General features: G+C 69.1%; 54 protein-coding genes (1 of these 54 running past the window's edge). 38 read left to right on the top strand and 16 right to left on the bottom strand.

The features are described from left to right. The 9 genes in view from atpD to WB794_RS05630 are tightly spaced (at most 5 nt apart) and all read left to right on the top strand, a layout consistent with a single transcriptional unit that may run on beyond the window. Positions 1–148, top strand: the 3' end of a protein-coding gene (gene atpD, locus WB794_RS05670; RefSeq protein ID WP_337334876.1) for a F0F1 ATP synthase subunit beta. The gene continues 1,250 nt to the left of window position 1, outside the view; only the last 148 of its 1,398 coding nucleotides appear in the window; the start codon falls outside the window, past its left edge; its stop codon occupies positions 146–148. Further along, on the top strand, positions 145–555 hold the full coding sequence (locus WB794_RS05665) for a F0F1 ATP synthase subunit epsilon (RefSeq protein ID WP_337334875.1): 411 nt from the start codon (positions 145–147) through the stop codon (positions 553–555). The genes atpD and WB794_RS05665 overlap by 4 nt, the downstream gene beginning before the upstream one ends. Next, a complete protein-coding gene (locus WB794_RS05660) occupies positions 552–881 on the top strand; it encodes an AtpZ/AtpI family protein (RefSeq protein ID WP_337334874.1) in 330 nt (109 codons plus the stop codon). Before WB794_RS05665 ends, WB794_RS05660 begins: the two co-directional genes overlap by 4 nt. A gap of 4 nt (positions 882–885) precedes the next feature. Further along, complete coding sequence (locus WB794_RS05655; protein WP_337334873.1) at positions 886–1,191, top strand: N-ATPase subunit AtpR; 306 nt, start codon at positions 886–888, stop codon at positions 1,189–1,191. Continuing rightward, entirely contained in the window at positions 1,192–1,887 is a 696-nt protein-coding gene (locus WB794_RS05650; protein WP_337334872.1) for a F0F1 ATP synthase subunit A, read from the top strand. Beyond that, entirely contained in the window at positions 1,884–2,162 is a 279-nt protein-coding gene (locus tag WB794_RS05645) for a F0F1 ATP synthase subunit C (RefSeq protein WP_337334871.1), read from the top strand. The genes WB794_RS05650 and WB794_RS05645 overlap by 4 nt, the downstream gene beginning before the upstream one ends. Positions 2,163–2,167: 5 nt before the next feature. After that, positions 2,168–2,938, top strand: a complete 771-nt coding sequence (locus tag WB794_RS05640; RefSeq protein WP_337334870.1) for a F0F1 ATP synthase subunit B family protein — start codon at positions 2,168–2,170, stop codon at positions 2,936–2,938. Next, positions 2,928–4,505, top strand: coding sequence for a F0F1 ATP synthase subunit alpha (locus tag WB794_RS05635; protein WP_337334869.1), 1,578 nt, complete (start codon positions 2,928–2,930; stop codon positions 4,503–4,505). The genes WB794_RS05640 and WB794_RS05635 overlap by 11 nt, the downstream gene beginning before the upstream one ends. Next, entirely contained in the window at positions 4,502–5,389 is an 888-nt protein-coding gene (locus WB794_RS05630; RefSeq protein ID WP_337334868.1) for a F0F1 ATP synthase subunit gamma, read from the top strand. Before WB794_RS05635 ends, WB794_RS05630 begins: the two co-directional genes overlap by 4 nt. A gap of 88 nt (positions 5,390–5,477) precedes the next feature. Here the strand turns inward: WB794_RS05630 and WB794_RS05625 are convergent, their stop codons facing one another. Then, positions 5,478–6,812 carry a TldD/PmbA family protein gene (locus tag WB794_RS05625; protein WP_337334867.1) on the bottom strand — a complete coding sequence of 445 codons (1,335 nt, stop codon included), beginning with the start codon at positions 6,810–6,812 and terminating at the stop codon, positions 5,478–5,480. Between the two features lie 21 nt (positions 6,813–6,833). Continuing rightward, positions 6,834–8,468 (bottom strand): TldD/PmbA family protein, encoded by a 1,635-nt coding sequence (locus tag WB794_RS05620; protein WP_337334866.1) that lies wholly within the window; start codon positions 8,466–8,468, stop codon positions 6,834–6,836. A gap of 154 nt (positions 8,469–8,622) precedes the next feature. Here WB794_RS05620 and WB794_RS05615 point away from each other — a divergent pair, with 154 nt between their 5' ends. The 15 genes from WB794_RS05615 to WB794_RS05545 all read left to right on the top strand — a co-directional run bounded on the left by WB794_RS05615 (position 8,623) and on the right by WB794_RS05545 (position 20,978). Next, a complete protein-coding gene (locus WB794_RS05615; protein WP_337334865.1) occupies positions 8,623–9,093 on the top strand; it encodes a carboxymuconolactone decarboxylase family protein in 471 nt (156 codons plus the stop codon). 2 nt (positions 9,094–9,095) lie between these two features. Next, positions 9,096–10,454, top strand: a complete 1,359-nt coding sequence (locus WB794_RS05610; RefSeq protein WP_337334864.1) for a GGDEF domain-containing protein — start codon at positions 9,096–9,098, stop codon at positions 10,452–10,454. A gap of 118 nt (positions 10,455–10,572) precedes the next feature. Next, positions 10,573–10,833 (top strand): 30S ribosomal protein S16, encoded by a 261-nt coding sequence (rpsP, locus tag WB794_RS05605; RefSeq protein ID WP_337334863.1) that lies wholly within the window; start codon positions 10,573–10,575, stop codon positions 10,831–10,833. 22 nt (positions 10,834–10,855) lie between these two features. Beyond that, positions 10,856–11,362 (top strand): ribosome maturation factor RimM, encoded by a 507-nt coding sequence (gene rimM / locus WB794_RS05600; protein WP_337334862.1) that lies wholly within the window; start codon positions 10,856–10,858, stop codon positions 11,360–11,362. Positions 11,363–11,440: 78 nt separating this feature from the next. Continuing rightward, positions 11,441–12,196, top strand: a complete 756-nt coding sequence (gene trmD, locus WB794_RS05595; protein ID WP_337334861.1) for a tRNA (guanosine(37)-N1)-methyltransferase TrmD — start codon at positions 11,441–11,443, stop codon at positions 12,194–12,196. Between the two features lie 141 nt (positions 12,197–12,337). Further along, positions 12,338–13,669 (top strand): DcaP family trimeric outer membrane transporter, encoded by a 1,332-nt coding sequence (locus WB794_RS05590; protein ID WP_337334860.1) that lies wholly within the window; start codon positions 12,338–12,340, stop codon positions 13,667–13,669. A 13-nt stretch (positions 13,670–13,682) separates the two neighbouring features. Then, a complete protein-coding gene (locus WB794_RS05585) occupies positions 13,683–13,991 on the top strand; it encodes a DUF485 domain-containing protein (protein WP_337334859.1) in 309 nt (102 codons plus the stop codon). Further along, positions 13,988–15,655 carry a cation/acetate symporter ActP gene (actP, locus tag WB794_RS05580; protein WP_337334858.1) on the top strand — a complete coding sequence of 556 codons (1,668 nt, stop codon included), beginning with the start codon at positions 13,988–13,990 and terminating at the stop codon, positions 15,653–15,655. Before WB794_RS05585 ends, actP begins: the two co-directional genes overlap by 4 nt. A gap of 33 nt (positions 15,656–15,688) precedes the next feature. Then, the gene (locus WB794_RS05575) at positions 15,689–16,123 is read left to right on the top strand and encodes a universal stress protein (protein ID WP_337334857.1); all 435 of its coding nucleotides are present in this window, start codon (positions 15,689–15,691) and stop codon (positions 16,121–16,123) included. Positions 16,124–16,274: 151 nt separating this feature from the next. Next, entirely contained in the window at positions 16,275–17,207 is a 933-nt protein-coding gene (gene puuE, locus WB794_RS05570) for an allantoinase PuuE (RefSeq protein ID WP_337334962.1), read from the top strand. Positions 17,208–17,224: 17 nt separating this feature from the next. Continuing rightward, on the top strand, positions 17,225–17,743 hold the full coding sequence (uraD, locus tag WB794_RS05565) for a 2-oxo-4-hydroxy-4-carboxy-5-ureidoimidazoline decarboxylase (protein WP_337334856.1): 519 nt from the start codon (positions 17,225–17,227) through the stop codon (positions 17,741–17,743). Between the two features lie 153 nt (positions 17,744–17,896). After that, positions 17,897–18,910 carry an allantoicase gene (alc, locus tag WB794_RS05560; protein WP_337334855.1) on the top strand — a complete coding sequence of 338 codons (1,014 nt, stop codon included), beginning with the start codon at positions 17,897–17,899 and terminating at the stop codon, positions 18,908–18,910. Further along, positions 18,907–19,392 carry an ureidoglycolate lyase gene (locus tag WB794_RS05555; RefSeq protein WP_337334854.1) on the top strand — a complete coding sequence of 162 codons (486 nt, stop codon included), beginning with the start codon at positions 18,907–18,909 and terminating at the stop codon, positions 19,390–19,392. Before alc ends, WB794_RS05555 begins: the two co-directional genes overlap by 4 nt. Positions 19,393–19,430: 38 nt before the next feature. After that, complete coding sequence (locus WB794_RS05550) at positions 19,431–20,231, top strand: S1/P1 nuclease (RefSeq protein ID WP_337334853.1); 801 nt, start codon at positions 19,431–19,433, stop codon at positions 20,229–20,231. A gap of 135 nt (positions 20,232–20,366) precedes the next feature. Continuing rightward, positions 20,367–20,978, top strand: a complete 612-nt coding sequence (locus WB794_RS05545) for an OmpW/AlkL family protein (RefSeq protein ID WP_337334852.1) — start codon at positions 20,367–20,369, stop codon at positions 20,976–20,978. 339 nt (positions 20,979–21,317) lie between these two features. Here the strand turns inward: WB794_RS05545 and WB794_RS05540 are convergent, their stop codons facing one another. From WB794_RS05540 to WB794_RS05530, 3 genes are all read right to left on the bottom strand, one after another. Then, complete coding sequence (locus WB794_RS05540; protein WP_337334851.1) at positions 21,318–22,250, bottom strand: MBL fold metallo-hydrolase; 933 nt, start codon at positions 22,248–22,250, stop codon at positions 21,318–21,320. 71 nt (positions 22,251–22,321) lie between these two features. After that, positions 22,322–22,615, bottom strand: coding sequence for a hypothetical protein (locus WB794_RS05535; protein WP_337334850.1), 294 nt, complete (start codon positions 22,613–22,615; stop codon positions 22,322–22,324). An 18-nt stretch (positions 22,616–22,633) separates the two neighbouring features. Continuing rightward, positions 22,634–23,938 carry a tryptophan--tRNA ligase gene (locus tag WB794_RS05530; protein WP_337334849.1) on the bottom strand — a complete coding sequence of 435 codons (1,305 nt, stop codon included), beginning with the start codon at positions 23,936–23,938 and terminating at the stop codon, positions 22,634–22,636. A 139-nt stretch (positions 23,939–24,077) separates the two neighbouring features. Between WB794_RS05530 and WB794_RS05525 the strand changes: the two genes are divergently transcribed. The 3 genes from WB794_RS05525 to WB794_RS05515 all read left to right on the top strand — a co-directional run bounded on the left by WB794_RS05525 (position 24,078) and on the right by WB794_RS05515 (position 27,918). Beyond that, positions 24,078–25,478 (top strand): phospholipase D family protein, encoded by a 1,401-nt coding sequence (locus tag WB794_RS05525; protein WP_337334848.1) that lies wholly within the window; start codon positions 24,078–24,080, stop codon positions 25,476–25,478. A gap of 270 nt (positions 25,479–25,748) precedes the next feature. Continuing rightward, positions 25,749–27,605, top strand: a complete 1,857-nt coding sequence (locus WB794_RS05520; RefSeq protein ID WP_337334847.1) for a tail fiber domain-containing protein — start codon at positions 25,749–25,751, stop codon at positions 27,603–27,605. Position 27,606: 1 nt separating this feature from the next. Further along, entirely contained in the window at positions 27,607–27,918 is a 312-nt protein-coding gene (locus WB794_RS05515) for a hypothetical protein (RefSeq protein ID WP_337334846.1), read from the top strand. A 225-nt stretch (positions 27,919–28,143) separates the two neighbouring features. On the opposite strand, the gene WB794_RS05510 is transcribed toward WB794_RS05515, so the two are convergent. Continuing rightward, the gene (locus WB794_RS05510) at positions 28,144–28,989 is read right to left on the bottom strand and encodes a PPK2 family polyphosphate kinase (RefSeq protein WP_337334845.1); all 846 of its coding nucleotides are present in this window, start codon (positions 28,987–28,989) and stop codon (positions 28,144–28,146) included. 153 nt (positions 28,990–29,142) lie between these two features. On the opposite strand from WB794_RS05510, the gene WB794_RS05505 reads away from it, so the two are divergent. The 3 genes from WB794_RS05505 (at position 29,143) to WB794_RS05495 (ending at position 33,776) form a co-directional block, all read left to right on the top strand. Beyond that, positions 29,143–30,339 carry a serine/threonine-protein kinase gene (locus WB794_RS05505; RefSeq protein ID WP_337334844.1) on the top strand — a complete coding sequence of 399 codons (1,197 nt, stop codon included), beginning with the start codon at positions 29,143–29,145 and terminating at the stop codon, positions 30,337–30,339. A gap of 102 nt (positions 30,340–30,441) precedes the next feature. After that, the gene (locus WB794_RS05500) at positions 30,442–33,279 is read left to right on the top strand and encodes a M16 family metallopeptidase (protein ID WP_337334843.1); all 2,838 of its coding nucleotides are present in this window, start codon (positions 30,442–30,444) and stop codon (positions 33,277–33,279) included. A 77-nt stretch (positions 33,280–33,356) separates the two neighbouring features. After that, positions 33,357–33,776: a DUF4156 domain-containing protein gene (locus WB794_RS05495; RefSeq protein WP_337334842.1), complete on the top strand. Its 420-nt coding sequence runs from the start codon at positions 33,357–33,359 to the stop codon at positions 33,774–33,776. 20 nt (positions 33,777–33,796) lie between these two features. Here WB794_RS05495 and WB794_RS05490 read toward each other — a convergent pair whose 3' ends face one another. From WB794_RS05490 to gpmI, 3 genes are read right to left on the bottom strand one after another with little or no spacing between them, the layout of a single operon-like run. Beyond that, entirely contained in the window at positions 33,797–35,161 is a 1,365-nt protein-coding gene (locus tag WB794_RS05490; RefSeq protein ID WP_337334841.1) for a S41 family peptidase, read from the bottom strand. Positions 35,162–35,209: 48 nt separating this feature from the next. Next, positions 35,210–36,400, bottom strand: a complete 1,191-nt coding sequence (locus tag WB794_RS05485) for a murein hydrolase activator EnvC family protein (protein WP_337334840.1) — start codon at positions 36,398–36,400, stop codon at positions 35,210–35,212. A gap of 6 nt (positions 36,401–36,406) precedes the next feature. After that, positions 36,407–37,948, bottom strand: coding sequence for a 2,3-bisphosphoglycerate-independent phosphoglycerate mutase (gpmI, locus tag WB794_RS05480; protein WP_415926647.1), 1,542 nt, complete (start codon positions 37,946–37,948; stop codon positions 36,407–36,409). Between the two features lie 171 nt (positions 37,949–38,119). On the opposite strand from gpmI, the gene WB794_RS05475 reads away from it, so the two are divergent. From WB794_RS05475 to WB794_RS05465, 3 genes are all read left to right on the top strand, one after another. Continuing rightward, positions 38,120–38,791, top strand: coding sequence for a DUF4097 family beta strand repeat-containing protein (locus WB794_RS05475; protein ID WP_337334838.1), 672 nt, complete (start codon positions 38,120–38,122; stop codon positions 38,789–38,791). Positions 38,792–38,859: 68 nt separating this feature from the next. Beyond that, a complete protein-coding gene (locus WB794_RS05470) occupies positions 38,860–40,578 on the top strand; it encodes a M28 family metallopeptidase (RefSeq protein ID WP_337334837.1) in 1,719 nt (572 codons plus the stop codon). A 91-nt stretch (positions 40,579–40,669) separates the two neighbouring features. Then, positions 40,670–41,554, top strand: a complete 885-nt coding sequence (locus tag WB794_RS05465) for an EamA family transporter (protein ID WP_337334836.1) — start codon at positions 40,670–40,672, stop codon at positions 41,552–41,554. A gap of 265 nt (positions 41,555–41,819) precedes the next feature. Here the strand turns inward: WB794_RS05465 and WB794_RS05460 are convergent, their stop codons facing one another. Continuing rightward, positions 41,820–42,182, bottom strand: a complete 363-nt coding sequence (locus WB794_RS05460; protein WP_337334835.1) for an Hpt domain-containing protein — start codon at positions 42,180–42,182, stop codon at positions 41,820–41,822. Positions 42,183–42,449: 267 nt separating this feature from the next. On the opposite strand from WB794_RS05460, the gene WB794_RS05455 reads away from it, so the two are divergent. From WB794_RS05455 to WB794_RS05435, 5 genes are all read left to right on the top strand, one after another. Further along, complete coding sequence (locus tag WB794_RS05455; RefSeq protein WP_337334834.1) at positions 42,450–42,761, top strand: ComEA family DNA-binding protein; 312 nt, start codon at positions 42,450–42,452, stop codon at positions 42,759–42,761. A gap of 161 nt (positions 42,762–42,922) precedes the next feature. Continuing rightward, positions 42,923–43,345 (top strand): VOC family protein, encoded by a 423-nt coding sequence (locus tag WB794_RS05450; RefSeq protein ID WP_337334833.1) that lies wholly within the window; start codon positions 42,923–42,925, stop codon positions 43,343–43,345. Continuing rightward, positions 43,342–44,127 (top strand): aminotransferase class IV, encoded by a 786-nt coding sequence (locus WB794_RS05445; protein ID WP_337334832.1) that lies wholly within the window; start codon positions 43,342–43,344, stop codon positions 44,125–44,127. Before WB794_RS05450 ends, WB794_RS05445 begins: the two co-directional genes overlap by 4 nt. A gap of 70 nt (positions 44,128–44,197) precedes the next feature. Further along, entirely contained in the window at positions 44,198–45,418 is a 1,221-nt protein-coding gene (locus tag WB794_RS05440; RefSeq protein WP_337334831.1) for an aspartate aminotransferase family protein, read from the top strand. A gap of 58 nt (positions 45,419–45,476) precedes the next feature. Further along, positions 45,477–46,757, top strand: coding sequence for an amidohydrolase (locus WB794_RS05435; protein ID WP_337334830.1), 1,281 nt, complete (start codon positions 45,477–45,479; stop codon positions 46,755–46,757). Between the two features lie 153 nt (positions 46,758–46,910). Here the strand turns inward: WB794_RS05435 and WB794_RS05430 are convergent, their stop codons facing one another. The 6 genes from WB794_RS05430 to WB794_RS05405 form a co-directional block, all read right to left on the bottom strand. Next, entirely contained in the window at positions 46,911–48,014 is a 1,104-nt protein-coding gene (locus tag WB794_RS05430) for a YVTN family beta-propeller repeat protein (RefSeq protein WP_337334829.1), read from the bottom strand. A 44-nt stretch (positions 48,015–48,058) separates the two neighbouring features. Then, positions 48,059–50,467 carry a right-handed parallel beta-helix repeat-containing protein gene (locus tag WB794_RS05425; protein ID WP_337334828.1) on the bottom strand — a complete coding sequence of 803 codons (2,409 nt, stop codon included), beginning with the start codon at positions 50,465–50,467 and terminating at the stop codon, positions 48,059–48,061. A gap of 418 nt (positions 50,468–50,885) precedes the next feature. Next, the gene (locus WB794_RS05420; RefSeq protein ID WP_337334827.1) at positions 50,886–53,591 is read right to left on the bottom strand and encodes a protein kinase domain-containing protein; all 2,706 of its coding nucleotides are present in this window, start codon (positions 53,589–53,591) and stop codon (positions 50,886–50,888) included. Continuing rightward, complete coding sequence (locus WB794_RS05415; RefSeq protein ID WP_337334826.1) at positions 53,575–54,144, bottom strand: ECF-type sigma factor; 570 nt, start codon at positions 54,142–54,144, stop codon at positions 53,575–53,577. The genes WB794_RS05420 and WB794_RS05415 overlap by 17 nt, the downstream gene beginning before the upstream one ends. A 255-nt stretch (positions 54,145–54,399) precedes the next feature. Further along, positions 54,400–55,686, bottom strand: a complete 1,287-nt coding sequence (gene hemL / locus WB794_RS05410; RefSeq protein ID WP_337334825.1) for a glutamate-1-semialdehyde 2,1-aminomutase — start codon at positions 55,684–55,686, stop codon at positions 54,400–54,402. A gap of 129 nt (positions 55,687–55,815) precedes the next feature. After that, positions 55,816–56,316, bottom strand: coding sequence for a DUF192 domain-containing protein (locus WB794_RS05405; protein ID WP_337334961.1), 501 nt, complete (start codon positions 56,314–56,316; stop codon positions 55,816–55,818). Positions 56,317–56,582: the final 266 nt, after the last annotated feature.

Below are 56,582 nucleotides of genomic sequence, written 5' to 3'. Positions count from 1 at the left end.
GTCCTTCAGCGCGACGCCGGGGCACCGCGTGTCGATCGAGCAGACCCTGGCCGGCTGCGAGGCGATACTGGATCGCAGCCACTTCGATGACAGCGAAATGGACTACTACATGATCGGTGCCCTGCCGTTGGTGAGGAGCGCGGCGTGAGCGTCGCCGGCGACATGCGGCTCAGCCTGCGGGTGCCGACCCGGACGGTGTTCGAAGCGTCGGCGCGCAGCGTGTTCGCGGTGGCCGAGAACGGTGCCTTCGGCCTGCTCCCCCGGCACGCGGACCACGTCGCGCCGCTGGTGCCCTCGGTGCTGGTCGTGACCGGCACGGACGGGCGCGAGTATTTCTTCGGGATCGATCATGGCCTGCTGGTGAAACACGGGGCGCGGGTCGAGGTCGTGGTGCGGCGCGCGGTGCGCGGCGAGGATCTGGCCAGCCTGTCGGACACCATCGACGCGACTTTGCTGGAGATGGACGAGGCCGAGCGCGAGGCGCGCACCGCGATGTCGCGCCTGGAGGTGGGCATCGTGCGGCAGTTTGCCGAACTGCGGAAGCCGGCGGCATGAGCGACATGGACCGCGCCACCGCCGACCGCATCCGCGCGCGTGCCGAACGCATGCGGCGCAGCCGCGCCCGCCGGCCCTGGAGCCCGCTGCGCGGGCTGAGTGCCTTCGGCGCGATCGGCTGGTCGGTGGCGCTGCCGACCGTGCTGGGCGCATTGCTCGGACTGTGGCTGGAGCGGGTCGCGCCGCAGCCGTTTTCCTGGCCGCTGGCGCTGATCCTGGGCGGCCTGGTGGTCGGCGTCCTCGTGGCCTGGGAGTGGGTCGCGCGGGAACAGCAGGGCGCGCGCGAGGACGAGGTGCCCGAGGAACCGGAGACAGGCGATGAATGACGCCATGACAGCCCTTGACGGTGTGGCCCTGCTGGCCGGCTTCGGCGCGGGGCTTGCGGTCAGCGCGCTGTTTTTCGCGGGGCTGGCCTGGGGCATGCACAAGGCGCTGGGCTCGGCCCGGCCCGGCCCGATACTGCTGGCCAGCTTCCTGCTGCGCGCGGTCCTGCTGCTGGGTGTGGGTTTCGCGCTGGCGCGCTGGCTGCAGCCGCTGTCGTGCTGGATCGGCTACATGGCGGCGTTCTTCGCGGCGCGCACGGTGGCGGTGCGCCGCGCCCGCGCGCCGCGGCCTTCCGCCACGGAGGACCGCTGAATGGAGCTGACGCCCGATACCGTGGTGCTGTGGCAATACCGGGGCCTGCGCCTCAACGCCACCATCGTCAACACCTGGATTGTCATGGCGGCGCTGACCCTGGCGTCCTGGCGGATCACGCGCAGGCTGCGTCCGGACGTGCCGCCGGGCCGCTGGCGCACCCTGGCCGAAACCATCGTGGTGATGATCGAGGACCAGATCCGCGCCATCACGCCCTATTCGGTACGCCCGATAATGCACCTGACCGGCAGCGTGTTCCTGTTCATCGCCACCGCCAGCCTGCTGGGCGTGGTGCCGGGCTTCCGTTCGCCCACCGGCTCGCTGTCCACCACGCTCGCGCTGACCCTGGTGGTGCTGTTCGCGGTGCCGGCCTTCGGCATCGCGCACGGCGGCTGGCGCGCCTACCTCGGCAGCTTCATCCAGCCCTCGTTCCTGCTGCTGCCGATGAATCTCCTGGGCGAGGTGTCCAAGGTGATTTCGCTGTCGATCCGCCTCTACGGCAACGTGATGAGCGGCGCGGTGATCGTGGCCATCCTGCTCGGCATCGCGCCCTTCTTCTTTCCCGTGGTCATGGACCTGTTCGGCCTGCTGATCGGCATGGTCCAGGCCTACATCTTCGCCGTGCTGGCCACGGTCTACATTTCCGCGGCGATGAGCCAGCCGCGTACCAAACCCCTGCCGGAGGATTCCCGATGAGTGAACTGAGCCTGGTGGCACTGGTGTCCATCCTGACCGCGGGCCTGACCGTGGCGATCGGTTCGTTCGGTGCCGCCCTGGGCGAAGGTCGCGCCGCCGCCGCCGCGATGGGTGCCATCGCCCAGCAGCCCGATGCCGCCCCGATGCTGTCGCGCACCCTGTTCGTCAGCCTGGCGATGGTGGAATCCTCGGGCATCTACTGCTTCGTGGTGGCGCTGATCCTCATTTTCGCCAACCCGTTCTGGAACGCGGTCAGCGCCAGCGTCGGCGGCTAGCCACCATGTCGATCGACTGGGTCACCGTGGTCGCGCAGGTCGCCAACTTCCTGCTGCTGGTGTGGCTGCTGCGGCGCTTTCTCTATCGCCCGATCCTCGACGGCATCGACCAGCGCGAGGCCGAGATCGCCCGCCGCATGGCCGCCGCCGAGGAGGCCCGCGCCGAGGCGCAGGCCGCCGAGGCGCGCTTCCTGGCGCAGTACGAGCAAAGCGTGGCCGAGCAGGATGACAGGATCGCCCACGCGCTGGCCGCGACCGAGGGCACACGCGCGCAGCTCATGCAGCACGCGCGCGAGCAGCTCGAACAGGAGCGCAGCGAGTGGCAGCGCCATCTGGAGCGCGAGCGCCGGGAGTTCATGGCGGATCTGCAGGAGGCCGGTGCGCTGGTGCTGTCGCAGCTGGCGCGCCGCGCGCTCAAGGACCTTGCCGACGAAACCCTCGAGGCCGGCATCGTGCGCCACATCGGCCGCAGGCTGGAACCGATGGCCGATGAGCTCGTGGCGGCAGCCGGTGCCAGCCGGCAGGCCACCGTGACCAGCCGCGAGGCGCTTGCCACGCCGCTGCAGGACGACCTGCAGGCGGATCTGGCGGCGCTGTTTCCCGGCATCCGGGTGCGGTTCTCGGTCGATGCCGGGCAGTCGCCCGGCGTCGTGCTGCAGATCGGCGGCGCCCGCGTCGAGTGGACGATCGCCAGCTACATGGATGAGTTCGAGCGGCTGTTCGCACAGGATCCGGACGCCCGCGCGGTGCTGTTCCCGGACGATCATGAGCACTGAGGCGCGGCCCGGCGGCGGCGACCCGCGTGTTGCCGGCGAGTCCGCGTTCGCGGCCTGGGAAGCGCGCCTGTGGGCGACACCTGCGCCCGCGCCGATCATGGTCGAAACCGGCATCGTCACCGACGTGGGCGACGGCGTGGCGATCGTCTCGGGTCTGGCGCGCGCGCTGTCCGATGAGCTGGTGGTGTTCGCCAGCGGCGTGCGCGGGCTGGTGCTGGACCTGGAGCCCGACCGCCTCGGCGTGGTGCTGCTCGGGCCGGCGGAGGCGATCCGCCTGGGCGAAGCCGTGTACCGCACCCGCAAGGTGGTCAGCGTGCCGGTGGGCGAGCGCCTGCTCGGCCGGGTGGTCGATGCGCTGGGCCGGCCGCGCGATGGCAGGGAGCCCGTCGTGGCGGTGGCGCAGCATGCGATAGAGGCCGAGGCACCGGGGATTCTGGAACGCCAGCCGGTCGCAAGGCCGCTTGCCACGGGCATCAAGGTGGTCGATGCCATGATCCCGGTGGGCCTGGGCCAGCGTCAGCTCATCATCGGCGACCGCCAGACCGGCAAGACCTCGCTGGCCATCGACACCTTGCTGAACCAGCGACGCTCGGACCTGATCTGCGTCTACTGTGCCATCGGCCAGCGCGGTGATGCGGTGGCGCGCGTGATCCACGCGCTGGACGAGGGCGGCATGCTGGGCCGCTGCATCATCGTCAGCAGCGGCGACGAGGAAGCCCCCGGCCTGTCCCACATCGCGCCCTATGCCGCGATGACCATGGCCGAGTATTTCGCTGCCCAGGGCGGCGACGTGCTGGTCGTATTCGACGACATGACCCACCACGCGCGCGCCTACCGCGAGCTGTCGCTGCTGCTGCGCCGCCCGCCCGGGCGTGAGGCGTTCCCCGGCGACATCTTCCATGTGCATGCGCGCCTGCTCGAGCGCGCCGGGCAGTTCCATGCCGATCGCGGGGGTGGGTCGATCACCGCCCTGCCGGTGGTCGAGACCGAAGCGGAGAATCTTTCCGCCTATATCCCGACCAACCTGATCTCGATTACCGACGGGCAGATCTACCTCTCGCCGCGGCTGGTGCGCAAGAACCAGTTTCCGGCCGCGGATCCGGGCCTGTCGGTGTCGCGCGTGGGCGGCAAGGCGCAGAACCGCGCGCTGCGCGCGGTCGCCGGCAACCTGCGCGTGATGCTGGCGCAGTTCGAGGAGCTGGAAGAGTTCGCGCGCTTCGGTACGCGCCTGGACGACACGGTCCGCGCGCGCCTTGCGCGCGGTGCCAGCGTGCGCGCCGCGCTGCGCCAGGCCGAGCGCGATCCGATGCCGGCGCTGGAGCAGGTCGCGGTGCTGGTCGCCGCGATGGAGGGCCTGTTCGACGGCATCGCCGAAGGGCGCTTCATCGACGCCATGCGGCGGGTGCGCCGCGCCGCGCGCGATGCGCTGGAGGATGTCGCGCAGCGCATTGAAAGCAACCTGGCGCTGGGCAAGGCCGAGCAGGAGCGCATCGTCGACGTCGCGCGCGCAGCCCTCGACGCCGGATCGGAGGGCGCTGCGCGCCAGCGCGCGGCGGGGCGTGGATGACCCAGGGCCTGGAGCAGCTCGTCCAGCAGGAGAAGGTGCTTTCCAGCATCCGCGGCATCGTGGGCACGATGAAGGCGCTCGCCGCGATCAACGTCGGGCCCTACGAACGCGCCGCACAGGCCATCGGGGCCTACCATCGCACCATTCTGCAGGGGTTTTCCGCCTTCGCCTTCCGCATGCGCGGCCGGGCGCAGTTGGACCTGCCGCGGGTGACGCGCCGGGTGATCGTCGCCTTCGGTTCGGACCACGGCTTCTGCGGCAACTACAACGAACAGGTCGCGCGCGCGCTGTTGCCGCACGTCCCGCAGAACAATAGACACAAGGCCCTGCTGATTTGCGTCGGTGCCCGGCTTGCGCGGGCGCTGGAGGATGTCGGGCTGACGGTCGACCAGCGCCTCACCCCGCCGGCCTCGGTGGAGGGCATCGGACGGCTTTCCGGCGAGATCGTCATGCGGGTTGAGCGCTTCAGCGGCGGCCCGCTGGCGGAACTGGGCGTGCGGCTGGCGTGGACGCGACGCATCGAAGGCGGGGCGCGCGAGGCGGCGACCACCGTCCTCCTGCCGCTGGATCCGGCACTGCTCCAACCGCCGATGCGCTGGGCAGCGCCCGCGCTGCCGGATTTCAGCCTGGCACCGGGTGCCATGCTCTCGGCGCTGGTGCGCAACCACATCTTCGCCAGCGTGTTTCGCGCATCGGCCGAGGCGATGGTGACCGAAAACGCGGCGCGCCTGGCGCTGATGCAGCAGGCCGAGCAGTCCGTCGGCGAGCGCCTGGAAGGCGTGCGGCGCGAGCTGGCCGGAGTCCGCCAGGACGAAATCACCCACGAGCTGATGGACATCGTGGTCGGCCATCTGGGTGAGGGCTCGGACGCGCCGCGCCGGTAGGTCGAGGCTACGCCCCCGACGGAAGGCCCCGGCACCCTCCATCGCCAACGTCGGGGGCGTAGGGCCGACCTATGCCCCGACGGAAGGGCTAAACGGCATCCGACAGCGAGGTGAAGGTGAAATCGCGCAGGCGCATCGGCGGCAGCACCATGGCGATCGGGGATTCGTCGCCCTGCACCCGCACCGGCTTGCCCAGCTCGTCGATGTTGTTGAGCATGATCACCGGCGACTCGTTGAAGCGGAAGTTCTTCACCGGGTACTTGATCTCGCCGTCCTCGATGTAGAAGGTGCCGTCGCGGGTGAGTCCGGTGAGAAGGACCGTCTGCGGATCGACCATGCGGATGTACCAGGTGCGCGTCACCAGCAGGCCCTTCTTCGTGCCCTTGACCAGCTCGGCGGTGGACTTGCTGCCGCCGGCCATCAGGAGGTTGCCGGGCATGGCGGTGGCGTCCTTGCCCTGCTTCTGCGCCCAGTAGGGCGAATAGTTGAGGAAGGCGACCCTGCCGTCCTTGATGATCTCGGCGCGCCGGCGCGGCAGGCCCATCATGTCCCAGGGCAGGGTGGGCGTGTCGGCGTCCCAGGGGTCGGTGATGATGTTCACCTGCCTGTCGAAGAGCTGTTCGCCGACGCGGTTGCCGCCGCCTTTCTTCGACAGGAAGCTGCGCCCTTCGTCGGCGCTGCGGGCGTCGAAGAAGAACATCATGAAGCCGACCAGCCCGGCCACGGCGGCAGGTTCCAGCACCACGGTGTACTTGCCCGGCTCCAGCGCGCGCGCCTCGGTCGATTCGACGGCCTTGCGCATGGCGACCTGGATGTCGTCTTCGGGCTTGAAGGCCGAGGCGTCTTTCAGGCTGCGGCCCACCCAGCCCGAGCCGCGCCCGTCCTCGGTGCGCACGGTGCAGGTATAGCTGAACGAAGTGGCCTTCTGGTAGCCGAAGTTGCCCTTGCTGTTGGCGATGGCGGAAAAACTCCGGCCATCTTCCAGAAAACCCGCCGCCACCAGACCCTTTTCCTTGCAGGGGCCTATCGACTTGGCCGCCACCTCGGCGCGGAACTCGGGCGTGATCGCGGCGGTGGATTCGCTGAAGGTGGCGCTGGCCTTGTATTCCTGCGTGTCGATCGCCGGCATGAACTCGGGATTTTCCGGTGCCAGCCTTGCCAGCTCCTCGGCGTGGCGCACCACGCGCTCGAGCGAGGCGTCGTCGAACTGGTTGATGCTGGCCATGCCGGTGCGCTTGCCGAACGCCACCATCACGTTCAGTTCGGCGTTGTCGATGATGCCGCTGGTGGAAACGCTGTTGAGCGCGAAGCGGATGTTGCCCGCGACTTCGCCATTCAGTGTGGCCGAGCACTCGTCGGCCTTCGACAGCTTGATGACCTTGTCGAGGATCGCGCGGCTCTGTTCTTCGGTAAGGATGCTCATGGGGTATTCCTCCGGTCCGGGTCAGCCGAGCGAGCGCGCGGTGTTGATGACGTTGATGCCGTTGAAGCGCGCGGTGCTGGAACCGTGCGATACCGCCGAGGACTGGCTCGGCTGGCCCTTGCCGTCGAAGAACGAGCCGCCCAGGCGGTAGTCGCTTTCGTCGGCCACGGCGACGCAGGCATTCCAGAACTCCGGGGTGCGGATCTGGTAGGCCACATCCTCGACCTGGGCGGCGATCTTGCCGTCCTTGATCTCGAAGAAGACCTGCCCGCCGAACTGGGCGTTGTAGCGCTGCTGGTCGATGGAAAAAGAGCCGGAGCCGACGATGTAGATGCCGTTTTCCACGTCCTTGACGATGTCGGCCGGAGCGAGTTTTTCCTTGCCGGGCGCGAGCGAGACGTTGGCCATGCGCTGAAACTGCACGCTCGACCAGGAATCGGCGTAGCAGCAGCCGTCCGACTCGGTCTTGCCGAGGATGTGGGCCTGATCGCGGATGGTCTGGTAGTCGACCAGCTTGCCCTCGCGGATCAGGTCCCAGCGCTTGCACTTCACGCCCTCGTCATCGTAGCCCACCGCGCCCAGGCTGCCGGGCTGGGTCTTGTCGGCAAAGAGGTTGACCTTGTCGCTGCCGTACTGGAAGTGCTCCCTGCGCTTGTCGAGCGTGGCGAAGCTGGTGCCGGCGAAGTTGGCCTCGTAGCCGAGCACGCGGTCCAGTTCGAGCGGGTGGCCGACCGACTCGTGGATGGTGAGCCAGGTGTGCGAGGGATCGAGCACCAGATCGTACTTGCCCGGCTTGATGGACGGCGCCTTGAGCTTTTCCTGGGCCTGCTTGGCGGCGGCAACCGCATCCTCGCGCATGTCGTAGGAGTTGCCGTACACGGTGACGCCGTTGGGTAGCACGGTCTTGTCGGCGGCGCTTCCGTCCAGGTACTCCCAGCCCAGCCCCATCGGTGCGGAGAGACCGGCGCGGGTGCGGAACTTGCCGCTGGCCTTGTCGATCGCGGTCACGTTCATCGGTGCCCAGATGCGGTGCACGTCCTGGTCGATCCAGGAGCCGTCGGTGGAGGCGAAGTACTTCTGCTCGTTGACCGCGAAGAGCGTCGAGTTGATGAAGCTGGCACCGGCCTCCATGGCCGCCGCGTTCACCCCCAGCAGCAGCTCGACCTTGTCCTTGATCGGCACTTCCATCGCGTTCTTGCGGATCGGCGTTTTCCAGCTCACCTCGCCGAAGGCCGGTACCTTGGCCAGCTGCACCGGCACGGACTGGTATTTCGAGTTCGCGCGCGCGATGGCGGCGGCCTGCTTCGCCGCAGCCACCACGCCCGTCTGGCTCAGGTCGCTGGTGGCGGCAAAGCCCCAGGCACCGTTGACGATCACGCGGATGCCGACGCCGGTCGACTCGCGGTTCATCACGTTCTGCACCTTGTCTTCGCGCGTCATCACCGCCTGGCTGAGGTAGCGGCCGATGCGCACGTCGCAATAGGTGGCGCCGGCATCCTTCGCGGCGGTGAGGGCATCGTCGGCCAGGCGCTTCTTGAGCGCGGGATCGAGCACGCTCGTCAGTTCCTCGGCGGCGATGGCGCGGCCGAAGAACGAGGGCACCAGCAGTCCGCTGGTGGCAAGCCCGGTCAGGGCGATGAAGTCGCGACGTTGCAAGGGGCTTCTCCTTGGAGGCGGACGGAAAGTTGGCGGCTCGCGCTGTGCGGCGTGCCGCCCGATGCTCACGGGCGCTGGGCGGCGGCGCAAGTGACTTTCGACATGGAAGGGCAGAGAATTGAATGATTGATTGGCACGGGTGGAGGAGAGAAACGTGACGCAGCGCCTGAATTACCAGACGGCATCCCCGGACGCCTTCCGCGCCATGCTGCAGATGGAGAAACAGGTCCACCACAGCGGGTTGGAAGCCTCCCTGCTGGAGCTGGTCAAGACCCTCGCCTCCCAGCTCAACGGCTGCGCCTGGTGTCTGGACATGCACACCAAGGATGCGCGTGCCGCAGGCGAGAGCGAGCAGCGCCTGTACCTTCTTGCCGCCTGGCGCGATGCGCCGATCTACACCCCGCGCGAACGCGCCGCGCTGGCCTGGACCGAAGCCGTCACCCAGCTCGCGTCTGCCCGCGACGTGCCCGATGCGGTCTACGGGGAGGCGCGCCGGCACTTCGACGAAAAGGCCCTGGTGGACCTGACCCTGGCCATCATCGCGATCAACGGCTGGAACCGGCTCAACGTGGCCTTCCGGACCCCGGTGGGCGACTACGCCAGCCCACCGCGAAACGCCGGCTGAGCATGCGCATCGCCGGCGCAGACGAGGGCATTTGTTTCAATCCGCGCGTGGTGCGGGGTTTTGTCGCGTTTTCCCGCGTGGTTGGCGCGCTGCTGGTGGCCTGCGCCCTGGCCATCTTCCTGGCGACCGCAGTGCTGGGGACGGACGCGCGCGAAGCCTTGCCATGGACGGATGCCACGCCCCGGCTCAACAGCGCGCTGGCCTTTCTCCTGGCCGGCTGCGCCCTGCTGCTGTGCCGCGTTGCGCCGAAGCTGAGCGTCGGTCTGTCGCTCGCGGTCGCGGCGCTGGCTGGCATCGAAGTCGTGGGCCACGTGCTGCAGGCCACGGAATACGCGCCCGATGCGCGCTGGCTTGGAATGGATGCGTCGCGCCGCATGAACGAACTGGCGGCGCTGGCGTTCATGCTGCTGGGGCTGGTCGGCGCTGCGGCGATCATGGGCCGCGCGATCTGGCTGCGCGAGGCCCTGGTCGTGATCGTGATCGGCATCGCGCTGGCCTCCTGGGCGTCGTGGGGGCTGGTGCTGGCCGGGGAAGAGGCCAACCTCTTGCGCCGGCTGCCGGTGGTGACGGCCCTGCTGCTGCTGTTGCTCTGCCTGGGCTGGATGTCGGCCGTTCCCACCACCGGCCTGACCCGGATTGCGGTGGCCGACAGCCTGGGCGGCGCGTTCGCTCGGCGGCTGATCCTGCCGGCCCTGCTGCTGCCGGTCCTCATCACGTTTTCCCTGGCCATGGGGCAGTCGCGCCTGGGGCTGTCGCAATCCCTGCTGTACGCGCTCACGGCGGCGCTGACCGGCGGCGTCATCACCAGCATGATCGTGTGGGTGGCCTTCCTGCTCGATCGCAGCGAGCGCCTGCGCCGGACCGGCGCGGCGGCGCGTACCGAGGCCGATACCGACGGGCTCACCCGCCTCGCCAACCGGCGCGCGCTGGATGGCGCGCTCGGCCGGATCTGGCGTGATGGCGAGGATGCGCAGCTCGCCGTGCTGATGCTCGATCTCGACAATTTCAAGAGCTTCAACGACAGCTTCGGCCATCAGGCCGGGGATGAGGTGCTGCGCGAAACCGCCGGCCTGCTGCGCGCCGCGGTGCGTCCGGGCGACCTGGTGGCGCGCTATGGCGGCGAGGAGTTCGTGATCCTGCTCCCGGGCGCCGATGCCGCCGCCGCGCGGCGCGTGGGCCAGCGCGTGCTGGAGGCATTTCGCGCCAATGCCTGGCCGCGGCGACCGGTGACCATCAGCATCGGCGCGGCCGTCAGGCAGCCAGGCGACACCCCGGACAGCCTGCTGCAGCGCGCCGACGCGGCGCTGTACCGCAGCAAGCAGGACGGCCGGGACCGTTTCACCGCGGACGGGCCGGCATGACCGGTGCGGCTCCGGCGGATGAGGACCGGCCCGGGGCTGGTCTGGCGATGCGTCCGAAACGTGGTACACTGCGCGGCTCATCGGGCCATCCCGGCCCGCTGGCAACGCCGAGAACACCATGGTCAAGATCCGCCTCACCCGCGGTGGCGCCAAGAAGCGCCCCTTCTACCACATCGTCGTCACCGACCAGCGCAACAAGCGCGATGGCCGCGCGATCGAGCGCGTCGGCTTCTACAACCCGGTGGCGCAGGGCAACGAGCAGCGCGTTCAGATCGATACCGACCGCATCCAGCACTGGGTCGGCGTCGGTGCGCAGATGACCGAGAAGGTCGACCAGCTCTATCGCGACGCCGTCAAGGCCGCGGCCCAGGCCGCCTGATCCAGCACCGGTCGCTGCCGGCATGAGCGGCGAACGCCTTATCCGGGTTGGCAGGATCGTGGGGGTTCACGGCGTCTCGGGCTGGATCAAGCTCGAATCCGATACAGATCCCCGCCGCAACATCTTCCGTTACGCCCCGTGGACCCTCGTCCAGCGGGGCGTTTCCTCGTACGTGGATGCGGTCGAAGGGCGCGAGCAGGGCAAGGGGCTGGTGGCCCACTGGCCGGCACTGGAAACCCGTGACCATGCCCAGGCCCTCATCGGTGCCGAGATCTTCGTGCCGCGCGCCGTGCTGCCGCCGCCCGCGGCGGGCGAATACTACTGGGTCGATCTGGAAGGCCTGCGCGTGGTCGGCGTGGACGGCTTCGATTTTGGCCGCGTCTCGCACCTGTTCTCGACCGGCGGCAACGACGTGATGTCCGTCATCGGCGAACGCGAGCGTCTGGTCCCGTTCCTGCGCGGCGACGTGATCAAGGACGTGGACCTTGCGGCCGGCCTGATCCGGATCGACTGGGATCCGGAGTTCTAGGCATCTGCGCGGCTCCCGGCGCTGGCGCATCGGTCGCGCTGCACCGATCATGCCCCCGAGCCCCTGCCGGTAACGCCCGTGCGCATCGACGTCCTCACCCTGTTTCCCGAGTTCATCCACGCTGCCGCCGCGGTCGGCGTGGTCGGGCGCGCGCAGCAGCGCGGGCTGATCGAGGTGGCCGCCTGGAATCCGCGCGACTTCACCCACGACAACTACCGCCGCGTCGACGAGCGCACCTTCGGCGGCGGCCCGGGCATGGTGATGTCCACCCGGCCGCTGACCGACTGCCTGGCCGCGATCCGCACTGCCGTGCCCGAGCCTGCGCGCGTCATCTACCTCACCCCGCAGGGCGCGCGCCTGACCCAGCGCCGCGTGCGCGAACTGGCGCTGCTGCCGCGTCTGGCGCTGGTCTGCGGGCGTTACGAGGGCATCGACGAACGCCTGATCGCGCGTGAGATCGACGAGGAAATCTCCATCGGCGACTACGTGCTTTCCGGCGGCGAACTCGGCGCGGCGGTGATCATCGACGCGGTGGGCCGGCTCCAGCCCGGCGCGCTCAACGACGCCGACAGCGCCGCGCACGATTCCTTCGAGGACGGCCTGCTCGACTGCCCGCACTACACCCGCCCCGAAGTCGATGCGCAGGGTGATGCCGTGCCGGCGGTCCTGCTTTCCGGCGACCACGCCGCGATCGCGCGCTGGCGCCGCCGCGAGGCGCTGGGCCGCACCTGGCTGCGCCGCCCGGACCTGCTCGCGCGCATGACGCTCTCGCGCGCCGACCGCGCCCTGCTCGACGACTTCCGCCGGACCTGGCTTGCGCGCAGCGACTCGTAGGTCGGGGCTACGTCCCCGACGCAACGGCTGCGCGCCGGAGCAATAGACCTTGGTCGAAGCCACGACCAAAGGCGAATGGCGGCTTTCCCGAATTGCGTCGCAGACTCGGCTCCACGGTATCTCTGGAGGGAGGAACTGCGAATGAAAGGCGCAACGAAGATCGCAAGGGCGGTCCTGTTCACGGCGCTGCTGGCGGTGGGGCTGGCCGGGCCTGCGCTGGCGCAAGGCGAGCGTGAGCTGGCGCTGGAGGCGCGAGTCGCCGAACTCGAGCGCCTGGTGCAGGCGCTGATGAGCCAGCAGCAATCGCAAGGCGCGCAGATCGAGGAGGTGAAGGCGGTCCAGGTGCAGCCGCCGGCACCGCCGGTCGGCAAGCCCGTGATCCAGTCGACCTCGCTGACGCCTGCCGCCGCGCCGGGCACCACGATCCGGCTGGGCGGCTACGTCAAGGCCGACTTCATGGTCACGCGCACCGGCGACGGGCAGCTGGCCGATGGCGCGGTGGGGCGCGCGCTGTACCTGCCGAGCCAGATCCCGGTGGGCGGAACCTCGTCGGGCACCGAGTACGACGCCCACGCCAAGTTCTCGCGGGTCAACCTCGGCATCGACAGCGTGACCGAAGCCGGCAACAAATTCGGTGCCTTCTTCGAGGTGGACTTCTTCGGCAACGCGCTGGGCAACCAGAGCGCTACCAACACCTACGGCACCACCCTGCGCCATGCCTACATGACCTGGAACGGCTGGCTCGCCGGGCAAACCTGGTCGAACCTGATGGATCTGACTGCGATGCCGGAAACGGTGGACTTCATCGGCCCGACCGACGCCATCGTGTTCGTGCGCCAGGCGCAGCTGCGCTACACCGCCGGCGGCTTCAGCGCGGCGCTGGAGAATCCCGAGACGGTGCTGGCCGGCGCGGCGTCCTCCGACCGCGGCGCGATGCCCGATCTCACCCTGCGCTACGGCTGGAAGGGCGACTGGGGCACGTTCGGGATCGGTGCCATCGCGCGCCAGCTGCGCGTGGACCGCGGTGGCGCCAGCGACAGCGAGCTGGGAGCGGGCATCACCCTGGGCGGCAAGTGGGTGCTGGGCGCCAGCGACGACCTGCGCTACCAGCTCACCGTGGGCGATGGCATCAGCCGCTACATCGGCCTTGCGATCACCGGCGATGCGGCGCTGGACGCGGACGGTCATCTCGACCTGATCGGCGCGCGCGCCGGCTACGTCGGCTGGCGCCACGCCTTCAGCCCGAAGCTGCGCAGCAACCTCGTCTACGCGCGCAGCGATTACGACAACGACACCGCGCTGACCGGTGCCGGCGCCACAAAAACAGTGCAGAGCCTGCGCGCCAACCTGTTCTATTCGCCGCTGCCCAAGGTGGATGTCGGTGCCGAGCTGATGTTCGGCAAGCGCGAGGTGGAGGGCGGTGCGGACGGCGACCTGACGCGCCTGCAGTTCACCACCAAATACAGCTTCTGAGAGGAGAGGGACCATGACTCAAGACATCGTGCAGCGGGTGCTGGCGCATCCACGCTATCGCGAACTGGTCGCGCGCCGCGCCAGGACGCGGCTCGCATTCTTCATCCTGATGGCGGTGGTGTATTTCGGTTTCATCATCACCCTGGCGTTCTGGTCCGGCGCGCTCGGCCGGCCGATGTGGGAGGGCGCGACGATGACGCTCGGGCTGGTCGTGGCGGTGCTGATCGAGTTCAGCGCGGTGCTGATGATCGGTGCCTACGTCTACATCTCGGGCAGGAAGCACGATCCGATCCTTGCCGCCATCCTGAGGGACGTGCAATGAAGACCCGTCATTACCTTGCCGCCGCGCTGCTGGCGCTGCTGCCGCTGCCGGCGCTGGCACAGGCACCCGGTGCCGCGAACACTTCGGCCATCGTCATGTTCGTCGTGTTCATCCTGGCGACCTTCGGGATCACCGGATGGGCGGCCAAGCGCACCCGCACCGCCTCGGATTTCTATACCGCCGGCGGCGGCATCAGCGGCTTCCAGAACGGACTGGCGATCGCCGGCGACTACCTCTCGGCGGCCTCGTTCCTGGGCATCGCCGGCATGGTTTACGTGCAGGGCTACTACGGCATCATCTACGCGATCGGCTTCCTGTTCGGCTGGCCGGTGGTGATGTTCCTGATCGCCGAGCGGCTGCGGAACCTGGGGCGCTACAACTTCGCCGACGTCACCGCTTATCGCCTCGACCAGGTGAAGATGCGGGTGCTGGCGGCCAGCGCTTCGCTGCTGGTGATCGCGCTCTACCTCATCGCGCAGGTGGTGGGCGCGGGCAAGCTGATCGTGCTGCTGTTCGGCATCGACTACAAGATCGCGGTCGTGCTGGTGGGCGCGATGATGATGATCTACGTGGGCTTCGGCGGCATGACCGCGACGACGTGGGTGCAGATCATCAAGGCGGTGCTGATGATGATCGGTGCCACGATCATGGTGCTGCTGGTGCTCTACATGTTCAGGTTCAATCCCGACGCGATCCTGGCCGAGGCGGTGAAGGTGCATCCTGCCGGCGAGACGATCCTGGCCTCGACCCAGGCGATCAGCGCCAACCCGATCAACGCGCTCTCGCTGGCGCTGGGCCTGGCGCTGGGAACCGCCGGATTGCCGCACATCCTGATGCGCTTCTTCACCGTTCCCAACGCCAACGAGGCGCGCAAGTCGGTGGTCTGGGCCAGCGTTTTCATCGGCTACTTCTACCTGCTGGTCTTTGTCATCGGCTTCGGCGCGGTGGCGCTGCTGGTGCGTCATCCGGAGTTCTTCAACGTCGGCGCAGACGGCAGCTTCAACATCATCAAGGACCTGATCGGCGGTCAGAACATGGTGGCCGTGCACCTCGCCAATGCGGTCGGTGGCAGCCTGCTGCTGGGCTTCATGGCGGCGGTGGCGTTCGCCACCATCGTGGCGGTGGTCGCGGGGCTGGCGCTGGCCGGCGCGCACGCCATCGCGCACGACCTCTATGCCAACGTGATCGCGCGTGGTCGCGATTCGGAAAAGCAGCAGCTGGTGATTTCGCGCGTGGCCACGGTGGGGCTGGGCATCCTCGCGATCCTGCTGGGCATCGTGTTCGAGCACCAGAACGTCGCTTTCATGGTGGGCCTGGCGTTTGCCGTGGCCGCCAGCGCCAACTTTCCGGTGCTGCTGCTGTCGGTGAGCTGGCGCGGCTGCACTACCCGCGGTGCCGTGATCGGCGGTGCCACCGGCCTCCTGGCGGCGACCGCCTGGGTGGTGCTGAGCAGCACGGTGTGGGTGGATGTGTTCCACTTCGCGGCGCCGATCACGCCGTTCCCGAATCCGGCGATCATCTCGGTGCCGCTGGCCTTCATCGCGATCTGGTTCTTCTCGGTCACCGACCGAAGCGCGGCGGCGCAGCGCGAGAAGGATGCCTTCGACGCGCTGGAGGTGCGCAGCCAGACCGGCATCGGCATTTCCGCCGCCTCCGACCATTGATTCGCGCACGCATCCTGCCATTGGAGAATGTCCATGTACCGCAAGATCCTGATTGCCACCGACGGCTCCGAGCTTTCCGGCAAGGGCGTCGAACACGGACTCAAGCTCGCGGCGGCACTCGGTGCCGAAGCGCTGCTGGTGACCGTGACCGATCCCTGGCAGCCGGTCAGCACCTGGACCGCATCCTCGGAAATGGCCGAGGAATACCGCAAGCGCATGGCGACGGAAGCCGAGCGCATCCTGGACGAAGCGGCGAAGCGCGCCAGCGAGCTGGGTGTGACCCATCACGGCCTGCACGTTCCCGATCGCTATCCCGCCGAGGCCATCCTCGAAACCTCGGCCGGGCACGGCTGCGATCTGGTGGTGATGGCCACGCACGGACGCCGCGGCCTCGGGCGGCTCCTGATCGGCAGCCAGGCCAACGCGGTCATCACGCACAGCAGGATCCCGGTGCTGGTGGTGCGCTGAGCCGGCGGTTGGCGCAAGGAATCGGCCCGTCGGGGGCGTAGCCCCGCCCTGCGATGCGCCGGGCGATGGATGTGGCGCAGGTCGGCCCTGCGCGGCCGATGCTGCGCTAGGCTTGGCGCTGTTTCCCCACGCCTGAAGCGACGCCATGCCGATGCCTCCCGACTATCCCCGCGACCTCGCCGGCTACGGCCGGCACCCGCCGTTCGCCGATTGGCCGGGCGCGGCGCGCATCGCGGTGCAGTTCGTGCTGAATCTGGAGGAGGGCGGGGAGAGCTGCGTGCTGCACGGCGACGCCGGCAGCGAGCAGTTCCTGTCCGAAATCGTCGGCGCGGCGGCGTATCCGGCGCGGCACATGAGCATGGAGTCGATCTACGAGTTCGGTTCGCGCGTGGGGGCCTGGCGCATCCTGCGCGAGTTCGAGCGGCGCGACCTGCCGCTGACGGTGTTCGGCGTGGCGATGGCGATGGCGCGCAATCCCGAACTGACCGCCGCGTGCCTGGAACGCGGACACGAGATCGCCTCGCACGGCTGGCGCTGGATCCACTACCAGGCCATGCCCATCGAGCAGGAGCGCGAGCACCTGCGTCGCGCGGTGGAACTCCACACCGCGCTCACCGGCGCGCCGCCGCTGGGCTGGTACACCGGGCGCGACAGCCCCAACACGCGTCGGCTGGTGGCCGAGCACGGGGGCTTTCTCTACGACTCCGATTACTACGGCGACGAGCTGCCGTTCTGGATGGCGGTGGAAACCGGCGCCGGCGCGCGGGTGCCGCATCTGGTGGTGCCCTACACCCTGGACGCCAACGACATGCGCTTCGCCACGCCGCAGGGCTTCAACACCGCGACCCAGTTCTTCGACTACCTGCGCGACAGCTTCGACGTGCTGTATGCGGAAGGCGCGGAAACCCCGCGCATGATGTCGGTCGGCATGCACGCGCGCCTGCTCGGCCGGCCGGGGCGCTTCGTCGCGCTGCAGCGCTTCCTCGACCACGTCGTACGGCACGAGCGGGTGTGGGTGTGCCGGCGCGTGGACATCGCCCGGCACTGGCGCGAGCGGCACCCGTTCGCGCCGGCCGGTTCGTGAGCCAGGGAGATCGCGGCATGAACCTCGACGCACTCAACGACGCCGCGGAGGCGGACTTCGTCGCGGCCCTGGCCGGCATCTACGAGCACTCGCCCTGGGTCGCCGAGGCGGTGGCATCCGGACGCCCGTTCACCGGCGTGGACGCGCTCGCCGAGGCGATGGCGCAGGTTGTTGCGCAGGCCGAGGCCGACGCTCAGATGGCGCTGATCCGCGCCCACCCGCAGCTCGCCGGCCGGGCCGCCATTGCCGGAGAACTTACGGAATCCTCCACCCGCGAGCAGCGCGGTGCGGGACTGGACCAGTGCACGCCGGAGGAATTCGCGCGACTGACCGCGCTCAACGACGCCTACCAGGCGAAGTTCGGCTTTCCCTTCATCCTCGCGGTCAAGGGCCACACCCGCGACAGCATCCTCGAAGCGCTGGCCGCGCGGCTGCACAACGCGCCGGCGCAGGAGCGCGCTGAGGCGCTGCGCCAGATCGACCGCATCGCAAGGTTCCGGCTGGAGGCCCTCATCGAGCAATGCTCCGAACTTTAGCTTCCGTCATCCCGGCCTTCGCCGGGATGACGAAGTTGAGGTTCCGGCTAAAGTTCGGAGCAGTGCCTCATCGAACGGTGACGCGCAGGTGCCACCTGTCTTTCGCGCGGCGTTTGGGGTTGAATGGCGCTCTTTCCCCGACGCGAATCCGCCATGGCCGCCGTTCCCCCCGATCCCGACGCACCCGCCTTCACCCGCCGCAGCGTGAACCTGGCCGATCCACGCCTCGGCGCGGTGGCGGTGGCGGCCAGCGACGAGTTCTTCGCGGCGAAGGAGCGCCTGCTCGATCCCGCGCCGGCGCAGTTTCATCCCGGGCGCTACGACGACCACGGCAAGTGGATGGACGGCTGGGAAACCCGCCGCCGGCGACATGGCGGGCACGACTGGTGCGTGGTGCGGCTGGCGCGGCCGGGCACGCTTGCCGGGCTGGACATCGATACCTCGCACTTCACCGGCAACTTTCCGCCGGGCGCGTCGGTCGACGCCTGCTGCCTGCCCGATGGCGTGGATCCGGACGACGGCGCGGCCTGGTTTCCGCTGCTGGGATCCGTTTCGCTCACCGGCAACAGCCACCACTACTTCGCGGTGGCGGACGCGCGGCCGGTGTCGCACCTGCGGCTCAACATCTATCCCGATGGCGGCGTCGCGCGCCTGCGCGCCTGGGGCACGCCGGCGTTCGATCCGCGGCGCGGCGCGGTGGACGGCCTGGTCGAACTGTCGGCGGCGCTCAACGGCGGCACCGTGGTGGCGGCCAACAACGAGCACTTCGGTCCGGCTTCGGTGATGCTGCTGCCCGGCCGCGGCGTGGACATGGGCGACGGCTGGGAGACCCGCCGTCGGCGCGAGCCGGGCAGCGACTGGTGCCTGATCGCGCTGGGCCACCCGGGCGTGATCGAGCGCATCGAAATCGACACCGCGCACTTCAAGGGCAACTTCCCCGACCGCTGCTCGATCCAGGCCGCGCGCGTGGACGGCGGCAGCGCCGAATCGCTGGTGACCCAGGCGATGTTCTGGCCCGAGCTGCTGCCCGAGCAGGCGATGACGGCCGATGCCATCCACATGTTCCAGACGCAAATCCGCCCGCTGGGTCCGGTGAGCCACGTGCGCTTCAACATGATTCCAGACGGCGGCGTCTCGCGCCTGCGGCTGTGGGGCCGGCCGGCGTGAGGCGGCTGCCGGTCGAGGAACTCACGCCGGAAGCCTTCGCGCCGTTTGGCGAGGTGATCGCGCCCGGCGCGGCGCGCGAGGTGTGGTCGATCAACGCCGGCAGCGCGCGCCGCTTCCACGCGCTGGCGCGGGCCGAAGCGGTGGGCGAGGGCGGAGAGGTCGGCATCAGCCTGTTTCGTGCCGAACCCTGCGCCCTGCCGATTTCCATCGCGATGCTCGAACGCCACCCGCTCGGCAGCCAGGCTTTCGTGCCGCTCGGCCCGCGGCCCTGGCTGGTGGTCGTGGCGGCATCGCCCGAGGCCACGCCGCGCGCCTTCCTGGCCCGCGAGGGCGCCGGGGTGAACTACCGCCGCGGCACCTGGCACCACACCCTGCTGGCGCTGGAAGCGACCAGCGATTTCCTCGTGGTCGACCGCATCGGGCCGGGGCACAACTGCGACGAAGCCACCTTGGCCGAACCCTGGGAGCTGGCGCTCGACTGAGACGCTATCCTGCGCCGTACTCCCGCAACGGTGTTTGGATGATGCAACGACTCCTGACCTCTGCCGCCCTGCTGCTGACCCTGTCCTTGCCCACCGCCGCCCACGCCTGGACGGCCTTCGGGCATCGCCTCGTGGCGCTTTTGGCCTACGACCAGCTCTCGCCCGCCGCGAAGGCGCAGGTCGACGAACTCCTCGCGCTGGAACCGGGCGCCGACATCGGCACCATCGCGCCCTGGGCCGACGAGGTGCGCCGCACGCCCGGCTACGAGGACACCGGGCCGCTGCACTACGTCAACTTTCCCTACCGCAGCTGCAGCTACGCGCCCGCGCGCGACTGCGCGGGCGGGGCCTGCGTGATCGGCGCGCTGGAGCGCTATTCCGCCGCGCTCGCGGATCGCGCGCAGCCGCGCGAGAAGCGGCTCGAAGCGCTGAAGTTCACGGTGCATTTCGCCGGCGACATCCACCAGCCCATGCACGCGGGCAACCGCGACGACCGCGGCGGCAACGGGTTCCAGGTCAACGTGAAGGGCAAGGGCAGCAACCTGCACGCGGTGTGGGACCACGACCTGCTCAGGAGCGCCGGTCTGAGCCTTGCGGCCTACCGCGCGCGGCTCGCGCCGCAGGTGGCGACGGCGGACGTCGAGCCGATGGACTTCACCGCATGGGCGCTGGAATCGTGCCGGCTGCTGGACGACGAGGGCGTCTATCCCAAGCGCCCCGGCACCCTGCCCAAGGCCTATCTGGACGCCCATCGCCCGCTCGCCGAAGCGCGCGTCGTTCTGGCGGCGGCGCGATTGGCGGCGCTGCTGGAAAGCCGCCTGGGTGCGGTCGCGAACTAGGAGCCGGCGATGCGGCTTTTTTGAACCGGAAGCAACGAAATCCAGGGACTTGACTTGGATCAAGCCCGGCTTGTTGCATTGCATCAATCTGCCGCCCGGGATTGATTTCAACGCAATGAAACAAGGAGTTGCACCATGACGCACCGCCGTATTCTCGCCGCCGCGCTCGCTGTGGCCATCCTCGCGCCGGGCATTGCCAGCGCCAACGACACCTGGTTCGTGCGGGCCGGCGTGGCCAACGTCGAGCCCAAGTCCAGCAGCGGCACCCTGGCCGGCGCCTTCAAGGCCACCATCGACAGCGACATCAAGCCGACCGTGGCCTTCGGCTACCACCTCAGCGACAACGTGGCGATCGAACTGCTTGCCGCGCTGCCGTTCAAGCATGAAGTCAGCCTCGACGGCGTGGGCGCGGTGGATTTCACCCACCTGCCGCCGACCCTCAGCCTGCAGTACTACTTCGCCCCCGGCGCAACGGTGAATCCGTTCGTCGGTGCCGGCGTCAACTACACCTGGACCTACGACGAGAAGACCAAGGGCATCATCGAAGGCACCAAGGTCGGCATCGAGAACTCGTGGGGCCTGGCCGCGCAGGCGGGCCTGCTGTTCAAGGCGGGCAGGAACTGGGACATCGTGGCCGACGTGCGCTACATCGATCTGGACGCCAAGGTGAAGCTCAACGGTGCGGACATCGGCAAGGTGGACGTGAACCCGCTGGTCTACGGCATCAGCGTCAACTTCCGCTTCTGATCACCCTGCGAGCGATCGCGAACACGCGCCCCGGTGGAGCACTCCGCCGGGGCGTTTTCGTTGGGGATTCACCGCGCGCACCCCGCTGCGTTGCCGCATGGCGCGCGAGGCACGTAGAGTTCCCCGATTCGTCGCTCCGGGAAACACGCCATGGCCCCATCGGATACCGCCCGCGCGTTGAAGCGCGTTTGAAGGCGGCTCGAAGGAGGTTCCCGGTCTGGCATCTGTCCCCAATCCCAGTGGTCGAATCCCTTCCGGGAGGCGGTCGCCAAGGCTTCTCAAACCCTGCCGCCGCTGGTACGGCACCGCTGACCGATCGTGTCTGGACGTGGGTGCGAATCAGACCCGGCGCCGCCGATCCAGCCACACCCCCAGCCCCTGGGCGTTGAGCTCGATGTCCATGCCCAATAGGTCGCGCACGGCGCTTTCCGCAAGGCCGCTGTGCGCGACGGCGCGCGGCACGTAGAGGGCGTCGAGCATCGCGACCAGCGCGGCGTGGCGGTCGGGGGCGTCGATCAGGGCCAGTGCGCCCCGGGACATGGCGTCGACCTGTTCGATCAGCGAGCGGGCGTTTTGCGGGATGTGGTCGATGGCGCCGAAGTGGGTGAGGAAGGCGCGTTCTGGTTCGAGCGCAACCAGGCGCGCGATCGAGGTCTTGAGCGCTTCGGGGTCGAACTGCACCGGCGTGGTGGTGGGGAAGAGGAAGATGCCGCGATCGGTGTCCAGCTCGCGGTAGGAAATGCCGAAGGTGTCGCCGGTGAACACGCTGCGGCTGGTTGCGTCCCACAGGCACAGGTGGTGCAGGGCGTGGCCGGGCGTGTCGAGGCAGGCGAGGGTGCGGCCGGCAAGATCGACGCGGTGGCCGTCGCGCGCGATGTCCACGCGTGATTCGGGGATCGGCACGATGGTGCCGTAGCTGCGCGCCATCTCTTCTTCGCCGTAGACCGCCGTGGCACCGGCAATCAGCCGTGCCGGGTCGATCATGTGCGGCGCGCCGCGCGGATGCACCACGACGCGCGCGTTCGCCAGGTGCCGCAGCAGGGCTCCGGCGCCGCCGGCGTGGTCCAGGTGCACGTGGGTGAGGATCAGCCAGTCGATGTCGGCCGGGCGCAGGCCGGCTTCTTCGACCGCGGCGAGCAGGACCGGCACCGAGTGCGAGGTGCCGCAGTCCAGGAACGCGCCGCGGCCGTTTTCCACGATCAGGTAGGCGGCGTCGAATGCCGGGCGGTGGAAGCCGGTGTCGATGGTGTGGATGCCGAAGCGGTCGCTCATGTCATCTCCTGCGGCCGGCCTTCGCCGGAATGACGGCGGCCAAAGTTGTGAGCATTGCCGTGCGCGGGGGCTTACCTGCCGCGCAGCAGGCGGCTGCGAACGGGCCACGCCAGCAGCACGACGGCAAGGAAAACGCCGTAGGCCAGCAGGGTGGCCAGCACCTGTCTCCAGATGGCACCGGCGTTGGGGTCGGCGTGTTCGACGCCCCACAGCATGGCCCAGATGCTCAGCGCCAGCGCCACCGCCAGCACCGCCAGTTCGAACAGGCGGCGCGCGCCGCCGCCGGGGCGGCGCGGGTAGAGCATGAACAGCGCGCCCATGATGAAGAACGTGGGGAAAAACAGCACCAGGCTGAGGAACTGCATGGCAGGCTCCGTGTGGGGTCAGTCTTCGGAAAAGCGCGCCAGCGCGGCGGCGAGGTCCGCTGGTGCCACGCCTTCGCCCAGCGCCTCGCCCTCGCAAAGCGGCCCGTGCGGGTCGGCCTTGAGCGCGGCCACGCGCTGGCCGGCATCGCGCGGCGAGGCGTGGCCTGGGCTTTGCAGGAGCAGGCGGCCGTCGGCGTCGAGCAGCTTGAAGAAAAAGCGCCCGTCGGCTTCGCGGTACTGCTTGAACAGCGGCGGCTTCGGGGCTTCGGCGGCGCGATCGCTCGACGGCGGTGCGGCGGCAAGGCGCAGGAACGAACGCAGCCCGACCGCTTCGCGCAGCGCTTCCAGCAGCGGCGCGGCGACCGCGCGGGCCTTGGTCGCGCCGGCCTGGAGGATGTCCTCGATGTCCGCCGGGCGCGCGATCAGGGCCTCGTAGCGTTCGCGCAGCGGCGCGACCTGTGCGTCGATGGTCTGGAACAGCCGTGCCTTGGCCTCGCCCCAGGAAAGGCCGGCGCTGAGCGCGGCACGATAGGCGACGGTGTCCTCGGCCTCGGAAAACGCCTGGTACAGCGTGGCCAGCGCGTTGGAGTCCGGGTCTTTCGGCTCGCCCGGCGCGCGCGAGTCGGTGACGATGCGCGCGATGGCGTCCTTCAGCAGCCGCGCGCCGCCCGCGAACAGCGGAATGGTGTTGTCGTAGCTCTTGGACATCTTGCGCCCGTCCAGACCCGGCAGCGTGGCGATGTCTTCCTCGATCTGCGCCTCGGGCAGCACGAAAAACTCGCGCCCGCCGCCGAACAGGTGGTTGAAGCGTGCCCCCACGTCGCGCGCCATCTCGATGTGCTGCACCTGGTCGCGCCCGACCGGCACCCGGTGCGCGTTGAACATCAGGATGTCGGCGGCCATCAGGACGGGATAGCAATAGAGCCCCATGGTGATGCCCGAATCCGGGTCTTCGCCCGCAGTCACATTGGCATCCACCGAGGCCTTGTAGGCGTGGGCGCGGTTCATCAGGCCCTTGGCGGTGACGCAGGTGAGCAGCCAGGTCAGTTCGGGGATCTGCGGAATGTCGGACTGGCGGTAGAAGGTCACCCGCTCCGGGTCCAGGCCCGCGGCCAGCCAGGTCGCGGCGATTTCCAGGCGCGAACGCTCGATCCGGGCCGGATCGTCGCACTTGATCAGGGCGTGGTAGTCGGCCAGGAAGTAGAAGGCGTCCACGTCCGGGTCGAGGCTGGCCGCCACCGCCGGGCGGATCGCGCCGACGTAGTTGCCAAGGTGCGGGGTGCCGGTGGTGGTGATGCCGGTCAGGACGCGGGTCTGGCTCATGGAATCGCTGCGGTTCCGGGGTGGGAATCGCGCAGTGTAGCAACGCGACTGCGGCGCGCGCCCGCGCACCCTGTCATGCTCGCCGCCGGTGCGGGTTCAGGGATGGAGCATGGCAAGGGGCAGGCGTTGGCGGGCGGGGTTGCTCCTGCTCGGGGCAATCTGGCTGGGCAGCGCGGCATGGCAGGCGTTCAAGCCCCTGCCTGAAGGCGTCGGTATTGCCTTCCCGTGGCGGGCCGTGCCCGAGGCGAGCTTTCTGGCCGATCGCACCTTCGCCGATGCCGAAGGCGCGCGCCACAGCGAACAGCGGATCTTCGACACGGCGTTTTCGATGATCGGCCGGGCGCAGCGGCTGATCGTGCTCGACATGTTCCTGTTCAACGATTTCGCCGGTGCGGGCGGTGCGGCGCGGCGCCCCTTGAGCGAGGAGCTGACCCAGGCGCTGCTGGATCGCATGGCGCAGGTGCCGGGCCTGCGCGTGGTGGTCATCACCGATCCGATCAACACCGTGTATGGCGCGCTGCGCTCGCCGCATCTGGCGCGGCTCGACGCGGCCGGCGCGACCGTGGTGGTCACCGATCTTGCCCGCCTGCGCGCCTCCAATCCGCTCTGGTCCGGGCCGTGGGCTCTGTGCTGCGCCTGGGCCGGCAATTCGACCGATGCGGGCTGGCTGCCCGATCCCTTCGGCAGCGCGCCGATCACCCTGCGCAGCTGGCTGGCGCTGCCGAACTTCCGCGCCAACCACCGCAAGACCCTGGTCGTGGACCGCGAGGACGGCTGGGAGGCGCTGGTGACCTCGGGCAATCCGCACGACGCCAGCAGCGCGCACGGCAACGTGGCGCTGCGGTTTTCCGGCGAGGCGGCGGGCGACCTGATCGCCAGCGAAGTCGCGGCGGCGGAGTTTTCCGGCGTACGGCTCGACGGACTGCCGCCGCCCGCGCCGGTTGCCCCGCTCGACGGACCGCAGCTGCGCGTCCTGACCGAAAGCGCGATTCGCGAGGCGGTGCTGGAAACCCTCGCCGCCGCGCGGCCGGGCGAGCGCGTGGAACTGGCAATGTTCTACCTCTCGCACCGCGCCGTGATCGCCGCGCTCAAGGCCGCGCAGGCGCGCGGCGTGGCCCTGCGCGTGCTGCTTGACCCCAACGAGGATGCTTTCGGGCGCAAGAAGAACGGCGTGCCCAATCGCCAAGTGGCGACCGAGCTGGTCGCCGCCGGCGTCGCGGTGCGCTGGTGCGATACCCACGGCGAGCAGTGCCACGCCAAGCTGCTGCTGCATCGCGGCGCGCGCGAAGCCACGCTGATTGCGGGGTCGGCCAACCTCACCCGCCGCAACCTCGACGATTTCAACCTCGAAACCAGCGTGCAGCTCGCCGCGCCGATCGATCACCCCGCGATGCGCGATGCCGCGGACTGGTTCGATGAAGCCTGGTCCAACCCGCCCGGACGCCGCTTCAGCGTCGACCACGCCCGCTACGCGGATGGCTCGACCTGGCGCAGGCTCTGGTACCGCATCGGCGAGGCGGCGGGGCTGTCGACCTGGTGAGGTGAACCCGCATCGCGTGCGGTTCCGGGCAATCCTTTCACCGCGGGCGCGGGTCACCGGCGCACGCCGGCCCGTGCGAACGGGCATCCGTGCCGTGGTACGGCGCGGGAAGCGCGAAGCGTGGAGACGGCTCGTGCCGCGGATTTGCCCGCAGACGCGGCCCGCCGCCGCAGCACGGTGACCACGGCGGCATCCGGGCTGGCACGGTCTGCCTCCCTTTTCCGAATACAGGATTATCCCGCCCGTGCGGATTCAGCCTGGAGGATTGCCATGTTCACGTTTGCCCGCATTGTCGCCGTGCTGGCGGCCTTTTTCAGCTGCTCCGCCCTGGCCGGGGAGTTCACCTGGCACGGCTCGCTGGAGGACGCCGGCGAGCCGGCCGTTGGCCAGTACGACTTCCGCATCCAGCTGTTTTCCGCCGAACAGGACGGCATCCGGCTGAGCGAGCCGCTGGAACTGCTGGGTGTGGAGGTTGCCGCCGGCAGCTTTTCCGCCGATCTGGAGCTGGCCGGCGGTACCGCCGAGCGGGGCGGCTGGCTGGAAGTGGCGGTGCGCAGTAGCGGTGAAAAGGCGTATCGCGCGCTCCCTGGGCGCAGCAAGCTGGCGCTGGAGGCGACGGCCGGCGCCTGCTGGAATCTTTCCGGCAACGCCGGCGTGCTCGCTGGGGATTTTCTCGGCACCACCGATGTCGCCGCGTTGCAATTTCGCGTCGGCAACCAGCGCGCACTGCAAATTGTTCCTGCTTCCATTCCCAATCTGATCGGCGGCTACTCGGGCAATCTGACCGGCAGCGTATACGGAGCAAGCATCGCCGGCGGCGGTTCGAGTGGTTCGATCAACCAGGTGCACGGCAGCTACGGCAGCATCGGCGGTGGTCAGGGGAACCGGGTCGATGCCTCCTGGGGGACCGTCGCCGGTGGGCGCCACAATCTCGCCGCCGGTCCGGTCGATTCGACCGTGAGCGGCGGTTCCAGCAACCATGCCAGCGGCCAGACCAGCGCCGTCGGCGGCGGTTTCGACAACATCGCCAGCGGCCTGCTGGGAACCATCGCGGGCGGCATGGGCAACCGCGCCGGCGGCGAGTCGTCCACCATCGGCGGCGGCAACGAACACGTGGCATCCGGCCTGGGTGCCAGCGTCGGCGGTGGCTACAAGAACACCGCCAGCGGCTCCTCGTCCGTGGTCGCTGGCGGTGCCGACAATTTTGCGACGGGCAACTGGTCCACCGTTGCCGGCGGCATCGGCAACCGGGCGACCGTGTCCTATTCGAGCGCGGCCGGGGGCAACAACAACCTTGCCAGCGGCAACTCCGCGCACGTGGCCGGGGGCAGCAACAATATCGCCAGTGGCTCCCACGCCCAGGTCCAGGGTGGCAGGAACAACCTGGCCGGCGGTGCCTATTCGACCGTTGCAGGCGGCGAGGACAATTGCACCGGTGCACGCTGGAGCTGGGTCGGCGGGCGCCAGGCGCGGCTGATTTCCTCGTCCGTGCCGACCAGCTCGCCGTGTTACTCCGCGACGGCACCGGCAAGCTGGGGTGAGGGGACGTTCATGTGGGCGGGGGGTGACGTGGAACCGATGTACGGACTTGGTTATCCATCCAACAGTTTCGTCGTGCGCGCCAGCGGCGGCACGTTCTTCTATTCCAGTCCCTACCAAGGCCCGGGAGTCAGGCTCGCCCCCAACGCCGGCGACTGGTCGAGCCTGAGCGATCGCAACAGCAAGGACGATATCGAAGCGCTCGACACCGCCGCAGTGCTCGATGCGCTGCTGCAGATGCCGGTCTACCGCTGGCGCTGGAAGGGCGAGGATGAAGGCAACCGCCACATCGGCCCGATGGCGCAGGATTTCCACGCCGCCTACGGCCTCAATGGCGACGACGACACGCACCTGATGTCGGTGGATACCAATGGCGTGGCGCTGGCCGCGATCCAGGGCCTGCATGCCAGGCTCGAACGCGAGAACGCGCAGCTGCGCGCCGAGCTTGCGGCGCTGGCCGAACGCCAGCAGCAGCTGCTGGCGCGCCTGGATGCGATGGACACCGCGCAGTACGCCGCACGCCGGGTCGCATTGCAGGCGACCGCCCAGGCGTCGACGGTGCCGGCGGCGCTGGCCGGGGTGCAGTGACATGGCCGTCCACGGCATCCATCGATGGCGCAGGCTGCTGCTGGTCGCCTGCAGCCTGGGTGGCGCACTGCCGGGCGCGGCCATCGCCAAGCCGGTTGAATCGGACGGCGCTCCTGCGCTGCTTTCCAGCCGGCTGCAGGCCGCAGCCACGCCGCTGCAGGACGGGCGTTACCTGCTGCGCCCGCGGCTGGTGCCCGTGCAGTCCACGCGCGACGTCAGCGGCGAGGTCGTGCTGCGTACCGCGCTGACGCCCAAAGGCGTGGCGATATGTGGTGCCGACGTGATATTCAGCGATGGCTTCGAGTCGCCCTGAAGAGGCGCGTGCATTCGCCGAACCGGCCGTGCCGGTTCACTTGGCCGCACCGCCGCCGGTCACCTCGCCGCGCCTTCTTGCGCGCGGCGGATTGCGCCCCGGCGGGTGGGAATTGCCGTGCCCGCGCTTCACGGTCGGTGCTCGTGGGGCAAAACCCGTGAGTGGCGTGATCGACACCAACGCCTGCTTTGCGCGGCGGGAGTCGCTGAGCGGCCGCGCAGGCTCCTAGGTTGCGTCCAGGTGCTTCCTTGCGGTTTCCAGGTCATCCACCGGCCGGGGCCACGGCTGCTGGAGTTCCCGCAGCTGCTCCACCAGAAGGTGTTTGACCACCATCCGGGCGTATTCCTTGTTGTCGCCCGGGATCACGTACCAGGGCGCGGTCCGGGTTGAGGTGCGCTCCAGCGCGATCTGGTAGGCGGCCATGTACTCTCCCCACTTGGAACGGACCACCAGGTCGGCGCGGTCGAACTTCCACATCTTCTTCTTGTCGGTGAGGCGCTCCACCAGGTTCGCGTACTGGAACTCGCGCGAGATGTGCAGCATCACCTTGATGATGCGCGTGCCGCTGGCAGCGATCCCGTTCTCGAAATCGACGATGGCACCGTAGCGACGCTCGATCTCGGCCTCGTCCGCATGGCCTTCGACCTTCTGCACCAGCACGTCCTCGTAGTGCGAACGATCGAACACGGCGATCTCCCCCGGATCGGGCAGCTTCGGGCGCACCCGCCAGAGGAAGTCGTGGGACGCTTCCTCCGCGGTCGGTTTGCCGAAGGCGTGGAAGCTCAGACCCATGGGATGCATGACCCGCGCGAGTCGCTTGATCAGGCCGCCCTTGCCCGAGGTGTCCATCCCCTGCAGTACGAGGAGGACGGCACCCGTCCCCTCCACGCCCGTGCGGGCGTTGGCCCACAGGTTCTCCTGCAGGTCGCTGATCTCCTTGTCGTGCTGGGCAACGTCCTTCGCCAGCTCCGCTTCGGAGGAAACGTCCGGGGTGGACGCGGGTTTGACGTCCGCCAGGCGAAAACCTGGGCGAACGAGGAACTGGCGGGTATTTTCAATACTGAATGGCATATCTGCCGATTCTACCCGCGATTCGCGGCTTGCCTGCGGCTCCGGGCCAAGCCGCACGATGCCCTCAGGCTCCTGCGGATTCGTGCCGGCGAGTGGGAATTGCCGCGCCCGCGCTTCACAATCGGCACCCGTGGGGCAAAACCTGTGGATGGCTTGAACAACGTCAACGCCCGCTTTGCGCGGCTGGAGCCGCTGATCGACCGCGCGCTGGAGCTGGAAGGCAGCGCGCGCGAGCGCTTCATTGCGCTGTGCGCGGACATCTATCCCGATCTCGGCGCGGACCTGCGCCGCGCGCTGGCGGAGGATGCCGGGCTGCCCGCGCTGGGCGATCTGGCGGCCGAGGTCACGCGCGGGCACACCGCCGAGCGGCGCGGGCTGCGCGTGGGTTCATGGCGTCTGGAGGAACGCATCGGGCAGGGCGGCATGGGTTCGGTGTACCGCGCCGAGCGCGCCGACGGGGCCTTCGACATGCAGGTGGCGATCAAGCTCCTGCGCGGCGAGGATCCGCGCTTTCGCGAACAGCTCGAGCGCGAACGACGCCTGCTGGCGCGTCTGGATCACCCGGGCATCGCGCGCCTGATCGACGGCGGCGTGCTCGATGACGGCCAGCCGTGGCTGGCGATGGAGCTGGCCGCAGGCCAGGACCTGGACCTCTGGCTGGCGTCCAACCCGCCGCTGCGCGCGCGCCTGGAGGTGTTCCTGTCGGTTTGCGACGCGGTGGCGAGCGCGCACGAGGCCCGGGTCGTGCATCGTGATCTCAAGCCGCGCAACATCCGCGTGACCGGCGAGGGCCAGGTGAAGCTGCTCGACTTCGGCATCGCCAAGCTGCTGGCGCAGGACGCCCGCGCGGGCGTAACCCGGCATCTGGCGCTCACCCCCGAGTACGCCGCGCCCGAGCAGCTGGGCGGGGGCATCGTCACGCCGCGTACCGATGTCTATGCGCTGGGCGCGCTGCTGCACCTGCTGCTGACCGGGCGCTCGCCGCATCCGCCGTTCGACGGCAACTGGGCGGCCTATGCCGACCACGTCAGGCAGGTCGATCCGGCACCGGCGAGCCGAAGCGTGGCGTCACCGCCTCCGGCGGCACTGCCCGCCGAGTGCCTGCGCGGCGATCTGGATGCGATCGTGGCCCGCGCGCTGCGGCGCGATCCGGCGCAGCGCTACGAATCGGCCCGTGCGCTGGCACAGGATGTGCATCGGCACCTGCAGGATCTGCCGGTGGTCGCGCACCCGTCAACCCTGCGTTATCGCGCCGGCAAGTGGCGACGGCGGCACCCGGTCGCGGCCGGGCTGATGACGATCCTCGCGCTGGCGGCCTGCGTAACCCTCACCGTTGCCCTGCTGAGGTGAATCCGCGCGATGCGACGGCGGGTGCATGACCAATGGCCGGTGCCCGGCATCGGGTCGGCTTCTAGAATGCACGGTTGCTTTCATCTCAAGGACGCACCAACGATGCGCATTTCCCGAGCCTTCCGCCTGGCCGCCGCGCTTGGCTTTCTGCTGGCCGCCGGCTCCGCACCGGCCCAGACCCGCGTCGACATTCCATTCGAGCAGTTCACCCTGCCCAACGGCCTGCGCGTGGTGGTGCACGAGGATCACAAGGCACCGGTGGTGGCGGTCAACATCTGGTATCACGTCGGTGCCAAGAACGAGCCGATCGGCAAGAGCGGCTTCGCCCACCTGTTCGAGCACCTGATGTTCCAGGGCTCGGAAAACCACAGGGGCGAGTTCTTCGAGCCGTTCGAGAAGGTCGGCGCCACCAACCAGAACGGCACCACCGACCAGGACCGCACCAACTATTTCGAGAACGTGCCCACCACCGCGCTCGACATGGCGCTGTGGATGGAGTCCGACCGCATGGGCCACTTCCTCGGCGCCATCGACCAGTCGCTGCTGGACGAGCAGCGCGGCGTGGTCAAGAACGAGAAGCGCCAGGGCGAGAACCAGCCCTACGGACAGGTGTGGGACGCGCTCTCGCGCGCAAGCTATCCCGCCGACCACCCCTATCATCGTTCGGTGATCGGCTCGATGGCCGACCTCGATGCCGCTTCGCTCGACGACGTGAAGGGCTGGTTCCGCTCCTGGTACGGCCCCAACAACGCCGTGCTGGTGCTGGCCGGCGACGTCGACCTTGAAACCGCCAAGGCCAAGGTCACGCGTTACTTCGGCGATATCCCGGCCAGCATCACCGTGCCCAGGCTCGCGCCCGATCCCGCACCGCGCAAGGCGTCCACGCGCGAGACCATGAGCGATCGCGTCGCCCAGGCCCGCATCTACCGGGTCTGGAACGTGCCGCAGTTCGGCACCGACGATCTGGATCGCCTGCAGCTGGTCGCGCAGATCCTTGGCGGCAGCAAGGCCTCGCGCCTGGACAAGCGCCTGGTGCACGAGGAAAAGCTGGCCGACAGCGTGATGGCCGGTGCCTGGGGCGGCGAGCTGGGCTCTTCGTTCGCGGTCATCGTCAACGCGTCCTCGCCCGACAACGTGGCGCAAATCGAGGCGATCCTCGATGAAGAGGTCAAGCGCCTGATCGCCGAGGGCCCGACGGCGCGCGAGCTTGAGCGCGCCCGGACCGTGTTCCAGGCTGGCTTCGTGCGCGGCATCGAGCGCATCGGCGGCTTCGGCGGCAAGGCCGATGCGCTGGCCGAGTGCACGGTGTTCACCGGCGATCCCGGCTGTTTCCGCGCCAGCCAGGCGGTGATCGAAGAGGCCACGCAGGACGCGCTGCGCAAGACGGCGGCCGCCTGGCTGGCACAGGGCGACCACACCCTGGTGGTGATGCCGGGCGACGCGCCGCCCACGCCGGCCGAGGATGCGCCGCACGTCGCGTCCACCGAGGCCGCGCCCGCCGATGCCGGCAAGGTGCTCACGCCCGACCCGAAGTTCACCGTCGTCAAGAGCGACGTGGACCGCTCCCTCGGCGTGCCGGAAACCACGCGCTTCCCCGACCTGAGCTTCCCGGCGCTGCAGCGCGCCAAGCTCAAGAACGGCATCGGCGTGGTGCTGGCCGAGCGTCACGAGATCCCGGTGGTGCAGGTGAGCCTGGAGTTTGCCGGGGGCTACGCCGCCGATGTGGGCCGCAAGCTCGGCACCGCCAGCTTCACGATGGGAATGATGGACGAGAGCGCCGCCGGCATGGATGCGCTGACGCTGAGCGACCGCGCCCAGTCGTTGGGTGCCAACATCGGCTCGGGTGCCTCGCTCGACGGCGGCAACGTCTATCTTTCCGCACTCACCGACAGGCTCGCGCCCTCGCTCGATCTCCTGGCCGATGTGGTGCTGCGCCCGGACTTCGCCGACAAGGAAATCGAGCGCGTGCGCAAGGCATGGCTGGCCGGCATCGCGCAGGAAAAGACGCGGCCCAATGGGGTCGCCAATCGCCTGCTGCCGCCGCTGATGTACGGCGCGGGGCACCCTTACGCGATTCCCTTCAGCGGCAGCGGCGACGAGGCCTCGATCACCGCGCTCACGCGCGCCGACCTGGTGGATTTCCACCGCGACCTGATCCGCCCCGACAACGCCACGATCGTCGTGGTCGGCGACACCACGCTGAAGGAGATCGTGCCGCTGCTGGAAAAGCGCTTCGGCAAATGGAAGGCACCGCGCCGCAAGCTTCAGCTGCCCAAGGTCGAATCGGTCGGCCTGCCCGCGGCAACGCGCGTGTTCCTGGTCGACCAGCCCGGCGCGGTGCAGGCCAACATCCTTGTCGGCCAGGTGGTCGATTCCACCCTGGACCCGGCGGCGCTCGACTTCGACCTCGCCAACGGCGTGCTGGGCGGCAAGTTCTCTTCGCGCCTCAACATGAAGCTGCGCGAGGAAAAGCAGTGGGCCTACGGTGCCTACAGCTTCACCTCCGCGGCGCGCGGGCAGCGCCCGTGGATCGCCTACGCGCCGGTGCAGATCGACAAGACCGCGGAGGCCCTGGTCGAGATGAAGAACGACATCGTCGCCTTCGCCAGCGGCGAGCGCGCGGTGACCGCCGACGAGCTCGGCAAGATCAAGGTCAACAACGTGCTCAGCCTGCCGGGTGCCTACGAAACCGCCGCTGCGGTGATGGGCGCGATCGGCGGCATCGTGCGCTACCAGCGCCCCGACGATTACGTCACCACGCTCAAGCAGCGCACCGAGGCGGTGCCGCTGGAGGCGGTGCGCGCGGCGGCCGCGAAGCTCCAGCCACAGGCGCTGACCTGGGTCGTGGTCGGTGACCTGTCCAGCATCGAGGCACCGGTGCGCGCGCTGGAGCTGGGCGAGGTCGCGGTGCTCGATGCCGACGGCAAGAAGATTCGCTGACGATTCACCGTTCAGCCATGCGATGCGACGGGCGGGGTGACATACTCCGCCCGTCTTTCGTTGCCCGGAGTATCCCCATGATCCGCATGCGCATCGCCATCGCGCTTCCCGTCCTGCTGCTGGGTGCGTGTACCTGGGTGAAGATGGAGCCTGGCGGAACCGGCGTGCGCGTGCTGGGGCTCGATGCGCCCGTCGACGGCTGCACCCGGCTTGGCGAAATCGGGGTGTCGGTGAAGGACCGCGTCGCCTTCTATCAGCGCAACGACCTGAAGGTGCGCGACGAGCTGGAAACCATGGCGCGCAACGAAGCCATCGGTCTGGGCGCGGATGCGATCCGCCCGTTGGAAGAACCTGCTGCCGGCGAGCAGCGCTTCACCGCCTACCGCTGCGGCACCGCCGCGCCGGGCCGTTCCGCGACCCCGGCGCGCACCACCCCGCCGGCCAGTCAGCCGCTGCAGCTGGAAGACGCCGAAACCTATCCGATCCGGGAAGAGTGAGCCCGCTCGGCTCCGCGTGCTCAGTGGCGCTGCGCTGACGGGCGATCGCGGAACACCGCCAGGCCTTTGAGCAGGTTCAACGCCTCGCGCACGCCGGCGTCGTTCAGCTCCTCGCCGCGTGCGATCGGCTGGACGCGGACCGCGCCGCTGTTGACAGCTGCCGCATCGTCGATCTCGTTGTCGCCCGCCAGGTGTCCGGGCAGGTCGCGCTCGCGCAGGGTGGGCGGCTGGTAGCTGGCGACCTCGTCGATCTCGCCCTGCGCCTGGAGCAGCACGTCGGGCACGATGCCGGTGGCCTGGATCGAGCTGCCGTTGGGGGTGTAGTAGCGCGCCGTGGTGACCTTGATCGAGTCGCCGTTGTCGAGCGGCAGGACGGTCTGCACCGAGCCCTTGCCGAAGGTCGTGCTGCCCAGCACCAGGGCGCGGTGGTGGTCGCGCAATGCGCCCGCCAGGACTTCGGCGGCGCTGGCGGTGTTGGCGTCCACGAGGATTGCGATGGGCGCGCCGTCGAGCAGGTCGCCGGGGTGTGCGGAGACTTCGCTGCGCGAGTGCGGCAGCCGCCCGCGCGTGCTCACGATGACACCCTGGTCGAGGAAGGCGTCGGCGGCTTCCACCGCCGCGTTGAGCAGCCCGCCGGGGTTGCTGCGCAGGTCGAGCACCAGGCCCTTCAGGGGTGAGGATTCCTGCGCGGTGAGTTCCTTGATCTTGCGCTCCAGATCCAGCCCGGTGTTGGCCTGGAAGGAGGAAATGCGCAGGTAGGCGTAGCCGGGTTCGAGCCGGCTCACGCGCACGCTGGAGACGCGGATCGTCTCGCGGGTGAGGGTGATCTGGAGCGGTTCGCGGCTGGCCTCGCGCATCACGGTCAGGCGCGTCTGGGTACCGATCTCGCCGCGCATGCTGTCGATCGCCGCGTCCACGCCGTCGGCGGTGATGGCCTTGCCGTCGATGGCGGTGATGACGTCGCCCGGGCGGATGCCGGCGCGCGCCGCCGGGGTGTCGTCGATCGGCGCGATCACCAGCAGGCTGCGGTCAGGCTGCTGGATCACTTCCAGCCCGAGGCCGTCGTAGGCGCCGCTGGCGGCTTCGCTGAGGGCGCGCGACTGGTCGGCGTCGAGGTAGGCGCTGTGCGGGTCGAGGTCGACCAGCAGGCCGCGAATCGCCGCGCGCATCAGGGTCGCGTCGTCGATGGGATCGACATAGCCTTCCTTGACCGCCCGGAATACCGAGACGAAGCGCCGGATCTCGTCCAGGCTGGCCGATTCGCCGTCGGCTTCCGCGTCCGCCCCGGCTGCCGGTTCGGCAGGCGCTTCGGCGAGCGCCGGGCGGACAAGGAAAAGCGGCGCGAACAGCGCCAGGGCGGTCCAACGAAGGAAAATGCGATTCATCGGCGAATTATTGCATGGCCGGCTGAACCGCACCGCGCGCGGCGCGCCTCAGCGGGCGCTGAACCAGCCGCGCGGATCGACCGGCCGCCCGCCCCGGCGCAGTTCGAAATAGAGCGCGGCGCGCGTCTGTCCGCCCGAACTGCCGGCGCTGGCGAGCACGTCGCCGGCGTCCACCCACTCGCCGACCTCGCGCTGCAGGCTGTCGTTCTGGGCGTACAGGCTCATCCAGCCTTCGCCGTGGTCGAGGATCACGATGAGGCCATAACCCTTGAGCCAATCGGCGAAGGCGACGCGGCCGTGCGCCACGGCGCGGATCGGGGCACCGCTCTCGGCGGCGATCAGCCAGCCGTGGCTGGTGCGACCGTCGGGCAGAGTGCCGCCGAAACCGACCAGCGTCTTGCCTTTCAGCGGTGCCGTGAGCCGGCTGCGGCGCTGGGCGAAAGGCTGCGTCGCATCGATCCGGTCGGGAATGTCGGCGAAGATGTCGTGCAGCCGTTCGAGCAGGCCGACCAGCGCCTGTTCGTCGCGGCCCAGCGCCTTGAGCCGGCTGTCGGTGTCCTTGAAGCGGGCTTCAAGCGCGGCCAGCAGCGCGCGACGCTCCTCGCGCTGGGCTTCCAGTCCCGCCAGCTGCGCCTGCTGCGCGACGCGGCTGGCGTCGAGCGCCTCGCGCTGGGCGTTGACCTGGCGCACCACGCCGGCCAGTTCGGCCAGCTCGGCCATCAGGCTGTCGATGCGGCTGACGCGATCGCGCTGGAAGTAGCGGTGGTAGGCCAGCACCCGCGCCAGCGATTCGATCCGGTCCTGCGCCAGCAGCAGCTTGAGTTGCTCGTGCCGGCCCAGCGCATAGGCCGAGCGCAGCAGCGCCGCCAGCGCCTCGCGCTGCGCGCCGAGGCGTGTTTCCAGGCCTTGGCGCGCGGTTTCCAGCTTCGCCAGCTCGAGCTCCTGCTCGCCGATCCGGGCATCGATCCCGCGCAGCGCGCGACTCTCGCGGTCGACCGCCTGATCGGCTTCGCGCAGCGTGCGCGCCGCGTCGCCGCGCTCGCCTTCCAGCGCCTGTCGCGCGGCACCCAGTTCGGCGATTTCCTTGCGCACCTGCGCGAGCTGGCGCTCGGCCTCGGCTTCACGCGCGGCGCGATCGTCCTGCGCCGGGGCCGCATCGGCGGCGAAGGCCGGCAGCGCGACGGCCAGCACCAGCGCGAAGCACGCGGCCAGCCGGAAGCGGGTGCCGGAGGCGGTCACGGGGTGTCAATCGGCTGGGTGCAGGAAGGTGACGAGGTTGTGTCCGCTCATTTCATCCGGCTGCGCGATGCCAAGAAGGTGCAGCAGGGTGGGCGCGACATCCTTGAGCGCTCCGTCATCGGCCAGCGTTGCGGGGCGGCCGGAATAGACCAGCGGCACCGGCCCGGTGGTGTGGGCGGTGTGCGGCTGTCCGGTGGCCGGGTCGCGCATCATTTCCAGGTTGCCGTGGTCGGCGGTGAGAATCATTTCGCCGCCGACCGCGCGCAGGGCGGCGAGGATTGCGCCGAGCGCGGCGTCGATGGCTTCGGCGGCGCGGATCGCGGCGGAAAGATCGCCGGTGTGGCCGACCATGTCGGGATTGGCGAGGTTGCAGATGATGACGTCGTGGCGGCGCTGTTCGATCGCCTCGACCAGCCTGCCGGTGACTTCCGGCGCGCTCATTTCCGGCTGCAGGTCGTAGGTGGCGACCCTGGGGCTGGGCACCAGCACGCGCTCCTCGCCCGGCCAGACCTCCTCGCGTCCGCCGTTGAAGAAGAAGGTGACGTGGGCGTACTTCTCGGTTTCGGCAATGCGCAGCTGGCTCATGCCGCGCGCGGCGAGGATCTCGGGCAGAGTGTTGACGAGCGACTGCGGACCAAAGGCCACGCGCGCCGGCAGGGTGACGTCGTATTCGGCCAGGCACACGAAGCGCGACAGCGCGGGCGAGTGCGGCCGGGGGAAGCCGTCGAAGTCCGGCTTCACGAACGAGGCCGTGAGTTCACGCGCGCGGTCGGCGCGAAAGTTCATGAACACCACCGCGTCGCCGTCGCGCATCGGTACCGCGCCCTCGATCACGGTCGGCTGCACGAACTCGTCGGTTTCTCCGCGCGCATAGGCCGCTTCCAGCGCCGCCACGCCGTCGTCGGCGTGCAGCGGCGACTGCGCACGGGCGATGGCCTGCCAGGCGCGCTCAACGCGATCCCAGCGATTGTCGCGGTCCATCGCGTAGTAGCGCCCGCTGACGCTGGCCACGTGCGCACCGGGCACCGCGGCGCAGCGCGCGGCGAGTGCCTCCAGGCTGGCGCGGGCGGATTTCGGCGGGGTGTCGCGCCCGTCGAGGAAGGCGTGCACGGCAATGCGCGTGACGCCTTGACGCCGCGCCAGATCCAGCATCGCGAACAGGTGCGCCTCGTGGCTGTGCACGCCGCCGGGCGAGAGCAGGCCGAACAGGTGCAGGGTACCGCCGGTCGCCTTCGCCGCGGCGCAGGCGCCGGTCAGCGCCGGATTGGCGAAGAAGCTGCCGTCGGCGATCGCCGCGTCGATGCGGGTGAGGTCCTGGTAGACCACGCGCCCGGCGCCCAGGTTCATGTGGCCGACTTCGGAATTGCCCATCTGCCCGTCCGGCAGGCCCACGTGCAGCCCGGAGGTGTGGATGAGGGTGTGGGGGCAGTCGCGCAGCAGCGCGCGCCAGTTCGGCAGCGTGGCCTGCGCCACGGCGTTGTCGCTCGGGTCTTCGCGATGGCCCCAGCCGTCGAGGATGAGCAGGAGCACGGGCTTGGGTCGGGACACGGCGTGACTTCCGGCAGTGAAAAACGGGCGCATGATAGCGGATGCTGGCGTTGCGGCCGGTTCAGGCCGCGGGCCGCAAACGCGAGGACACTGTCGCGGTGCAGCGTCACATCGGGTGTGGCGCGGCGTCGTTCGACGGGCGGTTTCCCCCAGATGAAAAGGAGTTTGATCATGCGCAGGATTCTCTTCGTGCTTGCACTCGTCGCCAGCCCGCTGGCGCTGGCGCAACAGGACGTCAGCAAGGTCAACGGCAGCATCCGCACCGAGGTCGGCGTGCGCTACGGCGACCTGGACACGGTGAACGGTTCGATCGAGGTTGCCTCGGGCGTCGTGGCGGGCGACGTCGAAACGGTCAACGGCCGGATCGAGGTGGCCGAGAACGCCCGCATTGGCGGCGCCGAGACGGTCAACGGCAGGATTTCCATCGGCGAGAACGTGGTGGTGGACGGCGACGTGGAAAGCGTCAGCGGCAGCATCACCGTTGGCGCGGGAAGCCGCGTGCGTGGCGACATCGAGGCGGTCAACGGCGGCATCACGCTGACGCGCGCCGAGCTGGGCGGCGGCATCGAGAACGTCAACGGCGCCATCACGCTGCAGGGTGCGACCGTCGCGCGCAGCATCGAGACGGTGAACGGCGACATCCTCGTGGGCCGCGACAGCGTGGTGCGCGGCGACATCATCGTGCGCCGCGCGCGCGGGATCTCGCTGGGCCGCAGCGCGCCGCCCAAGGTCACGATCGAATCGGGTGCCACGGTGGAAGGACGCCTGGTGTTCGAGCGCGAGGTGACGCTCAGCATCGCGCCCGATGCCAAAGTGGCCCACGCCGAGCCGGTCGAGCGCTGATCGGCCGCGCCGGTCGCGAAAGCCGCCTACAATGGCGGCTTCCGTTCCGGACATCCCTGGAGTTCTCCATGCGATTCCCCCTGCTGCCGGCCGTGCTGGCCTGCGCCCTGCTTGCCGCCTGCGGGCGGTCCGAGCCCGTTGCCACCGCGCCCGATCCGGCCGCCGTACCCGCGCCGACCCAGGCGACCGCACCGGCTCCGCACCAGTTCGATGCGGCGATCACCGCCGATGACTTCCTCGCCGACATCACCGCGCTGGCTTCGGATGAATTCGCCGGTCGCGCGCCGGGCACCCGAGGCGAAACCCTGACGGTCGAATACCTGCGCGACCGCTTCCAGGCCATGGGCCTCAAGCCCGGCAATGGCGACAGCTGGTACCAGACCGTGTCGATGGTGGAGACCACCGCCGAGCCCGTGGCCGCGACGGTCAAAGTCAGGGACAAGACCCTGGAGTGGGCCTTCGGCACGCAGTGGGTGACGGGTACCCGCAGCGGGCAGGCGGCGGTCGAGGTGACCGACAGCCCGATGGTGTTCGTCGGCTACGGCACCGTGGCACCGGAGGAAAACTGGAACGATTACGCCGGCCTCGACGTGAAGGGCAAGACCGTCGTGATGCTGGTCAACGACCCGGGCTTCCATGTCGATGATCCGGCCCTGTTCGGCGGCAAGCGCATGACCTACTACGGGCGCTGGACCTACAAGTTCGAAGAGGCCGCGCGCCAGGGCGCGGCGGCGGCGCTGATCATCCATGACACCGACGGCGCGGGCTATGGCTGGAGCGTGGTCGAAAATGGCTGGACCGGCGCGCAGTACGACCTGCCCGCGGCCGAGGATCCCGAGCCGCGCCTGCCGCTGCAGGGCTGGATCACCGGCGAATCCGCCCAGGACCTGTTCGCCCAGTCCGGCCTGTCGCTGGAAGCGCTGCGTCGGGCGGCCAGCAAGCCCGGATTCCGGTCCGTCCCCCTGCCTGCCACGCTCTCGGTCGCGCTCAAGAGCACGATCAAGGCGTCCGAGTCCAGGAACGTGCTCGCGCTCCTGCCCGGCACGGAGCGTCCCGACGAGGCCGTGGTCTACATGGGCCATTGGGACCACCTGGGCACCCAGACCGCTGCCGATGGCAGCGTGCAGATCTTCAACGGGGCGATCGACAACGCCTCGGGCGTGGCCGGCATCCTCGAGATCGCGGACGCCTTCGCGCGCGGCGGGCAGGCACCGAAGCGCTCGGTGTTGTTCGCGGCGGTGACGCTGGAGGAGTCGGGCCTGCTGGGCTCCAAGTACTACGTTGCGCATCCGACGTTCCCCATGCGCAACATCGCCGGCGTCATCAATATCGACGCCATGACCATCGTCGGGCGCACCCGCGACATCGTGGTCACCGGCTACGGTGCGTCGGAGCTGGAGGACATCCTGCGCCCGATCGCCGAGCGCCAGGGGCGCGTGCTGCACGGCGAATCCAGCGTGGAAAAGGGCTTCTACTTCCGCTCCGACCACTTCAATTTCGCCAAGGCCGGCGTGCCGGCGCTGTACGCCAGCGCCGGGCTGGACCACGTCGAGAAGGGCGAGGAGTACGGCATGGCGATCGCACAGGAGTACGGCGTCAACCGCTATCACAAGCCCGCCGACGTGGTCGACCCGAACTGGGATCTCTCCGGCGTGGTGGAAGACCTGGAGGCGCTGTACGCGGTGGGCCGCGAACTGGCCGATGGCACGGCCTGGCCGAACTGGTATCCGGGCAATCCGTTCCGGGCGGTACGCGACGCCGATCGCGCGCCCGCGCCCTCGCCGTAAACCCATCCCGCAAGCGCGGTGCCGATCCGGTGCCGCGCCCGTCGTCCGCCCGCGCCCCGTGCGCGGGCGCTTCTTATTCCGGCCCCGGAACATGCCGCTTTCCCACCTCCTCCTGACGCTGGCCGTGGTCGTGGTCTGGGGCACGAACTTCGTCGTGATCCGCTACGGGCTCGACGCGTTCCCGCCGCTGCTGTTCGCCACCCTGCGGTTTGCCTTCTCCCTCTTGCCTTGGGTGCTGCTGGTCAAGCGCCCGGCGGTGCCGTGGCGCTTCCTTGCCGGAAACGGCCTGTTTCTGGGTTTTGGCATGTTCGGCTTGCTGTTCATCGCGATGCGTGAAGACATCACCCCGGGCGTTGCCTCGATCATGGTCCAGACCCAGGCCTTCTTCACCATCGCCCTGGCGATGGTGTTCCTGCGCGAGCGCCTGCGCCGCTATCAGGGCGTGGGTCTGGCGCTGTGTCTGGCCGGACTGGTGGTCCTGTTCGCCAACGTGGACGGCTCGGTCACCACGCGCGGCTTGCTTCTCACTCTCGCCGGCGGGCTGTGCTGGGCGGTGGCGAACCTCATCGCAAAGCGCGCCGGCAGGGTCGACATGCTGGGCTTCATGGTCTGGTCCTCGCTGTTCGCGATCCCGCCTCTGCTGGCGTGCAGCCTGTGGCTGGAAGGCGCGGGTGCGATCGGTGCGACGCTCGCGGATGCGTCCTGGCCGGCGTGGGCGGCAGCGGTGTGGCAGGGCGTGGCCAATACCCTGTTCGGCTACGGCGCGTGGAACTGGCTGCTGGCGCGCCATCCGACCGCCGTCATCGCGCCGTTCTCGCTGCTGGTGCCGGTGGTGGCGATGCTGTCCTCGGTCATCGTGCTGGACGAGGCGTTGCCGCTCTGGAAGGTCCAGGCCATGGTGCTGCTGATGGCGGGACTGGCGGTGATCGCGCTGTGGCCCAGGCTCCAGGCAAGGCTCGCGCGGCGACCTGCCTGAGCCTACGTGCTGCGTCCATCGCCTGCCGTGGCCGCAGGCTTCAGCCCCGCCCGGCCTGCAATCCGCGCGCCTCGGGTGCCTTCGCAGGCAGCAAGCCACCGGGCCATCGTGCAGTGCAGCGTGCCCGATGCGCGCTTGGCCCGTAGGATGCGCACCCACAAGATGTGGGGAGGGAGGGACCCGCTTCGTTCGCGAAGCGGGTCTTTCTTTTTGTGCGTGGCGTGCGTGCCGCCGGTGCCGGTGGCTCTGCCGCGTGCCGCCGCAATCAGAGTTCGGGCGAAAGCGCCAGCAGGCCGAGCAGCGTATCGCGCAGGCAGACGCGCAGCGCGGCCAGCAGGTCATCGGCTTCGCGACTGCCGAACTGGGCCGGTGGCAGGTGCTCCAGGCGCTGCGTGGCGCCGGCCAAATCGGTCGCGCCCAGCGCCAGCGCGGAGGAGCGGAGGAAGTGGGCCGCCTGGTTGAGCTCTTCGCTGTCGCGCCGCTCGTGGCCCAGCTCGATGCGGCTCAGCAGGGCCGGCGCGTCGGCGATGAACAGTCGGATCAGGCGTGCGCTGCTGCCGGGCTCGCTCTCGTCGAGCATGCGCAGCAGCGCGAGGGCATCGGGGTCGAAGGTGATCGGCGTGCTCATCGTGCAGTGGGCCGGTATCCAGGGTCGCAGTGGCCCGCAGCATAGCGCGATGCCCGAATCGATGCGCGCCCGTCGCGGTCGTGGCGGGATGCAGCCCGGAGCGATCGGACGGATGCGCATCGTCCTGCCTGGATGGGGTAGGAGATTTCCTAGGCGCGGCCGCGGCTTTATCGCAGGGCGCTGCGCGTCTTCGTCCGATCGCCGGGCCGCGACGCTGGCGCGAGACTGTGTCCCGCCACCCTCCGGCTCGTCCGCCTGACGCCTTGCATGTCGAAACTCCTGCTCCTGCCGCTTTTCCGCCTCATGGCCCTGATGCTCTGGGCGACCGCTGCCGCCGCGGGTGGCGCACCCGACGCGGGGCCGGTCGACATCAATCATGCCGATGCGATCGAGCTGGCTGCGCGCCTGAACGGTGTCGGCCCGTCGCGCGCCGAGGCGATCATCCACTACCGCGAAACACAGGGCCCGTTCGATCACCCCGACGAGCTGGTCCGCGTGAAGGGCATCGGGCCCAAAACGCTCGAAAAGAACCGGCAGCGCATCCGCATCGGTCCCCCGGCCGACACCGCGCAGCCATAACAGCCCGCATCGCGCCCGGCTCCCCCGCTCCGGCGCGATTTTCCCCTCGCCCGCCGCGGCCCGCCCCGGCGGGTTTTCTCTGTCCGGCTTGGGAACCCGACGCGGGCGCGCTATCGTGCCGGCGGTGCGCCGCCTGGCGCGAAGCGATCGGATGGGCTCCCGTGAAGTATCTGCATGCGATGGTGCGCGTACGCGATCTGGATGAATCGCTGCGCTTCTACTGCGACGGGCTGGGCCTGCGCGAAATGCGGCGCATCGAAAGCGCGGCCGGCCGCTTCACCCTGATCTACCTGGCCGCGCCGGCGAATCCCGAGGCCGAGATCGAGCTGACCCTCAACTGGGACTCGCACGAGGACTACGGCAGCGCGCGCAACTTCGGCCACCTGGCTTTCGAGGTGGACGACATCCACGCCACCTGCGCGCACCTGATGGCGATGGGCATCGCCATCCACCGACCGCCGCGCGACGGCCACATGGCCTTCGTGCGTTCGCCGGACCTGATCTCGGTGGAGCTTTTGCAGAAGGGAACGCCGCTGCCGCCGGCCGAGCCCTGGGCCTCGATGCCCAATACGGGCAGCTGGTGAGCACGACCCGCGTCTTCATCGACGGCGCGCCGGCCGAAGTCGAGGCCCTGGCCGGATTCACGCGCACCGGCTATGGCCACTTCACCACGATGCAGGTGCGCCAAGGCGTGGTGCGCGGGCTGGATTTGCACCTGATCCGCCTGCAGCGCGCCACCCGCGCCCTGTTCGACGGGCGGCTGGATATCGAAGCGCTGCGCGGCGACCTGCGCGCGGCGCTGGCCGCAACGCCGGACGCTTCGGTGCGGATCAGCGTCGTGGCGGGCAACTGGAATGCGCGCGGCATGTCCGGGCCGGCGCGCATCCGCACCCTGATCCTTGTCGATCCGCCGGCTCCGGAGCCGGAGAAGGCGGTACGCCTGCGATCCTTCGTCCACGAGCGCTACCTGCCGCGGTTCAAGCATCTGGGCGGTTTCGAGCTCTTCCACCTGCGTCGCCAGGCGCGGATGCAGGGCTTCGACGACGCGGTGCTGCGCACCCGCGCGGGCTTCCTGTCGGAAGGGGCGACCTGCTCGCTCGGCTTTTTTTCCGGCGAGACGCTGGTATGGACCCAGGCACCGCAGCTCGACGGCATCACCCGGCACCTGTTGATGCAGTCCGACCCGCGCGCGCAGGTGCGCGAAATTTCCCCGGAAGACGCGCGCGGATTCGACGGCGCGTTCTGCTGCCACTCGGGCGGCATCTGGCCGGTTTCGCGCATCGACGAGGTATCGATCCCGGTGGACGCGGCGCGCATCGCGGCGCTGCGGGCGCGACTGGCGGAAATTCCGATGCAGCCCATCTGAGCGGGCCTGCGCGTCGGCGCGACCGGGTGCGCAGCGGCCTACAATGGCGGCTTTGCGCCGCGAGTCCGCCATGTCCAACCGAACCCTCGCGCTGGTCGAAAGCGCCGCCCGCCATCTCGTGCCCACCTACCGCCCGCGCGCCCTGGTGCTCGATCGCGGACTCGGCGCGCGGGTGTGGGACATCGAAGGCCGCGACTACGTGGACTTTTCCGCCGGCATCGCGGTCAGCGCCCTGGGCCACGGCGACCCGGACCTGCTCGCGGCCCTGCACGCGCAGGCGCAAAAGCTCTGGCACACCAGCAACGCCTTCCTCACCGAGCCGCCGCTGCGCCTGGCCGAGGAGCTGATCGCCGCCAGCGGCTTTGCCTCGCGCGTGTTCTTCTGCAATTCGGGCGCGGAAGCCAACGAGGCGGCGATCAAGCTGGCGCGCCGGTTTGCCGCCCGTGCCGGGCGCGGTCCGGAGCGGCGCGTCATCCTGAGCTTCGAGGGATCCTTCCACGGGCGCACGCTGGCGACCGTCACGGCGACGGCCCAGCCGAAATACCAGCACGGCTTCGAGCCGCTGCCGGGCGGGTTCCGCTACGCGCCGTTCAACGATGTCGCCGGCTTTGACGCCGCGTTCGGCGACGACGTGGCCGCCGTGATCGTGGAGCCGGTGCAGGGCGAGGGCGGCGTGGTGCCTGCCGCGCCCGGATTCCTTGCCCACCTGCGTGCGCGCTGCGACGAGATGGGCGCACTGCTGATCTTCGACGAAATCCAGACCGGCGTGGGCCGCAGCGGCAAACTCTGGGCGCACCAATGGGACGGTGTTGCGCCCGATGTGATGACCCTGGCCAAGGGGCTGGGCTGCGGCTTTCCGATCGGCGCACTGCTGGTGGCAGATGCCGCCGCCCAGACGCTGGATTTCGGCAGCCACGGCACCACGTTCGGCGGCAATCCGCTGGCCGCCGCGGTGGCTCGGGCGGCGCTGCGCAAGCTGTCCGCGCCGGAGCTGCTGGACAACGTCGAAGCGCAGGCGCAGGCGCTGCGCGATGGCCTGCATGCGCTGGACGAAAAGCATCAGGTGTTTGCCGAAGTCCGCGGTCGCGGGCTGATGCTCGGCGCCGTGCTGCGCCCGGAACATTCCGGGCGCGCGGCGGAGGTTCTCGATCATGCCGCCAACGCGGGCTTGCTGCTGCTCCAGGCCGGGCCGGACGTGCTGCGCCTGGTGCCGGCGCTGAACATCGGTGCCGAGGATGTGGCTGAAGGTTTGGCACGACTGGATGCGGCACTCGCTGCATGGCGAACATGAGATGCTCCCTCTCCCCCGCTCGCGGGGGAGAGAGACTCTATTTTTCCGGAGTATCGCCATGTCTCGATTTCTCACCTTGTTCCTGCTGCTGCTCGCTACCGCTGTCAGCGCCGAACCCCCGGTTTCCGTGGACGCGACATTGCGCGACCAGGTCATCGAATGGCGTCGCGATCTGCATCAACACCCGGAGCTGGGCAACGACGAAACCCGCACCGCGCAGAAAGTGGCCGACCACCTGCGTGCGCTCGGCCTGACCCCGAAAACCGGCATCGCCCACACCGGCGTGACCGCCGTGCTGAAGGGCGCAAGGCCCGGCCCGCGCATCGCGCTGCGCGCCGACATGGATGCCTTGCCCGTGACCGAACGGACCGGCCTGCCGTTCGCTTCCACTGTCCGCGGTGAATACCGCGGACAGCCGGTCGGGGTGATGCACGCCTGCGGCCACGACATGCACGTGGCGATCCTGATGGGCGTGGCCGATGCCCTGGTGGCGCGGAAGGACGAGTTGCCCGGTGAGGTGATGTTCGTGTTCCAGCCGGCCGAGGAAGGCCCGCCGGTGGCGGGCGAGATCGCCGGTGCCGAGCTGATGCTGGAGCAGAAGATCTTCGAAGAATTCAAACCGGACGCCGTGCTCGGCCTGCACGTCTGGGCCGGATTGCACGTCGGACAGATCGGCGTGCGCAGCGGCGGCATGATGGCCAGCGCCGACGAGTGGACGCTGACCGTGAAGGGCAAGCAGACCCACGGTTCGCAGCCCTGGGCCGGGGTTGACCCGATCACCGTCGCGGCGCAGATCCTGCTGGGCACCCAGTCGATCATCGCCCGCCAGGTGGACATCACCCGCTCGCCGGTGGTGCTGACCGCCGGCCAGTTCCAGGCCGGGGTGCGCTTCAACATCATTCCCGATGAGGCGACCCTCGTCGGCACGCTGCGGACCTTCGATCCGGCGCTGCGCGAGGACGTCATCGCGCGCTTCCGCAGCACTGCCGAGCACTTCGCCGGCGCTTCGGGTGCCAGCGCCTCGCTGGAGGTCGTCAACAACGCCCCGGCGCTGATCAACGATGCCGTTCTGTATCGCCAGCTCCTGCCCTCGCTCGAACGGGCGACCGGGGCGGGGAAAGTCGTCGAGATATCGCCGGTCACGGCGGCGGAGGATTTTTCCCACTTCGCCAACGCCTCGCGCGGGCTGTACTTCTTCGTGGGCAGCACCGCCGCGGACAAGGATCCGGCCACCATGCCGATGAACCACTCGCCCTTCTACGCCCCCGACGAAGGTGCCCTCGACGTGGGCCTGCGCGCGATGCTGCAGGCCACGCTCGACTTCCTGGGAGCGCTCTAGTTCGCGAAGCGGCGCTCGTCGCGCCCACGCAGGCGGGTGCCCAGCGGCTTCTGCGTGCAGCCGCAAGATAGGCTCGCCCGCGCGGCTTCCACCTGCACACGATCCCCCGGAGGCCCGCGCCGAACCGCCCCGGCGCTCAGGCCGCCGCGCCGTTCACCGCGGGGTGCCGCGCACCGCGGCTATCCACGCCAGCATCAGCGCCAGTGCGATCAGTGCCCAGGTGGCATTGGTCGGCACCGTCGTGATCGCGCGCGGCGTGACGACGGGCGGCCCGCCGCCCGCACCGGGTGCGATGAATCGACCGTAGGTGGCGAAGGCGCGGATGGGCAGGGTGGCGGTGATGGCGTGGGTGGTGGCGTCGATGGCCCAAACCCGGTCGGCGCTGATGTCTGCCACATAGAGGCGCGCATCGTCCGGCGTGATGGCAATGCCATACGGTTCGCCCGCACCTGTGGGCACGGTGGCGATCACGGCATGGCTGGTGGTGTCGATCACCGAAATGCTCGCGCCGAACTGGTTGGTCACATAGGCGCGCGCGCCCTGGTTGCTGAAGGCCACACTGTTGGGGTGGAGGCCGACCGGAATGGTCGCGATGACGGTCTGCGTGCCGGCATCGAGCACCGATACCGTGTCGCCCATGCGGTTGGTCACATAGACGCGGGAGCCGTTCGGATGAACCGCCACGCCGCGCGGATCGTTGCCCACCGGCACGGTGGCGATGAGGACGTGGGTGGTGGCATCGACGATGGAAACGGTGTTGTTGCCAGTATTGGCGACGTAGACCCGGTCGCCAGCCGGGTTCACAGCCACGCCGAACGGCGCGCTGCCCGCGCCCAGGGACACGCTGGCGAGCACGGTGAGGCTGGCGGTGTCGATGATGGCGAGAGTGCTGTCCATGAGGCTTGGCACATACACGCGCGTTCCGTCGTCGCTTGCCGCCACCGAGAACGGTGCCGCTCCGACCGGCACGCTGCCGATCTGGACATGGGCGTTGGTATCGAACACGGCCAGCGCCGCGCCGCCGGCGAGGGTGACGTAGGCGCGCGCCTGGTCGCGGCTGACGGCCACTCCCCAGGGCGAGGAGCCCGCGGCCATCGGGATGCTTGCCACCACCGCGTGGGTAGCGGTGTCCAGCACCCGCACGGTGTCGCCGTCCGGACCTTCGGCGAGGTAGGCGAAGGGTGCGGCCAGGGTGCCGGCGAACGGCGCGAGCGCAAGGCAGAGGGTCGCGAGAAAACGCTGGATCAGGAGGGGCATGGGGGATTCCTTCGAATGGGGCGGAAAACGCTGCGCTGTCGAACTCACGGCATCTCGAATCCGTCGCTGAAGATGTCTCCGCCGAGGATGGAGCTTCTGCAGCGGCTGAACTCGGAGGTGCCGCGATGCCAGAAGAACGTGCCGCCCGGGTCGCCGAGCAGGCGCGTGGCCGTGGCGGTGACCCAGCGCGGGGTGTTGAAGTAGCCGGTGCTGCCGGCTGGCGCGGTCAGCGCCGCGTTCGTGTAGGTCGTCGAGCCGTCGCCCACGCCGTCCCAGCCGTTCACGATCTGGGCGAAGGTCGAGCCCAGCCAATCCTCGCCCTGGCCCCAGAAGCCCATCGGTATGCTTCCGATCACCACGGGGTTGCACTGCGGCACGGCGTAGAAGTCGATCCGGTACCAGCCGTTGGACGAGGCCAGCGCGCCGCTGGCCTGTGCGGTGTCACCGCTGCCTTCCACCAGGGTAATGCTGGGCTTGTTCTGGTTGCCGTTGGCGGCGCTGGCGGGCGGATCGGAATTGTTGTCATCGAAGAAGCCGATGCCATCGTCGCCCAGGTCGATGCCGATGCCGGCGTTGTCGTGGAAGCGGTTGCGCCGGATGGTGTTGAAGGCCGAGGCAATCACCGCCACGCCGTCATTGCCGCTGAAGCCAATGCGGTTGGCATCCACCTGGGTGGCGCTGGATGCGTTGGCGATACGCACGCCATGCCCGCCGTTGCCGCGATTGGCGCATGTGCCTGCACACAATGCCGGGATGCCGATGCGGTTGTCGGTGATACGGTTGCCCACCGCATGGCTGCCACTTACTTCGACGCCGTGCAATGTGCTGTTGGCAATCACGTTGCCACGCACGATGTGACCGGGGCCGTGGATCAGGATGCCGCGTTCGTTGCCGCGCTGGTCGCCGCCGCTGAGGGTTCCGATGTAGTTGTTCTCGACGATGGCCGTGCCCGGCTGGGTGCTGCCGGAGCCCGAGATGCTGATGCCCGTGCCCAGTGCATCCACGATGACGTTGCGGTCTTGCGGCTCCGGCCCGCCGATGCGGACGCCTTGGGTACTGCCGCCCACGCGCACACCGGTGCCGCTGGGCAGGGCGGTGTAGCTGCCGAAGGTGCCGCCCACTTGCGAACCCGCCAGGCGATGGTCGCGCCCACCGGCGAATTGCGCTGCGGCAATCGAGTGGCCTGAAAACCCCAATCCCTCGATGCTCACCGTGGCGTCGGGTGAAGCCGTGGTGGCGACGTTCAGGCCGTAGGCGCCGGTGATCTGGTTGGCGCCATTGAGAACCACGCACAGTGTCGCATTGTTGCCGAGCACGGCACTGTTGCGGCTGGAGCCGGGTTGGGTATAGCCATCGATGACAACTGGCTCGGCGATGGTGGGCAGCAGCGAAGCCAGCGTGATGACGCGCGGGCAGGCACCGGAAATGTTGAAGTGGATCCGGTTGACGTTGGGTGCGGCATTGGCGTCGATCAGCGCCTGGCGCAGCGATCCCGCGCCGGTGTCATTGGTGTTGGTGACCGTCAGCACGGTGGCGGTGGAGCCGATGTCGGATTCGAATGCGCCGCGATCCGGGGCTGCGCCTTGCCAGCGCGTGTTGCCGGCAAAATCCTTCTGGCTGAGCAGATTGACATCGTTGCGCCCGCTGTTGATGCCTGGCGATGCGCCGCCCAGCCGCCAGTCATCGGTGGCCGGATCCACGAATTGTGGATTGACGTACTGGGACTGCATCGGAGCGGCAGCCAAGGGTCGATTGGCGTCCACGCCGTTGCCCAGGATGTTGTTGTAAAGGCGCGCGTCGATGTTCGGCACGGACGCACGCTTGCGCAGCCGGATGTCGCGCGTGTTGTCCCAGAACACGTTGTTGGTCACGAACATGCGCCAGGCATCGGTCTCTTCCGCGTCGGCACGGGTCACGCAAAGCGCACCGCTGCCGTTGTTCTGGGAAAAGGTGCTGTGTTCTATGCGGGCCGTCTCCATTCCATAGGATCGGATCTCGACCGCGCAATCGCTGAGCCAGCCACCGCCTGGATGGACGCCGCCGCTGTGGGTGATCAGGCTGTTGCGCAGGATCACCCGGCTCGCACCCAGTTGGGTGTGTCCGACGTGATCGAGCCAGACCCGCTCCAGGGTGAGGGTTTCATCGCTGATCAGGTACAGCGAGTTCAGGTTGCGGAGCGTCAATCGCTCGATCCGCAATGGCGCATCGGCCCTGAAGTTGCTGACGAACAGGTTGGTGCCGGTCAGCACGGTGGCAACAGGGTTTCCGCTGCGCGTGGTGCAGCCGCTGCCATAGCCGCCTTGAATGCTGATGGACTCCTCCACATCCGGATACGTGGGGCTGCCACCATTGCCATCGATGATGCTGCCGGTCATGTTCCAGGTGCCTGCCGTCATCTTGATCACGACAGCTTCGTTGGCGGCCACGGCCACCGCCGCATTGAACTGGGCCACGGTACTGACGCAGCGTTCTGCCGCCATCGCGCCGGGTGCAGCCAGGGCCAGCAGCAAAGTGAACGTGGCTGACCATGACGCGGCAGGGCGCAAAACAGTACGTACGGCGAACATGGCTAAATCCTTCGGAAGGTGGGCTTGCCGCTAACAACGCAGGTTCACCGGAAGTCGTGCCAGTTTTTTTCATGCCGCAACCCTGTGCTGCACCCTTCGGGCAGCGTTGCTGTGAAGAACGGCTGTCCTGCCGGCTTTTCAGAAGCCGCGTTCTTGTGGGAACAATTGATTTCGCGCAAGCGGCTTGATGTCGCGTCATTGCGGGTCAAGCCCGCAATGACGCGGAATAGGGGGCGTGAAAGCGGGCCCGCACGGGTGTGATGGCAAGCCTGTCCACGAGAAACAGGTGTTCCCGCGCAGCCTGCTATGAAAGCCCCGCCGAGTTCGACCGCTGCTTTGCCGCAAGACGGCGTGGGTGCTCGGGGCCGAGCAGGGCGGTTAGCATTTCAAGCTCTCGTTCGCGCCACTGCGCCACATCATCGTGGCCCAGCAGGGCGGCGGCTTCGGCGCGCAGGGTGAGGGTCTCGGCCAGCGCGTTGCTCGGGTGCGGATGGCGGCCGATGAGTTCGTCCAGGGATTCGTCCAGCATGGAAAGCGCGTCGGCATCGCCGCGGCGCAGGCGCGCGAAGGCGAGTGCGGCGCGAACCTGGAAGTAGTCGGCCTCTTCGCGGTTGCGTCGGCTGGCGAAATGGTCTTCCGCGGCGACGAGAACGTCGAGCGCTTCGGCATCGCGGCCTTGCGCCAGCAGGGTGAGGCCGAGCTGGGCTTCGGTCCAGCCCAGCTGGCTGGCGTTGGTGGCCGCGAAAGTGGCGCGGGCGCGCTCGGCCATCGCCGCGGCCTCGTCGAGCCTGCCGGCGTGGCGATACAGCAGGGCGAGCATGGTGCGGATGCTGGCGCTGATCGGGTGATCGGCGGGCAGGGTGCGTTCGGCGATGTCCAGTGCGGCGAGGCCTGTGGCATCGGCCTCGTCGAAACGTCCCAGGCCGAACAGGGCGTTGGCGCGGCCCAGGTGCAGCCAGGCCTGGCGCGATTCGGGAGCCTGCGGATCGAGCGCCAGTAGACGGCTGGCTTGCGCATAGGCGTGTTCGGCCTCGGCGTAGCGGTCGCGCCGGATGGCGGTGGCACCGAGATTGTTCCAGTCCACGGCCAGGCGCGGATCGTCCGGGCCGAGCAGGGTCTCGCGTTCGGCCAGTATCCGTTCGTAAAGCGCCTGGCTGGCGGGAAGGTCGCCGCTGAACTGGACGTTCTTGGCCAGTGTGGTGAGCGTGGCGATGCGGCCCAGGGCGAGATCGGCGCGCGGGCCGATGCGGTCGAAGATCGCCAATGCCTCTTTGCTGTCCGCCATCGCCGCCGCCAGTCGCCCGGTCGCGGTGTCGTGCATGGCCGAGTAATGCAGGCCATCAGCCAGCGCAGGCCAGGCGGCCTCGCCCAGGGTGCGCAGCTGCGCGATGCCGGCATCCAGCCGGGTTCGCCCTTCGTCGGCAGCGCCCAGTGAAATCAGGCCGTGCCCGATGGCGACCTGCAGTTCGGCCTGGGTGTCGGGTGCGTCGGTGAGTGCGTCGACGCGCAAGGCGGCGTCGCGGATGAGGTCCACGGCCGAGGTCTGCGCGCCGCTGCGCGAGAGCTCGGGATTGCCGGCCTTGAGCAGGGAAACCACGAAACGCTTGGTTTCCTCGGCCCGCCGAGCCTGCGCTTCGGCGCGCGCAAGGTGCTGCTCGGCCAGGGCGCGCTGGCGGTTGGCCTCGTGTGCCTGATCGCGCGCGATGCGCGCCTGCCACAGCGCGGTGCCGAAGCTGGCGACGAGGGCGATCAGGGCCAGCGCGGTCGCGGCGGCACCGAGGCGATGGCGCAGCACGAACTTGCGAATCCGATACCCGGAGGTGTCCGGCCGCGCGTTGATCGGGCGGCCGTCCAGATACAAGCCCAGATCCGCGCCGAGCGCGGCGGCGGAGGCGTAGCGGCGCTCGGGCTCGGGGCGCAGCGCAGCGAGCACGATGCGGTCGAGATCGCCCGCGACGAGCCGGGCCAGCCTCGCCGGTTCCGGTGCTCCCTCGCCCCAGCGCTGCGTCAGCTGCGTGGGCTCAAGCTGGCGCAGCGCCTGGCTGGGGCGGACCAGCGAGGCGTATTCGCCCCCGGCACCGACGCCGGTGGTGAGCCCGCGCTCGCGCCGATAGGGCAACTGACCGGCGAGCATTTCGTAGAGCACCACGCCCAGCGCGTGCACGTCGGTGGCGGTGCTGATCGCCTCGCCGTGGATCTGTTCGGGTGCGGCATAGGCTGGCGAGAGTGCGCGCAGGCCGGTGCGGGTGTGGTGCGCGTCGGGCGCGTCGTCGAGCAGCTTGGCGATGCCGAAATCCAGCAAATGCGGTTCGCCCTGTGCGTCCACGAGGATGTTGGAAGGCTTGAGGTCGCGGTGAACGACGAGCCGGCTCTGGGCATAAGCCACGGCATCGCAGACCTTGCGCAGCAGGGTCAGGCGCTCGCGCAGCGACAGCCCGTGCTCGCGCGCCCAGTCGGTGATCGGCGTGCCCTCGACATGCTCCATGACGATGTAGGGCCGCCCCTCGCCATCCATGCCGCCATCAAGCAGGCGCGCGATGTTGGGGTGGGCGAGACTGGCGAGGATGCGGCGTTCCTGCAGGAAGCGCTGCAGGATGTCCTCGCTGTCCATGCCGCGCTTGAGGCGCTTGAGCGCCGCGCGCTGGGTGAAATCACCGTCGTGGCGCTGCGCAAGAAACACCTCGCCCATGCCGCCGCGGCCGAGCGGTTCGATCAGCCGCCAGTGGCCGATGGTGACGGCGTCCTGCTCCGACGCGGCGTTGGACGTTCCGCCTTTTGATGCACTGGCCGATTGCTCCAGCGCCTCGTGCGCGAGTGCGCCCAGGCCGCGCTCGAACAGGCCCTCGCCGGATTCGGCGTTGAGCAGGGCGCGAAGCTCGCCGGCAAAGGCCGGATCGGCGCGCGCGATGTCATCGAGGCGCTCGCCCTGTTCGGCGGTATCGAGATCAAGCAGTTCGTCGAGCGCGGCGGACAGGCGATGCCAGTGCGCGGCGTCACCCGGCGGTGGCATGGGCCAGATCCCGGTACAGGAACGCCTTGGCCTTGCGCCAGTCGCGCTTGAGGGAACGCTCGGACCGATCGAGCACGGTGGTCATTTCGACAAAGCCCAGGCCACCGAAGAAATGCAGCTCCACCAGCCGCGCGAGGCTCTCGTCGAAGTGCTCCAGACGCTGCAGCGCAGCGTCCAGGCTCAGCAACTCGTCATCCTGACCGGCCAGCACGGCGGTCAGGGCCGGTTCGCGCACGTCATCCAGCGACAGCGGCGCGACCCCTTCCCCGCGCTTGGCGGCACCGCGCTTGCGCACGTGGTCGATGACGATCTGGCGCATCGCGCGCGAGGCCAGCGCGAAGAAGTGTCGGCGGTCGTTGGGTGCATCGTCGCCACGCGCCATGCGCAGGTACACCTCGTGCACCAGCGACTGCGCGTGCGCGATGTCGGTGCCGCTGCGCAGCAGGTGATGCTGCGCCATTCGGTGCAGATCGGCATAGACCGAATCGAACAGCCGCGCCTCGGCGATCTTGTCGCCAGAACGGGCAGCGGCGATCAGCAGGGTGGTGTCCACGGCAGGGTCCGGGGGAGGTCGCCGCATCATTCCATGCCGGAGGTCGCGATGCCAGAGGCGCCGGCATCGCGTCACTCGCGCGAAGGCAGCAGTCCGGCGACTTTGATTTCAATGATTCAATGGCGCTGGATCAAGAGTCCTTGGGGAAAGCGTCCCGTGGCAATAGCGGACCTTTTCGGAGGTCTCCAGAGTGACGAAGCTCTCGGCGTTCTTGTCGCTGCCACCTGTGGTCGTGCGCTATCGGAGGTCACGGCCTCAGACGGCCTTCGCTTCCGCGAATGCCTCGCGTGCCGCATCAAGCGTGGCGGCAATGACGTCTTCGGTATGTGCGCTGGAAAGGAAGCCGGCCTCGAACGCGGAGGGTGCCAGGAACACGCCGCGTTCCAGCATCGCATTGAAGAAGCGGTTGAACATCGGCACATCGCAGGCGGTAGCCTGGGCGTAGGTTTCGATCTTTTCGGCGGTGAAGAACAGCCCGAACATCGCGCCCACGCGGGTGGTGGTGAACGGCACGCCCGCGCCATCGGCCCAGGCTTGCAGACCGTCGCACAAAAGGCGCGTGCGGCGCGCCAGTTCGTCGTGGAAGCCGGGTGCCTGGACCAGCTCCAGCATCGCCAGTCCCGCCGCCATCGCCACGGGATTTCCCGAGAGCGTGCCGGCCTGGTAGATCGGGCCGGCGGGGGCGATCTGCTGCATGAGGTCGCGGCGCCCGCCGTAGGCGCCCACCGGCATGCCGCCGCCGATGATCTTGCCGAAGGTGGTCAAATCCGGCGTAACGCCGTAGTGCGCCTGCGCGCCGCCGAGCGCGACGCGGAAGCCGGTCATCACCTCGTCGAAGATCAGCAGCGCGCCGTGCTGGGTGCACAGCGCGCGCAGGTGCTGGAGATAGCCTTCGCGCGGCGGGATGCAGTTCATGTTGCCCGCCACCGGTTCGACGATCAGGCCGGCGACGTCGCCGCCCACTTCGTCGAGCAGGCGCGTGGCGGCCTCGAAGTCGTTGTAGGGCAGCGTCAGGGTGAGATCGGCCAGCGCTGCGGGCACGCCGGGCGAAGTCGGCGTGCCGAGCGTCAGCGCGCCCGAGCCGGCCTTCACCAGGAAGGCGTCGCCGTGGCCGTGGTAGCAGCCCTCGAACTTGACGATGCGCGAGCGCCCGGTGGCGCCGCGCGCCAGGCGAATCGCCGACATCGTGGCCTCGGTGCCGGAGTTGACCATGCGCACCATTTCCACCGAGGGCACGAGCCGGGCGATGGTTTCGGCCATCGTCACTTCTGCCTCGCACGGTGTGCCAAAGCTCAGGCCGTCCTTCACCGCGCGCTCGACCGCCTCGCGCACATGGGGATGGTTGTGGCCGACGATCATCGGCCCCCACGAGCCGACGTAGTCGATGTAGCGATTGCCTTCCACGTCCCATAGATACGGGCCATCCGCGCGCCGCGTGAAGAACGGTTCGCCGCCCACGGCGCGGAACGCGCGAACGGGCGAGTTCACGCCGCCGGGCAGGCGCGCGCAGGCGCGAACGAAAAGGTCGTGGTTGGAAGTCATGGCAAGGATCCGGCGGAAGTGGGGGTGTGGATCGAGCGCGGCGCAGTCGCGCGTCCCGAGCCGCCATTGTCGCGGCTCCCCGCATCGGCAGCCAGTGCGACGCCCGGGCGGCCATCGCCGCCGGGGACTTCATCGAGGAACAGGCGGGTCGCGCGGCGGAGGCTGGATGCGCGTGCGGATCTCCGGGGCAAGGGTCAGCACGTCACCCGGAACAAGCCCGAGTCGGCGCGCGTGTCCCGCATTGAGCTCAAGGACGAACCGCGCCGGCCCCAGGCTCGGATACGACGGGCAGGTCTGCGTGGTGCAGGGCGGCGCACCCGCCGCCACCGAGACAAACCGCAGTGCGCCGTCGAAGTAGAGGATGTCGAGCGGTATGCGCGTGTTGCGCATCCAGAAGGCCTGCGCCTCCTCGCGCTCGAACACGAACAGCATGCCGCGGTCGGCATCCATGCGGTCGCGAAACATCAGCCCGCGCTGGCGCGCCTCGTCGTCCATCGCCAGCTCCACGCCATAGCGCTGCCCTTTGAGTTCCACCCAGGGCGCACCGCTTGCTGCGCAGCCCGACAGCAGGCTTGCGGCAGCGGGCAAGGCAAGTGCAAGGGTCAAGAGTCGGCTGCGCCAGAACGTCATGGCATCCACCAGTTGGACAGGGAGTGATCGAAGATAGCCGATGTCCGCGGGGCACTGGAACGCCGCCTTCACTCCGGTGTGGCCCAGCATCGGCGCGCTGGGGGCCGAGGCGGATGTCGGATGTGTTGACAACCATGCGACATGGTGTAGGATGGCCGGCTCGCTTGGACGTTTTGCCCGCTCTGTGGGGCAGCGAAACGGACGCGCCGGGGGTCGGAGCGCAGGTGTTGACGGTTCCGGAAACTGGTGTAAGATGAGCGGCTCCC

This window comes from Denitratimonas tolerans (assembly GCF_037203605.1).
GTDB lineage: Bacteria > Pseudomonadota > Gammaproteobacteria > Xanthomonadales > Xanthomonadaceae > Denitratimonas > Denitratimonas tolerans.
Note: the sequence above shows the minus strand (reverse complement) of the source record. Positions and strands in the feature narration are given on the sequence as shown.

Bases quoted from the DNA above. Each gene is read 5' to 3' on its own strand.
- WB794_RS05660 (WP_337334874.1), top strand. From the start codon at position 552: ATGAGCGACATGGACCGCGCCACCGCCGACCGCATCCGCGCGCGTGCC.
- WB794_RS05655 (WP_337334873.1), top strand. From the start codon at position 886: ATGACAGCCCTTGACGGTGTGGCCCTGCTGGCCGGCTTCGGCGCGGGG.
- WB794_RS05650 (WP_337334872.1), top strand. From the start codon at position 1,192: ATGGAGCTGACGCCCGATACCGTGGTGCTGTGGCAATACCGGGGCCTG.
- WB794_RS05645 (WP_337334871.1), top strand. From the start codon at position 1,884: ATGAGTGAACTGAGCCTGGTGGCACTGGTGTCCATCCTGACCGCGGGC.
- WB794_RS05640 (WP_337334870.1), top strand. From the start codon at position 2,168: ATGTCGATCGACTGGGTCACCGTGGTCGCGCAGGTCGCCAACTTCCTG.
- WB794_RS05635 (WP_337334869.1), top strand. From the start codon at position 2,928: ATGAGCACTGAGGCGCGGCCCGGCGGCGGCGACCCGCGTGTTGCCGGC.
- WB794_RS05630 (WP_337334868.1), top strand. From the start codon at position 4,502: ATGACCCAGGGCCTGGAGCAGCTCGTCCAGCAGGAGAAGGTGCTTTCC.
- WB794_RS05625 (WP_337334867.1), bottom strand. From the start codon at position 6,812: ATGAGCATCCTTACCGAAGAACAGAGCCGCGCGATCCTCGACAAGGTC.
- WB794_RS05610 (WP_337334864.1), top strand. From the start codon at position 9,096: ATGCGCATCGCCGGCGCAGACGAGGGCATTTGTTTCAATCCGCGCGTG.
- rpsP (WP_337334863.1), top strand. From the start codon at position 10,573: ATGGTCAAGATCCGCCTCACCCGCGGTGGCGCCAAGAAGCGCCCCTTC.
- rimM (WP_337334862.1), top strand. From the start codon at position 10,856: ATGAGCGGCGAACGCCTTATCCGGGTTGGCAGGATCGTGGGGGTTCAC.
- WB794_RS05590 (WP_337334860.1), top strand. From the start codon at position 12,338: ATGAAAGGCGCAACGAAGATCGCAAGGGCGGTCCTGTTCACGGCGCTG.
- WB794_RS05585 (WP_337334859.1), top strand. From the start codon at position 13,683: ATGACTCAAGACATCGTGCAGCGGGTGCTGGCGCATCCACGCTATCGC.
- actP (WP_337334858.1), top strand. From the start codon at position 13,988: ATGAAGACCCGTCATTACCTTGCCGCCGCGCTGCTGGCGCTGCTGCCG.
- WB794_RS05575 (WP_337334857.1), top strand. From the start codon at position 15,689: ATGTACCGCAAGATCCTGATTGCCACCGACGGCTCCGAGCTTTCCGGC.
- puuE (WP_337334962.1), top strand. From the start codon at position 16,275: ATGCCTCCCGACTATCCCCGCGACCTCGCCGGCTACGGCCGGCACCCG.
- uraD (WP_337334856.1), top strand. From the start codon at position 17,225: ATGAACCTCGACGCACTCAACGACGCCGCGGAGGCGGACTTCGTCGCG.
- alc (WP_337334855.1), top strand. From the start codon at position 17,897: ATGGCCGCCGTTCCCCCCGATCCCGACGCACCCGCCTTCACCCGCCGC.
- WB794_RS05550 (WP_337334853.1), top strand. From the start codon at position 19,431: ATGATGCAACGACTCCTGACCTCTGCCGCCCTGCTGCTGACCCTGTCC.
- WB794_RS05545 (WP_337334852.1), top strand. From the start codon at position 20,367: ATGACGCACCGCCGTATTCTCGCCGCCGCGCTCGCTGTGGCCATCCTC.
- WB794_RS05540 (WP_337334851.1), bottom strand. From the start codon at position 22,250: ATGAGCGACCGCTTCGGCATCCACACCATCGACACCGGCTTCCACCGC.
- WB794_RS05535 (WP_337334850.1), bottom strand. From the start codon at position 22,615: ATGCAGTTCCTCAGCCTGGTGCTGTTTTTCCCCACGTTCTTCATCATG.
- WB794_RS05530 (WP_337334849.1), bottom strand. From the start codon at position 23,938: ATGAGCCAGACCCGCGTCCTGACCGGCATCACCACCACCGGCACCCCG.
- WB794_RS05520 (WP_337334847.1), top strand. From the start codon at position 25,749: ATGTTCACGTTTGCCCGCATTGTCGCCGTGCTGGCGGCCTTTTTCAGC.
- WB794_RS05515 (WP_337334846.1), top strand. From the start codon at position 27,607: ATGGCCGTCCACGGCATCCATCGATGGCGCAGGCTGCTGCTGGTCGCC.
- WB794_RS05510 (WP_337334845.1), bottom strand. From the start codon at position 28,989: ATGCCATTCAGTATTGAAAATACCCGCCAGTTCCTCGTTCGCCCAGGT.
- WB794_RS05500 (WP_337334843.1), top strand. From the start codon at position 30,442: ATGCGCATTTCCCGAGCCTTCCGCCTGGCCGCCGCGCTTGGCTTTCTG.
- WB794_RS05495 (WP_337334842.1), top strand. From the start codon at position 33,357: ATGATCCGCATGCGCATCGCCATCGCGCTTCCCGTCCTGCTGCTGGGT.
- WB794_RS05490 (WP_337334841.1), bottom strand. From the start codon at position 35,161: ATGAATCGCATTTTCCTTCGTTGGACCGCCCTGGCGCTGTTCGCGCCG.
- WB794_RS05475 (WP_337334838.1), top strand. From the start codon at position 38,120: ATGCGCAGGATTCTCTTCGTGCTTGCACTCGTCGCCAGCCCGCTGGCG.
- WB794_RS05470 (WP_337334837.1), top strand. From the start codon at position 38,860: ATGCGATTCCCCCTGCTGCCGGCCGTGCTGGCCTGCGCCCTGCTTGCC.
- WB794_RS05465 (WP_337334836.1), top strand. From the start codon at position 40,670: ATGCCGCTTTCCCACCTCCTCCTGACGCTGGCCGTGGTCGTGGTCTGG.
- WB794_RS05460 (WP_337334835.1), bottom strand. From the start codon at position 42,182: ATGAGCACGCCGATCACCTTCGACCCCGATGCCCTCGCGCTGCTGCGC.
- WB794_RS05455 (WP_337334834.1), top strand. From the start codon at position 42,450: ATGTCGAAACTCCTGCTCCTGCCGCTTTTCCGCCTCATGGCCCTGATG.
- WB794_RS05440 (WP_337334831.1), top strand. From the start codon at position 44,198: ATGTCCAACCGAACCCTCGCGCTGGTCGAAAGCGCCGCCCGCCATCTC.
- WB794_RS05435 (WP_337334830.1), top strand. From the start codon at position 45,477: ATGTCTCGATTTCTCACCTTGTTCCTGCTGCTGCTCGCTACCGCTGTC.
- WB794_RS05430 (WP_337334829.1), bottom strand. From the start codon at position 48,014: ATGCCCCTCCTGATCCAGCGTTTTCTCGCGACCCTCTGCCTTGCGCTC.
- WB794_RS05420 (WP_337334827.1), bottom strand. From the start codon at position 53,591: ATGCCACCGCCGGGTGACGCCGCGCACTGGCATCGCCTGTCCGCCGCG.
- hemL (WP_337334825.1), bottom strand. From the start codon at position 55,686: ATGACTTCCAACCACGACCTTTTCGTTCGCGCCTGCGCGCGCCTGCCC.
- WB794_RS05405 (WP_337334961.1), bottom strand. From the start codon at position 56,316: ATGACGTTCTGGCGCAGCCGACTCTTGACCCTTGCACTTGCCTTGCCC.